Origin of the sequence: Rhizobium sp. CRRU65 (assembly GCF_048551595.1) — a bacterium.
Lineage (GTDB): Bacteria > Pseudomonadota > Alphaproteobacteria > Rhizobiales > Rhizobiaceae > Rhizobium > Rhizobium leguminosarum_J.
The window spans coordinates 110,515-166,700 of record NZ_JBLYZH010000015.1 but is presented as its reverse complement, the minus strand read 5'-3'; the positions used below and the strand labels follow the sequence as shown (position 1 = coordinate 166,700).

Here is a 56,186-nt window from a genome sequence, read left to right as displayed (position 1 = left end):
GCACCGAAGACCCTGGTCGACGCCCTTAAGCTCTATGGTGATGAAAGCCGCAGCATCGATTACCTGCTGCTCACCAATGCCAATATCGAGCCGATCAAGGCACCTGCCGACGACGTGCTGGCAACCTGGTTCGAAGGTGTCAAGCAGCGCTACCGGGCGCCCGAATACCGTAAGGTCGCCTATCTCAAGCTGCAGCCTGCCGATATCGCCGATGCCGCGACCGTCACCGACGAGCAGATCCACGAAGCCTTCGACAAGAGCAAGGATACCTATCGCACGCCGGAAAGCCGCACCATCGAACAGCTGACCTTCGCCAGCAAGGATCTCGCCACCGCCGCCGAAACGGCGCTGAAGAGCGGCACCAGCTTCGACCAGCTGGTCTCCGACCAGGGCAAGACGGCAAGTGACGTGTTGCTCGGCGAATTCACCAAGGACAAGGTTCCCGACCGGGCGGTTGCCGATGCGGCCTTCGCAGTTTCGCGCGATGGCGGCACGACGCCTGTCGTCGATGGCTCCTTCGGCTCGGTCATCCTGCGCGTCACCAACATCAAGTCGGAAACGGCGAAGAATTTCGATGAGGTGAAGGAGGATATCCGCAAGCAGCTGTCGCTCTCCAACGCCTCCCAGGAAGTGATCAACGTTCATGACCGCATCGAGGACCTGCGCGCCGGCGGTTCGACGCTCGAGGATATCGCCGGCCAGCTGAAGCTCAAAGCCGTCACCGTCGATGCCGTCGATATGACCGGCGCCGACAAGGACGGCCAAGAGGTCAAGGATGTTCCCGTCAAGCAGCAGCTGCTCGGCGAAGCCTTCAAGACCGAGGTTGGCGTCGATGCGCCGCCGCTCCCGATCGGCAATGACGGCTATGTCTGGTTCAACGTCCGCGAAATCACGCCGGACCGCGACCGCCCGGTCGCCGAAGTGCGCGAAAAGGCCGTCGAGGACTGGACGGCGGAACAGCAGAAGGCCGAGCTCGCAAAGAAGGCCGATGCATTGAGGGCCGAGGCGAAAAAGGGCACTGCCCTTGCCGATATCGCAACGCCGCTCGGCATTGCCGTCGAAAGCAAGAGCGGCGTCACCCGTTCCACCGATGATGCGGTCCTCGGCCGGGCCGGCGTCACCGCCGCCTTCTCCGGCCCGCTCGACACGGTCGCGAGCGCTGTCGGCGCCGATCCCTCGACGCAGATCCTGCTGAAGGTCACCGAGGTCAACACCCAGCCGACCGGCGACGTGCTGAACAACCGCGATGCCCAGATCACCGCCATGGCTAATGCCGCCGGCGATGATATTCTCGATCAGATGGTCAACCTGCTGCAGACGCAGTACGGCGCCGAGATCAACCAGACGCTCGCTGAACAGGCGACGACCCGCTAGGAGGCTTTATGACCGATCTGAAGCCGTTCCTGGCCAAGGCCGCAAGCCGCGAGCCGCTGACGCGTGACGAGGCCCGCGCTGCCTTCGACATCCTGATGTCGGGCCAGGCGACACCCTCGCAGATCGGTGGCTTCCTGATGGCGCTGCGCGTGCGCGGCGAAACCGTCGACGAGATCGTCGGCGCCGTCACCGCAATGCGCTCGAAAATGCTGACCGTCGAGGCGCCGGCCGATGCGATCGACATTGTCGGCACCGGCGGCGATGCCAGCGGCACCTACAATATCTCGACGCTGGCGGCGCTAATCGTCGCCGGCGCTGGTGTTCCCGTCGCCAAACACGGCAATCGGGCGCTGAGTTCGAAATCGGGCGCGGCCGACAATCTGGCCGCACTCGGCGTCAAGCTCGACGTCGGCCCAGAGATCATCTCCCGCTGCATTGCCGAGGCCGGCGTCGGATTCATGTTCGCGCAGATGCATCATTCCGCCATGCGCCATGTCGGCCCCTCAAGGGTCGAGCTCGGCACGCGGACGATCTTCAACCTGCTCGGGCCGCTCTCCAATCCGGCCGGCGTTCGCCGCCAGTTGCTCGGCGTCTTCTCGCCGCAATGGCTGGTGCCGCTTGCCGAAGTCATGCGCGATCTCGGCTCCGAATGCGTCTGGGTGGTCCATGGCGACGGCCTCGACGAGATCACCACGACAGGCATTACACAAGTCGCGGCGCTCGAAGACGGCAAGATCCGCAACTTCGAGCTCTCGCCCGCCGATTTCGGCGTCAGCCCTTGCGTGCTCGCCGACATCAAGGGCGGTGATGGTGTTGCCAATGCCGCAGCGCTTCGCGAGGTGCTCGGCGGCGCCAAGAACGCCTATCGCGATGTCTCGCTCGCCAATGCCGCCGCCTCGCTTGTCATCGCGGGCAAGGTCGCAACCATCCGCGACGGCATGACGCTGGCCACACAGTCGCTGGATAGCGGCTCTACTGCGCTCGCCCTCGACAAACTCATCGCCGTTTCCAACGATATCGACTAGGATTGCCCGATGACCGATATCCTGAAGAAGATCGAACTCTACAAGCGCGAAGAGATCGCCGCTGCCAAGGCAGCAGCGTCGCTTGCCGATCTGAAGGCGATGCAGGCCGGCCAGTCCGCCCCGCGCGGCTTCCACAAGGCGCTCATTGCCAAGCGTGATGCCGGCCGCTTCGGCCTGATCGCCGAGATCAAGAAGGCGAGCCCCTCGAAGGGCCTCATTCGCCCGGATTTCGATCCGCCGTCGCTGGCGAGCGCCTATGAGGCCGGCGGTGCAGCCTGCCTTTCGGTGCTGACCGACAGGCCGAGCTTTCAGGGCGCGCCGGAATTTTTGACAGCCGCCCGCGCTGCCTGCACGCTGCCGGCGCTGCGCAAGGATTTCATGTTCGAGACCTACCAGGTGCACGAGGCCCGCGCCTGGGGCGCCGACTGCATCCTGCTGATCATGGCCTCGCTGTCCGACGACGAGGCCGAACGCCTGCAGGATGAGGCCTTCGCCCTCGGCATGGACGTGCTGGTCGAAGTCCACGACGCCGAAGAGATGGAGCGGGCGCTGAAGCTTTCTTCGCCGCTTATCGGCATCAACAACCGCAATCTGCGTACCTTCGAGGTCAGCCTGACCGTCAGCGAGACGCTGGGCCCCATGGTGCCTGATGACCGGCTCCTGGTCGGCGAAAGCGGCATCTTCACCCATGCGGATTGCCAGCGCCTGCAGGCCGTCGACATCAGTACCTTCCTTGTCGGCGAGAGCCTGATGCGCAAGGACGACGTGGCGGCCGCCACCCGCACGCTTCTCTTTGGCGAAGCCGCCATCGCGGCCGAATGATATGAGCGGCGCAGAGCCCGGTCTGACCCATATCGATGCCTCGGGCGAGGCGCATATGGTCGATGTCTCCGATAAGGCCGAGACGGTGCGCATCGCCACTGCCGAAGGCCATGTTAAGATGGCGGCGGAAACGCTTGCTCTCATCGTCCAAGGCAACGCCAAGAAGGGCGATGTGATCGGCACGGCGCGCCTTGCCGGCATCATGGCGGCAAAACGCACCGCCGATCTCATCCCGCTCTGCCATCCGCTGATGCTGACGAAGGTCACGGTCGAGATCGCGGAAGATGCCGCCCTGCCCGGCCTGCGCGTTACGGCGACCGCCAAGCTGAGCGGCAAGACCGGTGTGGAGATGGAGGCGTTGACCGCTGTCTCGGTCGCTTGTCTGACGATCTACGACATGGCCAAGGCGGCCGATAAGGCAATGGAGATCGGCGGCATCCGGCTTCTAGAAAAGTCCGGGGGCAAATCCGGCGATTTCCGTCATCCGGAGGCAAGATGAACCTTCTCCCGGTCGCCGACGCCCTGAGCCGCCTGCTCTCCCGCGCAAAGCCCATTGCTGCGTCCGAGACGCTGCCGCTTGCCGAAGCCGAGGGCCGCGTCCTGGCCGTCGATCTGACGGCCGGCCTGACCCAGCCGCCCTTCAATGCCTCCGCCATGGACGGCTATGCACTGCGCCGCGAAGACGCGCCGGAGCCGGGCGCCGTGCTGAAGGTCATCGGCACGTCTTCCGCCGGCCACGGCTTCGAGGGAAGCGTCAGCCAGGGTGAAGCCGTCCGCATCTTCACCGGTGCGCCAGTTCCGCGAGGCGCCGACAGCGTCCTGCTGCAGGAGGATGCTGAGAAGATCGAAGGCGGTATCCGAACCAATTTCCCTGTGCGGCAGGGCCAGCATGTGCGTCCCCGCGGTCAGGATTTCGCCGAAGGCGAAGCGGTGCTGTCGGCCGGCACCGTGCTCGATTTCTCGCGGCTGACGGTCGCTGCGGGCATGAACCGGCCCGATGTCGAAGTGCTGCGGCGCCCGCTGATCGCCATCCTCTCAACCGGCGACGAACTGCTGCCGCCCGGAAGCACGCCCGGCCCTTCGCAGATCATCGCATCCAATACGTTTGGTATTGCAGCCCTTGCCCGCAAAGCCGGCGCCGATGTGCTCGATCTCGGCATCGTGCCTGACGACAAGGCCAGGATCAGCGCGGCGATCGGCACGGCGCGGGACGCCAAGGTCGATGTGATCGTCACGCTCGGCGGCGCTTCGGTCGGCGACCATGATCTGGTGCAGGCCACGCTGATCGAAGCCGGCATGCAGCTCGATTTCTGGCGCATCGCCATGCGCCCCGGCAAACCGCTGATGGTCGGCAGCTTCGGCGAGACGCATGTGCTCGGCCTGCCCGGCAACCCGGTCTCTAGCCTCGTCTGCTCGCTGCTCTTCCTTGAGCCGCTGATCCGCAGGCTCGCCTCCCTGCCGCCGGTGCGGCGCGAGGCAACGGTGGAGGCGGCCGTCACACTGCGCGCCAACGACCACCGGCAGGACTATATCCGTGCGAAACTTTCGAAATCCGCCGCCGGCCACTGGCTCGCCGAACCTTTCGGCAAGCAGGATTCTTCGATGATGAAGGTCTTCGCCGCAGCCGACTGTCTCGTCATCCGCCCGCCGCATGCACCGGAGCTGCCGGCCGGAGCGCCCTGCCCGGTCATGCTGTTGCGGCCTGACCTCCTGGCATAATCTCGCCTTCAACTTTGCCGGAGAGCGCAAAGACACCCGCCTGCACGGCACCGCCGCCAGTGCCCCCGCCGAAATCCGCAACTGCATGGGTGGCGATTCGGTTGAGTTCTCCCTGCGGCAGGTAGGCCCGCTCGGGATCGCCGATCAGCACCTCGACGCCGCTCGCCTGGCAACGCCGCAGGAAGGCCATCACCCGCAAGGCAAGCGAGGGATCGTAGAACAGGTCGCCGACCACGAGAAGGTCAGTCGCTGGTGGCTGATCCTCGATAATATCGGCGGCCAAGGCCACGATGTTCACACCGTTGATCGCTGCGTTGAGCCCGATTGCGGCAATGGCATTGGCATCGATGTCGATAGCGGTCACCGTGGCTGCTCCGGCCTTCGCCGCGGCAATGGCCACGAGCCCGGAGCCAGCGCCGAGATCGAGCACCCGGCGGCCGGTCACCATTTCCGGTCGATCGAGCAGATGGCGGGCAAGCACTGCGCCGCCGGCCCAGGGATAGGCCCAGTAAGGCGGCGGATCGGCCTCTCCGCGGCCGGCAAGCCGCCAGAGCCCGCTCGCGGGCCCTGCCGTATGAATCCGGATCTCGGGGATGGATGGAACGGGTGATATAGGCAGGTTGGCACGGATGAAGACGGCCGGATCGGGTTGAGACATGCCCGGGCGTTTCATCGTCATCTGCTCCTGCCGGCGCTGTAACTGCCTATCGTTTTTAATAGCAAGAGCAGGCCGCCGTTGTAAAATTCCGCGCCATTTATGCACGCTATGATTTGGGTGGAATAATGAAGCCGAGCCAGGCTTTTCGCAAGGAACTGCACCGCTATTCGTGATGAGGTGTGCCGTATGCCATTTAAGAACGCAACACAGGCCGTTGAAGCGAGACCGTCTTGGGAGCCTCGGCGCGCGCGAGATCTGCGAGAAATTGTTCCATTAGCGGGGAATCACCAAACCGACGATAGTTGCGCTCTGTTTCAAGCGAGAAGTCGGGCTTTGCTTTGACCAAACTGGCCATGGTCGCCTTGGCCTTGTCCAGCTCTGAGCGACCAGCCTGCAACGCGGTTTGAATGAGCAGGCAATTCGAATCCTGCGGCGCGCGGATCAGGCACTCTTGGATAACGCTCGCAGCTTCATCGCTACGACCAGCCGCATAAAGCGCCTGACCATGCACATAAGCATAATATTCGGGAGCTATGGGATGAAGACGGCGGGCACGCTCAGCATTCCGTAATGCTCCATCGTAGTCACCAAAACGAACCTGGGCTTTTGCGAGCGCCATCATGCTGTCAGGATCATTCGGATTGAGTTCCACCGACCGGTGTCCCGCTTGTAAAGCACCAGCGTAATCGCCGCTTGCAGCCAAGCCGTAGCTCAATACCTGATATCCCATCGCCAGATTTGGATCGAGTCGGATGGATTGACGCGCCTCGCTCAAGCCAATCTCCAGGTCTCGGTCTGTGGCGTGGCCGCTGACGTTTTGCGTGACATCGAAGATATAGGTCATACCGAGATTGGCACGCGCCACGGCATAAGCCGGGTCTAATTCCAAAGCCCGCTGGAAAAGTCCTCGGGCGGAAAGAAGCCCCTCGGCATCTTTCGAATCGTGCGTGAAACGAGCGCGTGCCTGAAGAACGAGATCGTAGGCCTGCAAATCCTTGGTTGGGCGTTTCATCGCCTCTGCGGCTTCAGACTTGCGGACAAAGGAAACAAGGTGGGCAACGATCTCGGATGTCAACTCGCTTTCGACCGTGAATATATCATCGATATGGCGGTCATAGCTGCGCGACCAGAGGTGAGCTCCGCTATTCACGTCAATAAGTTGAGCGGCGACGCGGAGTTTATCACCCACCCGTCGAGCGCTACCTTCGATGACGTAGGCCACACCCAATTTCTCGCCGACCTTGCGGACATCGGCTTCCTGGCTTCGCATCGCATAAGCCGAGTTGCGGGCAATCACCTGAAGTTCCGAGTTTCGGGCAAGTTCAGTCGTGATGTCTTCCGTCAGCCCATCGGCAAAGTAGGCCTGTGTTGCCTCGCTGCTCATATTGTCGAAAGGCATAACAGCCACAGACGGCCGAGGGTCCGGCCGTTCACCGCTGGCAAGCACCGAAAGCTCAGCCGGTATCCGGCCGATCATTGCCGCGAGAGGAAGCGGCTGGATTGCGATTCCGATGAGCACGAGCGACGCAGCCCCAAGACAATAGCCAAGGCGAGCGCTCACGTGCGGGACAAGAGCCGCGTACCGGCTCCATTTGCTTCTCCGTCGTCCAGCGCGCGTGACCGCATAGACATCGAGTGGTTCAGGAAGGTTTTTGGCATTCCGACGTCCAATGCGGAAAAACTCGTCGCCTCGACCCCGGTCAGCACTCAAGACCACCGCACCACTAACAAAGATACTGCCAGGATCTGCCATTGCCTCAAGGCGCGATGCGACATTCACGCCATCGCCGTACATGTCACCATTGTCTTCGATGACGTCACCAAGATTGATGCCGATCCGAAATTCAAAGGGCCGCGTATCGAAGCCGTTCTGAATCTCCACCGCCGCATTCAACGCTTCGTTAACGCTCGGGAATGTAGCGAGGAAGCCATCGCCAGAGTTTTTGAATGTTCGGCCTCCATGGTGCTGGACCGCTGGATCGATCACGTCGTCAAACACGGAACGCAACTCCGCATACGTCGTCGCTTCGTTTTCCGCCATGAGCCGACTGTAGCCGACAATGTCCCCGGCGAGAATCGCTGCGAGCTTACGTTGCATCGCGGAACTTCCTGTTCGCATTTCTGTCACGTTCCACTGCCGATCGTTCTTCCGGGTGGAAGATCCACCATGGGCAGTGAAGAGCGATAGCAAAGAACGAACGGCTGGATTAGCCGTCGTTGCTCGCATGAAGTTATGAATGTGGTTTCTAAATAGGCGAACTTCCGCGCTGCAACCGATGTCTGCAGAACCTCTCCAAGGGAAGCTTAAGCTCAACTGATTGCATGCTGCGGCAGGCATCAAGAGGGTTGAGTCCTGCTGGTGCAAAAAAGGCAGACAACCTTCGTCGACGATCGTTGGCTGTCGGGCATTTATGAACCTCATTTCTAACATCATGCAGATAGTACCGCCTAATGCTCCATGCTGAGGCGAGGTAACGTCCCCAACCAACCGCCGTCTCCAGTGCGATGCCATGTCCGGAGAAGATGAGGCGCGTCTTGGGTCTAAGGTCTTTAGCGCGGCCTGCCAGCAACGGCGCTGGCGCGCGCAAATCCATCGTCCTTTCAGGGCTTCGAAAGCCTGTATTCGGGAAGAACACGCATGACAAAAATTTTTGCGTCCGTTGTGATCTCCACCTTGATCCTGGTGTCGGCGACGGCTCCTGCCGCAGCGGAGGGAGATGTCGCCTTGGGACAAAAAGCGTTTCAGCGCTGTTCCGCCTGTCATTCGACCACGGACCAGAAAAAGGCTGGACCGGGGCTCGGTGGCGTTGTCGGGCGCGCAGCCGGCTCTGTGGAGGGCGTCCGCTATTCGGCGGCTATGAAAGCGTCGGGATTAGTATGGGACGAGGCGACGTTGGACCGGTTTCTAGCAGCGCCCCGCGAAGTTGTACCGACAACCACAATGACCGTGAGCGTGTCCAAGCCTGAGGATCGGCTAAACATCATCGCTTACCTGAAGTCCCTGTCGGAGTAGCGGCGAACCTCGTGGCTCAGCAAGCCGGCGATCGATCGGCACCCGACCCGGCTGATCATCGCTGACCCCGTCTTGGGTTGACGTGTCAGCTCGTGCTTTTGCTTCGCATTCAGAAGCCGCCTTTCTAACGTCGTGCAGGTTTCGCCAACTAATTCGGCGGCGCCGGACAAGCTAACGTTATCCCGGAGAGCAGGCTCTTGGTCGACGGCGTCTCATCATCCCGGAGGTGCTGGCGGCACTCCCGTCGCCGTCGCTCTCCTTAGAGATCGACGGTCAACGAGCACATCCAGTATGAAACATCGGAGAACCGACCAGTCATGATCACACTGAATATCAACGGTAATCAGCACAAGGTCGATGCCGACCCAGAGACACCCATCCTTTGGGTCCTGCGCGACACGCTCGGTATGACCGGGACCAAGTTCGGCTGCGGCGCCGCGCTTTGCGGCGCGTGCACGATACATCTGGATGGTGAGGCCGTCCGTTCCTGCAGCACCCCTCTCTCCGCTGCCGAGGGCCTGACCATCACCACCATAGAAAAAGCGACCGACGGCAGCGACCGTGTCGGCGCAGCGGTGCACGCAGCTTGGGTCAAGCACGATGTAGCGCAGTGCGGTTATTGTCAGAGCGGTCAGATCATGAGCGCCACGGCGTTCCTCGCATCCCTGCCCTCCGGTTCGCAGCCGACTGCCTCGGAGATCGATTCGGCAATGGAAGGCAATATTTGTCGTTGCGGAACTTATGTCCGCATCCGCGCCGCCATAGCCGATGCTGCCAGCAATCTCGTCTGAAGGAGACGCCATATGTTGCCGAACATGGATTATAGCGAATTACCACGTGCGCTGCAGCACATGCTGGAACGGGGTCGTTCGACGGCGGTTCAGGCGTTGCCACGCCGCAGCTTTCTCAAGCTGACGGGGGCCCTCGGTCTGGCTGTCGGCATTTTCCCGCATCTGGCCGCGGCCCAGTCCACCGACGCGGATGAGGTGCCCACCGCTCTGAAGCCGACCGAGCGGCCTTCTGCATTTGTTCAAATTGCGCCAAATGGCGAAGTTATGGTCACAATCAACCGGCTCGAGTTCGGTCAAGGCGTCCAAACGGCATTGCCGATGATCCTGGCCGAAGAACTCGACGCGGACTGGAATTTAGTACGCAGCCAGCTCGGCACCAATGACATGGCCTATGTTGATCCGCTCTTCGGAATGCACCTTACCGGCGGTTCGAACACCATCAAGAACAGCTTTACGCAGTATCGCGAGTTGGGTGCCCGCGTCCGCGCCATGCTACTCGCAGCCGCGGCGGACCGCTGGAACGTGGATGTTTCGACGCTGCGAACCGAGGCCGGTGTGGTTCTGGCTTCTGATGGCCGCAAGCTCGGCTATGGAGAACTTTCCGAAGCGGCCATGGCCCTGCCCGTGCCTCAGAAAATAGCGTTGAAAGATCCGAAGGATTTCCGCATCATCGGCCAACCCACCCAGCGTCTGGACGCACAAGCCAAGAGCAGTGGCCAACAGAGTTTTGGCATCGACTTCAAGCTGCCGGGACAATTGACGGCCGTGGTGGCTCGCCCTCCGGTCTTCGGAGCCAAGATAGCCTCCCTGGACGACAGCGCAGCGCGTTCAGTAAAGGGCGTGAAAGCTGTTTTGCGGGTGCCGCTGGATCGCGGTGCAGAGGGCGTGGCCGTGGTGGCCGACGGATATTGGCAGGCATCTCAGGGCCGCAACGCCCTTAAGGTGGAGTGGGACACATCGGCTGTCGAAAAGGTCGATAGTGAAAAGCAACTTGCCCAGTTTCGCGAGATCGCCAATCGCCCCGGCCCGCGCCAGTTCGATGCCGACATGGCGCCATTGGAAACCGCCCCCTTGAGTCTGGAAGCCGAGTTCGTGTTTCCATATCTCGCCCACGCGGCGATGGAACCGCTGAACTGCACGGTTCGGCTTTCCAACGATCGTGCCGAGATCTGGATGGGAAGCCAAAGTGCGGGGCTCGATGCCGGCGTTGCCGCAAACGTGCTCGGCCTCAAGCCGGAACAGGTCGTGGTGAATGTGCAAACATCGGGTGGTGGCTTCGGCCGGCGCTTTTCCAGCAGCAGCGACACGGCAATGGAGGCCTGCCAGATAGCCAAAGCCGCCAGGGCGGCGGGGCTGAAGGCGCCAGTGCGCACGCTTTGGAGCCGCGAGGACGATATGAGGGGCGGCTACTACCGTCCAACGCATCTTCACCGCGCTCGCATTGGCTTCGACAAAGAGGGCAATGTACTGGCCTGGGACCACACCATCGTCGGCCAGTCCATACTGACGGGAACCGTGTTCGAGAAGTTCCAGGTGAAGGACGGCATCGATGCCGCCACGACAGAGGGGATGCGGAGCCCCTACCCGCTTCCCATGCGCCTGACAGTACATCATCCTGCTGCCAACGTGCCGGTTCTGTGGTGGCGCAGCGTTGGCTCCACCCATACGGCTTTCGTGATGGAGACCTTGCTCGACGATATAGCGAGAGCCACCGACCAGGATCCGGTCGCATATCGAATGAAGATGTTTGGCGATGAGCATCCTCGTCATCGCGATGCACTGCAACTCGCCGTAGACAAGAGCGGTTACGGCAGTAGGACATTGGCAGAAGGCCGGGCCTGGGGTGTGGCCGTGCACGAATCCTTTTCATCCGTGGTGGCCTACGTGGTGGAAGCCTCCGTCGTCGATGGGCAGCCGAAGCTGCATCGGGTCACGGCGGGGGTGCACTGCAATCTGGCCGTCAACCCTCGGACCGTGGAAGCGCAGGTCCAAGGCGCGGCGATCATGGGCTTGTCGACGTGCCTTACCGGCTCGGAAATCACGCTCAAGGACGGTGTTGTGGAGCAAAGCAACTTCAGCGAATTCACGGTGGCAAGGATCACGGATGTGCCGGAATTCGACGTCAACATCGTACCAAGCGCGGATGCACCGACGGGCATGGGCGAACCCGGCCTGCCACCTTTGGCGCCGGCATTTGCCAATGCCATCTCGCGTCTGACAGGCAAGCCAGTCCGGCAGATGCCTTTCAACCTCGCTTAGAACCTGGCTCGGACGAGAGCCTGCCCCGGTCCTGTGTGCCGCTGAATGCAGCGGGCCGCACAGGGCCGCGATGTTCCTGTCGCGTGACGTCTCGACAACCATAGCGCTAAGACTTCGCGGTCGGCGGTGACCGCGCGCTTCACCAGCAATCAGGACAGGCTGGACTTCACGTCTATCGGCAATCGCGCAACTGAGAAAAGTCCCCCAACGCATCGCGACCATCTGGCAGGAGCGTCAGCCTTTGAAACGAAGCGCCTCGACGAGGAGCGCAAACGCAGCCGTATGCTGACGTCGGCTTGGGTAATACAGGTGATAGCCAGGGAACGGCTGACACCAATCGTCGAGGACCCGGATCAGTCGCCCGTCTGCAATGTATTGTGAAACCTGACTTTCGAACGTATAGGCAAGACCAAGCCCATCCAAAGCAGCGGCTTCCAGCATCAAACTATCATTGATGATGAGCGGCCCGTTCATTCTGACCACAAGCTCCTCGCCGTCGCGCTCGAACTCCCAGGCATACAATCCACCTCCTGTGGTCTGCCGGTAGCTAATACCCCGGTGGTCGCCGAGATCGCGGGGCGTCATCGGGATTGTGCGGTTCTGGAAGTAGGACCGCGATCCGACGACTGCCATGCGAAGGTCAGGGCCGATCCTGACGGCAACCATGTCTTTTTGAACCTGTTCTCCAATGCGAATACCGGCATCGAACCGGCCGGCCACGATATCCGTCAGGCCCTCGTCAAGAATGACCTCCATTTCAATATCCGGATATTCCGCCAAGAACGTTGTCATGACCGGCCAAAGCACGCTCATGGCGGCATATCGAAACGTCGTGATGCGGATAGTGCCGGCCGGCTTGTCACGAAGTGCGGTGACGGCTGCGATCTCGCTTTCGATGTGTTCAAAGGCAGGGCGGAGGCTTCGAAGCATACGCTCTCCGGCATCGGTCAGCGATAGGCTGCGTGTGGTGCGTGAGATCAGCCGCACCCCCAGCCTCTGCTCCAGCATTCTGACTGAGTAACTGACGGCAGACTGGGAAAGTCCAAGTTTGGCGGAGGCGCGCGTGAAACTTCCGGCCTCGGCGACGGCGATGAAGGCTGCAAGCTCGCTGAAATCACCGTGCCTCATTTATCTCTCTCATTTCTAACTTCATGCAGATTATACCAACTAATCAAAGTTTGTCCTCATTGCTACCTGTCATTTCACAAACCGCTTGAACGGCATGCAAGAGAGACAATTATGATGGAAGCCACCCCAGCACTATTTGAACCCTTCGTTTTCACCAATGGGATCACGCTTCGAAACAGGGTCGTCATGGCTCCGATGACGACGTGGTCAGCCAATGACGACGGAACAGTTTCGGATGAGGAAGTGTCGTACTATCGACGCAGGGTGAACGGCGTTGGCCTCGTTCTAACCGGCTGCACGCATGTCTCGCCCAACGGCATCGGGTTCACGGGCGAATTCGCTTCTTATGATGACAGCTTCACACCAAGCCTCCGGCGTCTGGCCGAGGCGGCCAAAAGCGGCGGTGCACCGGCGATTCTTCAAATTTTTCACGCCGGCAGCAAGGCCGTGCCGGCGCTTGTTCCGGATGGAGACGTTGTCAGCGCCAGTTCGCTGCAAGTCTCACCCGGTCCTTTCAATCCAGGCGGCGGCACGACGCGCGCGCTCAGCCACGACGAAATCCTTGATGTGATTTCTGCTTTCGGCGAAGCAACCCGCCGCGCTATCGAAGCCGGCTTCGATGGGGTCGAACTGCATGCGGCCCACGGCTTCCTGATCCAGAACTTTTACTCGCCGCTACACAATCATCGCGACGACGAATGGGGAGGCACGCCGGAAAACCGGATGCGGTTTCCGCTCGCCGTGGTCCGCAACATGAGGCAGGTGATAGGCACACACGCGACGCGTCCGTTTCTACTGGGATACCGGGTCTCGCCCGAAGAACCTGAAGAGGGCGGCCTCCGTATTGAAGACACCTACGAACTCATCGAGCATCTGATCGACGGCGGCGTGGACTACATCCATGCTTCGCTGACGAGCGTACTCGAAGCCCAACCACTCGAAGCCATCGCTGATCAGCCTATCGCTGAACTGATCGCTGCCAGGGTAGCGGGGCGCGTTCCGGTTATCGCCGCTGGCCAGATCAAGTCACCCCAACAGGCGGAAAGCGCCCTTCATCTGGGCCTTTCGCTTGTGGCTGTAGGCCAAGGGCTGGTGATAAACCCGGAGTGGGTCGAACTTTCACGGAGTGGCAAAGAGAAACTGATCGAGAACGAGATCAGGACCACGACAATCCCGGAAATTGCCCTTCCGGCCAAACTCTGGGGCGTCATCGAGGCGGCCACCGGCTGGTTCAACATCAACGATGATCACGAAGCGCAGCGGCAGAAGGCCACCGCATAGAGCATCGGCAGCATCGGCACACAATCTCGCATGAAGGAAAATTCGATGACTAAGGTTTGGTTGATCACAGGAGCCGGGCGCGGCATGGGCCTGGATTTCGCAAAGGCGGTTCTGGCTGCTGGCGACAAACTCGTTGCAACCGGCCGCAATCCGGAGCGCGTTGCCAAGGCGATCGGCCAGTCGGAAAATCTGCTTGTCGTCACGCTGGATGTAACCAAGCCGACCGACGCGGAATCTGCCGTCAAAGCCGCACTCGAACGCTTTGGTCGCATCGACATATTGGTCAACAATGCCGCAAACTTCTACTCAGGATATTTTGAGGAGCTGACGCCGGCTCAGGTCGATCTGCAACTGGCCAGTAGTCTCCTCGGGCCCATGAGCGTCACCCGCGCTGTCCTGCCGGTGATGCGCCGGCAGGGATCCGGCAAGATCATCTCGATCTCATCGACGGCCAGCCTGCTGGGCTTTGAGTTTTGCAGCGCTTACTCTGCCGCGAAGTTTGCCCTCGATGGCTGGATGGAATCGCTGCAGCCCGAAGTGGCGCCGTTTGGTATCGAAACGATGATCGTCAATCCGGGCTTCTTCCGCACGGAATTGCTGACTGACGAATCAACCCAATATGCTCGGTCATCTGTCAGCGACTACGACGAAAGACGCGCCCAACACCTGGCATTCTGGAAATCCGCCGACGGCCAGCAGAGCGGCGATCCCGCAAAACTCGCGCAAGCGCTGATCGCCCTGGTCAACCAACCGGAGCTACCCCGCCGGTTCATCGCCGGAGCTGATGCTGTTGGCATGGTGGAACAGAAAATCGCGCTGCTGCTGCAGCAGATCGACGCCTATCGGGACCTTTCAAGTTCGCTTGCCTTCGATGTGAAAACGCAAGCCTGAGGCTACGCTTTGCTGAAGCTCAGTAGTTCTTCATGGCAAGGTGCGGCATCCCGCCGTCAAGAAATTCCGCGCCATAGGCAACGAAGCCAAAACGCTCGTAGAGCGGCAACTTGTCCGCCTGCGCTGTCAGATAGAAGCGGTTGTCGCGGGCAGCGCGATGCAGGTCCATCGCTTGCCCGATCATTGCGGCTGCAACGCCTTGGCCGCGCCATTGGCTTGCAACCGCAACCCGCCCGATCTTCACATGTTCCTCGGCGTAGATGATCCGCAGCGTTCCGGACACTTCGCCCGCCGTGACGGCGACAAGATGATGGGCGTTGAGATCGTCGGCATCGAATTCCTCGGCTTCGGGAACCTTCTGCTCATGCACGAAGATAGCGCGCCGCAGCCGGAAGGCCTCATTGCAGAGCATACTGAAAACCGGGACGCTGAGGATCGCCGTTTCCATCACCATCCTTGCCTCCCTCAGGGATACGGCCCAAAGCCCTCTGCCGGACCAGCGTAGGGCTGCCGGCATAATCAGCCGGGCTTCTTCTTCGAGAACTTAGCTTTTGGTCCGGCGCCGCCCTTACCCTCATATCTTGGGGCGTCGGATCTTGGGCCTTCGTATTTCGGCTTGTCGGACTTCGGGCCATCGAAAGCGGGCTTGCCCGGCTTCTTGCTCCAGGGCTTGCTATCCCGTTTGTCCCCGCCGCTATTATCGGCCGCGGCATATCCGCCGCCCGGACCCTTGCCGAACTTGTTCTTCGGCCGCTCGCCGCGGAATGTGTCGTCCGGCCGCTCGTCGCGAGATGGCTTGCCGGCATAAGGTTTCGGCGCAGGCGCCCGGCTGAAATCCGGCGTACCGGAAAGCCTGGTCACGCGGATGCCGCGTTCGAGCGCCTTGTTCGGACCGATCGCCGCCAGGAAGCTTTCGGCACTCGCCGCGGCGATCTCCACAAAAGTTTCCTCGGGCTGCATCTTGATCGCGCCGATTTCGCGCTTCGTCACATTACCGTTGCGGCAGAGCATCGGGATCAGCCAGCGCGGCTCGGCATTCTGTTTGCGCCCGACCGAGACGGAAAACCAGACGCTGGCGCCGAAATCTTCGCGCGGTCCCTTTTGCGCCGGCTCGTAGGGCTCGGCATTGTCGCGGCGCTTGCGGTTGCGGTCGTCCTGCACGGTAACCTCGATGAGGTCCTCCGGCGCCGAATGATTGGTGCGGTAAAGACGCAGGAAGGCTGCGGCGAGCTTTTCGGCGCCGTGGCTGGCGAGAAGCTGTTGTACCAGCCCCTGCTCTTCCTCCTGCGGCGTTTCGTTGAAGATCGGATCGGCGAGCAGCCGCTCGTCGTCGCGCTCGCTCACTTCCTCGGCCGAAGGCGGTCGCGCCCAGGCAGCCGAAATACCGGCATTCTCGAGCAGGCGCTCTGCCTTGCGCCGTGCATTCAGCGGCACGATCATGGCGCTGATGCCCTTGCGCCCGGCCCGGCCGGTTCGGCCGCTGCGGTGCAGCAGCGTGTCCGGATTGGTCGGCAGGTCGGCATGGATGACGAGATCGAGCCCCGGCAGGTCGATGCCGCGGGCGGCAACGTCGGTCGCGATGCAGACACGGGCGCGCCCGTCGCGCATCGCCTGCAGCGCGTGAGTGCGCTCGTTCTGCGTCAACTCGCCGGACAGCGCCACGACGGCGAAATTGCGGTTGTTGAAGCGTGCGGTCAGATGGTTGACGGCGGCGCGCGTCGAGCAGAACACGATGGCATTGGTCGCCTCGTAATACCGCAGCACGTTGATGATCGCGTTCTCGCGGTCGCTCGGGGCAACCATCAGCGCGCGATATTCGATGTCGATATGCTGCTTTTCCTCGGCCGCGGTGCTGATGCGCACGGCATCGCGCTGGTAGCTCTTGGCAAGCTTGGCGATCGCCGCCGGCACCGTTGCCGAAAACATCAGCGTCCGGCGTTCGTCCGGCGCCGCATCGAGGATGAATTCAAGATCTTCGCGGAAGCCGAGATCGAGCATCTCGTCGGCCTCGTCGAGCACGGCGGCCTTCAGTTCCGACATGTCGAGCGCCCTGCGGCGGATATGGTCGCAAAGCCGGCCGGGCGTGCCGACGACGATATGGGCGCCGCGTTCGAGCGAGCGGCGCTCGCTACGGATGTCCATGCCGCCGACGCAGCTGACGATCACCGCGCCGGTCATCTCAAAGAGCCATTCGAGCTCGCGCTTCACCTGCAGGGCAAGCTCGCGCGTCGGGGCGATGACGAGGGCGAGCGGCGCGGCGGCATTGCCGAAGCGTTCCCTGCCTTCGAGCAGCGTCGGCGCCAGCGCCAGGCCGAAGGCGACGGTTTTGCCGGAGCCGGTCTGGGCCGAGACCAGCGCGTCGGAAGCGGCAAGCGCCGGATCGAGCATCGCCTTCTGCACCGGGGTGAGTTCGGCGTAACCACGCTTCTGCAACGCCTTGGCGATCGCCGGAACGACGCCGTTAAATTCTGTCATGAGTTCGATCTTTCGGAGCTGTCAGGCGCGTTGCTGCGCCATGGCCGGAGCCAGCCGGCTGGGTATTTGCGCCGTTCCTAGCCGCTCCCGCGGCGATTGTCAAAGCGTGCGGCTGCGCCACAGCCAGGCGTCGATGCGGCTTGCCCGGCCGCGCAGCGCTGTTTCCAACGGTCCCTCCATCCGGCCGGACTGCGTGAGCACGCTATTAGGGCCGGCGGCGCGGACGATTTCGGCGCTCAAGGCAAGTTCGACGCCATGGCGGGCGGCGACCTCCATCAGCCGGCTGCCTACATTGATGGTGTCGCCTGCCGCCGTGATCTGCTGCCGGTCGCCGGTACCGAGACGCGAGGCGACGATCGGGCCGCAATGGGCGCCGACCTTGAAGCCGATCTTCTTCGGGGCAAAGCCCGCATGCGCTTGAAGCCAGGCCCGTGTGCGCTCGCACAGGCTGACCGCGCAGGCAGCGGCGCGGGCGGCATCGTCATCGGCGGGCTCCGGCAGGCCGAACAGGATCATCGCCCCGTCGCCCATGAAGCTGGTGATGGCGCCGCCATGGGCGCGCGCCTCCTCGTCGACCAATTCGAAGAAGCCGCTCAGCATCTCGCTCACCGCCACCGGCCCGACATTTTCGCTGAGGCCGGTGAAGCCCGAGAGATCGATGAAGATGACGGCGGCGTTCTGGCGTACTGGCGCGGCGAGAAAATTCGGATCTCGCGCCAGCCACTCGCCAAGGCCAGGCGCCTCGATGCGCTGCAGGAGCGCGCTCTGCTCGGCGAAATGACGGGCGCGGCCACGGTCGAGCCAGAGTTCGGCCGCGCCATAAGCCAGCGCCGGCGGCAGTGCTGCGGCGATCGGCAGCGCCGCACTCAGCCAGTAGCCATGCGCGAAGGCCGACAAATTGAGCATCGCCCAGACGATCAGCGTCAGCACGATGATGATGTAGCCTGCCGCACTCCGGCGCCAGGCGACCAGCGACACGAGCACGATCGCCAGTCCGACGGCGGTGGCGGCATCGATCAGCCGCATCCGGTGGTCGCGCACCATGCCGTCGCCAGTGACGAGATGGGTGATCGCCGTCGACATTACCTCGACGCCCGGCATGACGGGATCGAACGGCGTCGGGAAGACGTCGCCGCCGCCAGTCACCGTCGAACCGATGACGACGATACGACCAGTGACCGCATCCGCCGAAAGCTTGCCATCAAGCGCATCGGCGGCGCTGAAGGTGGCGATGCTGCCATGCCCGCCATAAAAGGTCACCGGCAGGCGCTGGCCGACATCGGTGGGAATTCGCAGCTTTCCGAGCATGATGGCATCGGGTTCGATCGTGGGATCGACGCCGAGCGCCACCGACGCGACACGCAGCGGAAAAGCTGGATCCAGCCGGTCTGCGGCACGCGAGATCAGCGGAATGAAGCGCGGCGTGCCAGTCTGGTCGGTTGCGACATTGACGATGCCGACCGCGGCGGCCTCGGCAAAGCGCGGAAGCGGCAACAGCAGCTGGTTTGCCTCAGGGATGGCTGCAAGCGGATCGCCGGCCGTATCCGTGACCCGCTGGCGGCTTTGCGCGAAAGTGGCCGCAGCCGCAATCACGCTCGGCCCCTGGCGCAAGGCAGCAGTCAGCGCCGCATCACCCGCCTCCGGCCCCGGATCGACCAGCAGAATATCGATCGCCAGGGCCTTCGGCTTCAACGCGGTGATCGCGCCGGCGAGGCGCGCAAGTGTCGCCCGATCGAGCGGATAGCCGTGCGCCCTAGCGGTGCGGTCGTCGATCGCAACGATCGAGACGACGGGAGGCGGTGTTTTCGCCCCGACGATGGCGCTGCGGATATCGACAAGCGAGGCTTCCATCCGATCGAGAAGGCCGCTTTCGGCATTGAGATTGACATAGCCGAGCGCAGCTCCCCAAAGACCGGCGAGCAGCAGCGCGATCACTGTCAGCAAGCGATGGTTCATGGGACTTATTGGCCGAGGCGGGCAAGAAGGGCAGCGGCGCGCGGCGCCGGCCAGCGACGCACGACGAGGGGTTCCGTTCCGCCGGTAACGTCGACGCCCTCGCCCGGCGACAGCACCACCGCCTCGCCGGCCGGCCGGCGGACTGCGACGCTGCCTCTGACGACCAGCACCGAGGTCTTGCCGCCTGCGACATCGACAGCCCATTGGGTGCCGCGCACGGCAGCGATCGCCTGCGGCGTCACGACCTGGAAACCACCCGCGTGCTGACTGCTGTCGACATCGACGAGGATGGCCTTGCGCCGCAGCGACGCCGAATCAGGGCTGCCGTCGCGGTTGCGGTCGACGAGGCTGTAGGCGGCTCCGGCCTCTGCCGTCACCGTGACGCCGCCGGGACAACTGAGCACCTGGCGGGCGCCGGCATCACGCGATACGGTGCAGCCGGCAGACTGCGCAAAGGCCGCCGCATGCGGAATGAGGCCGATAGCGAGCGCGGCGGCAAGCAGGCTGCGAAGCGTCGTATTCATGGAAAGTCCCCTTGACCGTGCGGAACAGCTCTTTTGGAAAGCGCCCGCCAACCGTCTTCTTCCATATGAGGCATGATAGCCGAATTCAAATATTTCCCTAGGCAAAAAAAGCAAACCGGCGCAATCGCCGGCGGAATTCTTACGTTCTACTATCCGTTTCAAGCACCGGTCCGGCATAACGCGCCCGCGGCCTAATCAATTCGCCGCTGTCGATCTGCTCCATCGCATGTGCAAGCCAACCGGCGGAACGGGCAAGCGAGAAAATGATGATCGGCGCCTCCCTTGGGAGATCGAAGGCGGCGGCCATTGCGGCAAGCGCGAAATCGACGTTGACCTTCTCGCCGACCATCTCCTCGCCCACTTCCCGGACCTCGGCAAACTGCGGCGGCAGAGGGAAGTGCGACAGCAGCGCCAAGGCTCTGACATCGCCATCGGGATAGAGCGGATGGCCGAAGGCCGACAGGCGATTGCCCTGGGCAAGCGTACGGCGAATCGCCTGCTCCGCCCCGAGCGTGGAAGCGGTCTCGATCAAGGCGTCGACGCCTTGCCAGGCGCCGCCGTGCAGCGGCCCTGTCAACGTCGCCAGACCGGACAGCACGGCGGCTGAAAGGGCAGCACCTGCCGATGCCGTGACCCGCGCCGCAAAGGTCGAGGCGTTGAGTTCGTGATCGGCAAGCAGCACCAGCGCGCGACGCAGGCAATCGGCAGCATCCGGCCGCTGCCAGCTTGCCGCAAGCCGCAAATGCAGCGGCTGGTCGAAAGGTCCCGGCGCGAGCGCATCGGCGACGGTACGGAGAACGCCACTTGCTTCACGGCGAAGTGCTGCCTGCGAGCGACCGAGCGATGGCAGATCCGATGTCACCCGCCCTGCCAGCGCCAGGAACGCCGCCTGAAGCGACGGAGCGGCATGCCCGGTTCCGCTGCCGGAGGAGAGTATTTCCGCGCCGTTCCAGAGCAGCGCCGCCGTCTGCTCCAGCGTCGCGACTTCAGCGAAACCGGCCGCATCCTTTCCGCGATAGAAAAGCCGTCCGCCGATGATGGTGGAAATTGCCGACGACAAAACCGGATCGCCCCAGCGGATCGCCTCGGCGGCCACCGTTTCAGTCTTGCGGCGGCCGGCATGGCGTTCGGCAAGCCGCGTCACGTCGGAAGCCTGGTAGAGGCTGCGGCGCGGGTCGGCGGGATCGGGCTTGGCGCGGATGCGCCCACGGCTGACATTGGCATAGAGCGTCTGCGGCTTGGTCTTCAGCGCCTGCAGCGCCTCCTCGGCGGTCAGCCACGACATCGGAGCCTCACATTGATCAATTGCGTCAAGATTGACGTCAATGAAACTAGGTCGGATCATCCGGACCGTAAAGGAGAAACAACATGAAAAACGGCTTGGAAGATGTCATTGCTGCCGAAACGCAGCTTTCGGATGTCGATGGCGAAGCGGGACGACTGATCATCCGCGGTGTATCGCTGGATCACCTAGTTGCAGACGGCACCTATGAAGGCGTCGCCGCCCTGTTGCTCGATGGGCTGATGGAAAAAAGCTTCGACGAAGCGGAATTGCGCGACTGGTTGGCGCAGGCGCGAACGAGGATTTTCGGCCATATCAAGGCCGCCGATGCCGCCCTGCTCGCTTTGCCTCCTGTTGATGCGATGCGGGCGCTGATCGCCCGCCTGCCCGACGGCGAGGATTTCGATACTGCGCTCAGCCTTCTGGCTGCGCCCGCAGTTTTCCTGCCGGCGATCCTTCGCATGCAAAGCGGCAAAAGACCGATCGCGCCCGACGCCTCGTTGCCGCAGGCGGCCGATATCCTGCGTATGCTGACCGGAAAATTGCCGACCAGGGAGCAGACGGCGGCACTCGACACCTATCTCGTGACGATATCAGACCATGGCCTCAATGCCTCGACCTTCGCATCACGCGTCATTGCCTCGACGCAGGCCGGCCTCACTTCTTCCGTGCTCGCCGCACTGAGCGCGCTGAAAGGGCCGCTGCACGGCGGCGCGCCCGGTCCTGTGCTCGACATGCTGGATGCGATCGGAACGGCGGAGAATGCTTACTCGTGGCTCGGCGAAGCGCTCGACCGCGGCGAAAGGCTGATGGGCTTCGGCCACCGCATCTATCGCGTCCGCGATCCGCGCGCCGATGCACTGAAGGGAGCGCTGAAGCCGCTGATATCAACCGGACAGGTAAACAGCGCCCGCGGTACATTGGCCGAAGCCGTGGAGGCCTCTGCATTGGCCATCTTGAAGGCACGCAAACCGAACCGGCCGCTCGACGTCAATGTCGAGTTTTATACCGCGCTGCTGCTCGAAGCGCTCGGCTTTCCCCGCGAGGCCTTCACCGGCGTCTTCGCGATCGGCCGCACCGTCGGATGGCTGGCCCATGCCCGCGAACAGGCGCTCGACGGCCGGCTGATCCGGCCGCGCTCGGTCTATATCGGGCCGCTACCGGCGGCTGCCTGAAGATTGAATTCGGCGGCAGCATGTCCTGCCGCCGATCCCTAACCGCCGACGAAAGCGGCCAGATTGCCGAGCGTCGAGCGGCACCCTTCCTCATTGTCTTCGAGGCGGATCCCGGACGGAATATTGTCACAGAACATCGTCACATCGGTGCCTCCATCCGCAGGCGACAACATCGTGCTGACGGTCATCTCGCCGGAAAAGCCCTCGTCCTCGGAATCGAAGACCGTTGCCCAGACGATCCGTTCATCCGGCACGAGCTTGGCAAAGCGGCCTTCGAACCTGTCTGTCTTGTCGGAGGTCTTGCCCGGTTGCGATGTCTCGTCGTCGGGATAGACGAGCGACATGCAGAAGGCGCCGCCTTCCCTGCCCTCGAAGGCATGGACAATGCCCTTCATCGTATCGGGCGGAAGCCAGGTGGCGACCGCGTCTGCATCGAGGAAGGCGCGGTAGATGCGCTCGCGCGGCGCTGCGATGAAGCGTGAGACGGTCGTGCTGCGTGAAGGGGTCATGCCGGCAAGTTAGCGCAGGCACGGATGTTATCCAGATCGCGCCTGAAACAACGCGATCTGGTTTGCATGCATCAGACGAGGCGGCTCTGTTCCGTCGCCGCTTCTATGAAGCTGGCAAACAGCGGATGCGGGTCGAGCGGCCGGCTCTTCAGTTCCGGGTGGTACTGCACGCCGATGAACCAGGGATGATCCGGATATTCGATCGTCTCCGGCAGCACGCCGTCCGGCGACATGCCGGAGAAGACCAAGCCGCAGTTTTCGAGCCGATCCTTGTAATCGATATTGACCTCGTAGCGGTGGCGGTGACGCTCGGAAATATCGGTGGAACCGTAGATATCCGAGATCTTCGTGCCCTTCTTCAGCGCCGCCTTGTAGGCGCCGAGGCGCATCGTGCCGCCGAGATCCCCGGCTGCCGTGCGCTTCTGCAACTCGTTGCCCTTGACCCATTCGGTCATCAGGCCCACCACCGGCTCTTTCGTCGGGCCGAATTCGGTCGAGGAGGCACCGGAAACGTCGGCGAGATTGCGCGCCGCCTCGATGACCGCCATCTGCATGCCGAAGCAGATGCCGAAATACGGCACCTTGCGTTCGCGGGCAAAGCGGGCAGCATGGATCTTGCCCTCCGAACCGCGTTCACCGAAGCCGCCGGGCACCAGGATGCCGTGCACCTTTTCGAGATAGGGCGCCGGATCTTCCTTTTCGAAGACCTCGGACTCGATCCATTCAAGATTGACTTTGACGCGATTGGCGATGCCGCCGTGATGCAGCGCCTCGATCAGCGATTTATAGGCATCCTTGAGGCCGGTATATTTGCCGACGATCGCGATCGTCACCTCGCCCTCCGGCGTGCGGATACGATTGCAGACCTCTTCCCACGGGTCGAGCCGCGGCTTCGGCGCCGGCTCGATACCGAAGGCCGCGAGCACTTCGTCGTCGAGGCCTTCCTTGTGGTAGGCTATCGGTACATCGTAGATGTTGGCGACGTCGAGAGCCTGGATGACGGCAGACGGGCGAACGTTGCAGAACAACGAGAGCTTGCGGCGCTCGGCTTCCGGAATTTCGCGGTCGGCCCGCACCAGCAGGATATCGGGATGAATGCCGAGCGCCTGCAGTTCCTTCACCGAATGCTGCGTCGGCTTGGTCTTGAGCTCGCCGGCGGCCGGAATATAGGGCATCAGCGTCAGGTGAACGTAGACGGCGGTACCGCGCGGCAGGTCGTTGCCGAGCTGGCGGATCGCTTCCATGAACGGCATCGCTTCGATGTCGCCGACCGTGCCGCCGATCTCGCAGATGACGAAATCGTAGTCGTCATTGCCCTCGATGACGAAATCCTTGATCTCGTTGGTGACGTGGGGGATGACCTGCACGGTCGCACCGAGATAGTCGCCGCGCCGTTCCTTGTCGATGATGTTCTTGTAGATGCGGCCGGTGGTGATGTTGTCGGTCTTGGTCGCCGAACGCCCCGTAAAGCGTTCGTAGTGACCGAGATCGAGATCGGTTTCCGCGCCGTCGTCGGTGACGAAGACCTCGCCGTGCTGGGTCGGGCTCATCGTGCCCGGGTCCACGTTCAGATAGGGGTCGAGCTTGCGAAGCCGAACCCGATATCCACGGGCCTGCAGCAACGCTCCGAGAGCCGCGGCCGCAATTCCTTTTCCGAGAGAGGAAACCACGCCGCCAGTGATGAATACGTATCGCGCCATGGGATTCACCGGATACCTTTTCAAAAACGATTCCACCAGCCCAAAAATTCTTTTCCAGAACTTTCGATGCGTGGCGCAGGAATCTGAACAAAAGAAAACCGGCAGACCCGAGGGCCTGCCGGCGTTTATGTCGAAGACCGGCTTACTGTCCCGTCGGGACGCCGGAGGGCTGAGCCGGTGCCGGCGCGGCCGGAGCTGCGGGCGTTGCCGGAGCAGTCGTTGCCGGAGCAGTCGTTGAAGGTGCGGTGGCTGCCGGGGCCTGAGTTGCCGGAGCCCCAGTTGCCGGCGTCTGAGCGGCGGGAGCCTGCGGTGCGGGCGTCGCCGCCCCGCTGCTCGGAACGCCGTTGCCGGCCGGCTGGGTTGCTGGAGCCTGTGCGCCACCGCCGAGCGAATCGAGAATGCCGTTGCCCTGGCCGCCTGTAGCCGGAATGCGATCGAGAATGTCGCTCGGACGGCCCTCGTAACGCGTCAGGATGCCGAGGCCGAGCGAGGTCAGGAAAAACAGGGTCGCAAGGATCGCGGTGGTGCGCGTCAGCGCATTGGCCGTGCCGCGGGCCGACATGAAGCCGGAACCGCCGCCGATGCCGAGGCCGCCGCCTTCCGAGCGCTGAATGAGCACGACGCCGACAAGGGCGAGCACGATCATGAGATGGATGACAATCAATACGGTCTGCATGGGTCCAGTCCTGCCCGCCTGGAGACGGACATAAGTAAGAATTCTGGCGGCTCTTTACATGAGGCTTTCATCTATTCCAAGCCCTTCGGCCCGGAATAAAACTAGGAATAAGCAATGCCTCAGGCGAGCAGCGCCTCATAGGCCCGGTAGATGGCGAGGAAGTCGGCCGCTTTCAAGCTCGCTCCGCCGATCAGCGCGCCGTCGACATTGGCGATGCCCATCAGCTCATGGGCATTGGCCGGCTTGACCGATCCGCCATAGAGAAGACGCATCTTGCGGCCTTCGTCGCCGAAGCGGGCCGCGAGCTCTGCCCGCATGAAGGCATGCGCCTTCTCGACATCACCTGATGTCGGCGTCACACCGGTACCGATCGCCCAGATCGGCTCGTAGGCGATAACTGTGGTCTCGGCGGTGGCGCCGTCCGGAACGGAGGCGGAAAGCTGGCGCTTGATGACGTCGAGCGCCTGGCCTGTCCGGCGTTCATCCGCCGTCTCACCGATGCAGATGATCGCCGTCAGCCCTGCGGCAAAGGCGGCCTCCGCCTTGGCGCGGACCAGATGGTCGGTTTCGGCATGGTCGGTGCGCCGCTCGGAATGGCCGACGATGACATAGGTGCCGAAACAATCGGCAATCATCTCGGCCGAGATGTCGCCGGTATGCGCACCGGACGGGTTCTGATGGCAGTCCTGAGCGCCGATCGCCAGCGGGCTGTCGGTGCACAGTGCCGTCGCCACATAGAGCAGCGTCGCCGGCGGGCAGATCAGCGCTTCGACCTTGTCGGCCAGCGGCGGATGAACACCCTCGGCGATCGCCTTGATCTGATCCAGGGAGGCACGCATGCCATTCATTTTCCAGTTTCCCGCCACAAGCGGGCGCACGTCAGGGGTCATGCTGGCCTTCCACAATCTGCATATGCCTTGGGCAATATCAAAAGCTTGTGGCAAAGAAAAGCATCATGCCCCTGACGTAAGGGGAATCTCGTCGATCCCGCGCATATTTCTGCCGAAAACCGCCCTTTCGGCATTTTTACGCATGGCGTGATCGCAAAAACCGCCGCACATTTTTGCGCGACATGCTTTAGCCAGCCAGAATCCAGTTCAAAACCCGACGCCAGTCGATCATCCGGATCGGCGTCCCGTGATTGCCGGTCTGAAAAAGCGTGAAACGCGCCGGATATTTTGCCTTGTGCAGGCTTTCGAACAGCGCCTGCTGGTCTGTGGCTGCATAGACCGGATCGCGGCTGCCATGGGCGAACCAGAGCGGCAGCTTCGCCTTGTAGAAGGCGCTCCTGGTGAAATCGGGATCAGTGACCCCGCTCATGATCAGCATGCCCTTAAGCCGCTTGACGCTGTCACCATCGCGCGCAATGCCCCAGCAGACCTGGCTGCCCATCGAGGCGCAGGAAAGGATGATGGGCCGGCCGGGCGATTGCGCGCCGGCATGGCGGATGAGGCCGGCAATCGCCGCAACGCCGCTGCTGTCGAAGCTTTTGACCGTCGGCGAATAATAAACGCCGCCATTGCCGGCGACGAGGTTCTTCAGCCGGTTGAAATTGCCGCCGAAGCTATAGTCGTTGGCGCCGAGCCGGCGGTCGCCGTCGCGCCCATGGATGAAAATCACCGTGAAAGCGGCACTCTGAGCAGGTCCCACCCTGGTGACATCAAGCTTGATGCCGTCGAGGGACAGCGTCTCGTCCGCTTGCGCCTTGCGGATGCCGAGCGCCACATATTTCTGCTGCACACGCTTTTGCGGGATCTGGTCGCGGCCGTTGATATCGCGCATCTCGTCATAGTCAATGAGCTCGAAGGCGCCGTTATCGCCGGTCTGCAACACGGTCTGCTTCGAAAACAGATCGTCCTTGAACGGCGTCAGCACATCGGCTGCCTGCGCTGGTCCACTGGCGGACAGCACGGCTGCGGATAGGAAAAACGCCGCAATTGCGGTGATGATCGTGCAATGACTTGTGGACATTCGCATTCGGATGGTTCCTGAAGCCGGCCGCCGCTTGCCATTCTGCGCCCGGCAACGCAAATCATTGAGGAAAAGGCCGCCAAGTCCGGCGGTGTCGCGTATAGGTGTGCTTTCTGGCAAAATCTGCCTGATTCGCAAACGTGGCATGAAATGCGGTGATTTTGGGTCGGCGGCGGATGCCCGCCCAAGCCAGACCTAAGACAGGATGAAGATCTGAACGGCTCCATGGACGATAGCAACGACCTTTTTTCCGGAATGCCCCTCTCTGAAAAACGCGAGGAGGCGCAGAAGCCCGCCGCTCCGGTCGAACGGCCGCCGGCTCCGGCTGCGCCGGTCGCCGCAGCGCCCCCTGCTGCCGGAGCCTCAGCGCGCCCGGCACCCGCCGCCTCGAACTCGGATGATTACGGCGCCTCGTCGATCCGCGTCCTCGAAGGCCTCGAACCGGTGCGCATGCGCCCGGGTATGTATATCGGCGGTACCGATGAAAAGGCGCTGCACCACCTCTTTGCCGAAGTCATCGACAATGCGATGGACGAGGCGGTCGCCGGTCACGCCAATTTCATCGAAGTCTATCTCGACCTAGAGGGTTATCTGACGGTCTCCGACAACGGCCGCGGCATCCCGGTCGAGAACCATCCGCAGGTGCCGGGCAAGTCGACGCTCGAAGTCATCATGACCAAGCTGCATGCCGGAGGTAAATTCGACGGCAAGGCCTATGAGACCTCGGGCGGCCTTCATGGCGTCGGCGTTTCGGTCGTCAACGCGCTTTCCGACGACCTCGAAGTCGAGGTGGCGCGAAACCGCAAGCTCTACCGCCAGCGCTTCTCCCGCGGACTGCCGCAGGGCGGTCTCGAAGAGCTGGGTGACGTCCACAATCGCCGCGGCACCCGCGTGCGCTTCCATCCCGACCCCCAGATCTTTGGGGATCACATGAAGTTCGATGCCGCCCGCGTCTTCCGCATGGCGCGCTCGAAAGCCTATCTGTTTGGCGGCGTCGAAATCCGCTGGAGCTGTGAGTCGGGCGTGCTGCCCGAAGGCTCCGAGGTCCCTGACAAGGCCGTCTTCCACTTTCCTGGCGGCCTGAAGGACTATCTCCAGGCGACGATGGGCAAGGAGTTCACCGTCACCCGCGAGATTTTCGCTGGCAAGACGGAGAAGGTAAGCGGCCACGGCTCGATGGAATGGGCGATCACCTGGTATGGCGGCGATCCGCAGGTGCATTCCTATTGCAACACCATCCCGACGACCGAAGGCGGCACACATGAAGCGGGGCTGCGCATTGCGCTGACCAAGGGCCTGAAGGCCTATGCCGAGCTGACGCAGAACAAGCGCGCCGCGCAGATCACCACCGACGACGTGATGATCTCGGCCGTCGGCATGCTGTCGGTCTTCATTCGCGAGCCGGAATTCGTCGGCCAGACCAAGGACAGGCTTGCGACCGTCGAGGCGCAGCGCATCGTCGAGAACGCGTTGCGCGATCCCTTCGACCATTACCTTGCCGACAATCCGAACGAGTCGGCCAAGCTGCTCGACTGGGTGATCGAGCGCGCCGAGGAGCGCCTGCGCCGCCGCAAGGAAAAGGAAGTCAACCGCAAGACGGCAGTGCGCAAGCTGCGCCTGCCGGGCAAGCTCGCCGACTGCTCGCAGAACACCGCCGCGGGTGCCGAACTCTTCATCGTCGAGGGCGATTCGGCAGGCGGTTCGGCCAAGCAGGCGCGCAACCGCGCCAACCAGGCAATTCTGCCGCTGCGCGGCAAGATCCTCAACGTTGCCAGCGCCGGCCGCGAAAAACTCGGCGCCAACCAGCAGCTCGCCGATCTCGTCCAGGCTCTCGGCTGCGGCACGCGTTCGAAATACCGCGACGAAGACCTGCGTTACGAGCGCATCATCGTCATGACCGATGCCGACGTCGACGGCGCCCATATCGCATCGCTGCTCATCACCTTCTTCTATCAGGAGATGCCGGAGCTGGTGCGCGGCGGCCATCTCTTCCTCGCCGTGCCGCCGCTCTACAAAATCACCCAAGGGGCGAAATCCGCCTATGCCCGCGACGACAATCATCGCGCCGAGCTGATGCAGACGGAGTTCAAGGGCAAGGCCAAGGTCGAGATCAGCCGCTTCAAAGGTCTCGGCGAAATGATGCCCGCCCAGCTCAAGGAAACCACCATGGATCCGTCCAAGCGCACCCTGCTCAAGGTGCTGATCGACGAGGTGGATTTCGAAGGCACCCGCGCCGCCGTAGACGATCTGATGGGCACCAAGCCGGAAGCCCGCTTCCGCTTCATCCAGGATCGCGCGGCTTTCGCTGAAAACCTCGATATTTAGGGCATGATGCTACCTAGTAGCACCTTCAGCTTGTTCCAAAAAATGGGCTCATCGCGCCGAGCCGTTTTGCGATAGATTTTCTACATTGTCCAAAACGCCGTGCCCGATTTGACTAGTCCAGGGAGAACTTGCGGCCCAGGTAAGCGCGAATTGGCGCATCGAAACAAATGGATAAAACATGTGCCACTCCAACAGCGGCCAAGACGGTGACGCTCACGGTGATTAACCGTGGAATGAAGCCATCGGCAAAGTGTTCGAATTGAGCACCAAGTTGAAAAACAGGCTGATGGACCATGTAGAGGGGATAAGACAACTTTCCGAGATATCCAGCGAATGGCCGCTCCTCACTCAGTGGGACTGCAGCCGCTAGCGCCACCACGATCGGAATCACGATAGCGATGCAGATGAAATCGTAGATCTCTCTCGGGACCGTCACCGGAAAGAACAGAACACCGATCAGGACGAAAAGTGGGATTTGAGGCGGTATCGCTCTGACGCGACGATGGATCTGCCAGCGAAAGATGAGAACGCCGGCAAGGAACGAAAACCCAACTCTGACAAATCCTTCAAAGAACGCCCGCCAGCTGCCAAATCCAACTGGCCCGATAGTACCCTCGATCGCGACAATCTGGAAAAGCGCCGCCGCCAATAATACGAGAACTGCTATCTCATGCCACAAATGAAATCTTCGGCGAGCGACGGATCCGTAAGTCACGCTGGCGGCCATTTCAAAACAGAGGGACCAGAGCGGATTGTTAATCGCGAACGCCTCTTGCCCCACCAGAAGCCCCAGGGGCAATAGGAGCATTGCACCAACCGCAAGAATTGAAACGTCGGCGAAAGAAAGACTTGCCGTGGAAGCAAATAGCGACGCGAGTACGCCCAAGGCGACGCCAGCCGCGATCATGGGATAAAGCCGTACCACGCGCTTCAGGAAGAATGTACTGCTCGGCAAAACACCGGACTTCAATTTTTGGTCGTACCCATTTGCGATAACGAAGCCGCTAAGGCAAAAGAAGAAATCCACGCCCAGGTAGGCGTAGGAAAGACCGAAGCCAAAAATCTGGCTGGCGTGTAAGAGAGCCACCGATAACGCAGCTATTCCCCGAAGCTCGTCCAGAAAGATAAAGTGGTTCTTTGCTTGAACCGCTCGGCTAGCAAGATGGGAATCATCGGCCGAACCAGGATCCACTGCCCTACGGAATGCTGAAGCGGTCAACTCGTCGGCCACAATTGGGAGCCCTTCTTACCCATGTCTTTGATCAGCCGGAACGCCACGCATCTTGAACTCACCTGATCCATGAATGGCTTCGTCAGATATGCGAGCGCTGTCCGCTCACCGGTCTGTATGAAGGCCTCCACCGGCATGCCCGGAACAGGCGCCGCCCGACCAAGCCTCTGCCACTCGCCATCGGAAACCTCAGCCCGGACGACACAGCAAATGAGACGCGAACGTTGGTCCGCGGCCACGCTTAGCCCTCGCTTTAGATCACAAGCGCCATCTTCCAAGTTGCAATTCAGCGCTGATGATCATCAAAAGATGATTATAAATTGAATTTATAAATGACAAGTGAAACTTACATTTTTACCCTCATCAGAAGAAATAATGTATTAAAAATGCACTCTAGGGTCGAAAGGCTGAATGCGCCTGTGGGGCGGATGGAAACAGTGTAGCGCGCCGCATTTTAGCATTCACGATTTCACGGAACTGATGAAGAACCGTAACAACTCCGTCAAACAACCGGCGCATGAAGCGGTCGGCGCGCCTTCCTCGGAGGGCATTTGCGCCGGTCGAACCGTTTTCAACCCTTGCCGGATATTTGTCATGACCAAGCGTTTTCTCGCGGCTGCCGCTCTCGCCCTTCTGTCAAGCACAGTCTCCGCCAGCGCCACAGATATCGGCGCCACCTTCGCGACCGCCTGCCCCTTCGGCGATTGCGCCGCTGGCATCTCGCTCTCCTATCTCGGTGAATTCGTCATCCCCACAGGCCATATCGAAAACGGCGTCGAATTCGGCGGCATTTCTGGCCTCGATTTCGATGTCGCCACCGGCCATTATATCGCCATCAGCGACGACCGCTCGGAAAGAGGCCCGGCCCGCTTCTATGAACTCAACGTCGATGTCGACGCGTCGGGCCTTAAGCGCGTTTCGGTCGTCAAGCAGGTGACGCTGAAAGACAAGAACGGCGAGCTCTTCGTTGCCCGGACCGTCGATCCAGAATCGATCCGCCTTGGCAAGGATGGCATCTATTGGGGCAGTGAGGGCGACGGCAAGGCGCTGCTGGCGCCCTTCATCCGCGTCGCATCGCCGGACGGTTCCTTCGTCCGCGAATTCAAGCTGCCGGAGGGCTTTGCACCGACCGCAGACAAGTCAACAGGCATCCGCGACAACCTCGCTTTCGAGGATCTCGCGGTCGCGCCCTCCGGCGATGTTTTCGTCGGTGTCGAAGCGGCCCTTTACCAGGACGGTCCGAACCCCTCGCTGACGTCGGGCAGCCTGTCGCGCATCGTCCGCTACGACGGCGCCACCGGCGCGCCGAAAGCCGAGTACGTCTATCCCGTCTCGCCGATCCCGCAGGCCGCCACCAAGGCCGACGGCGGTAATGACAACGGCATGTCTGAAATGCTTGCCCTCGACGATCACCGCCTGCTCGCCGTCGAGCGGAGTTATGCCCAGGGCTTCGGCAACAGCATCGAGATCATGATGATGGATCTGACTGATGCCACCGATGTATCCGCCATCGCGTCCCTCGCCAAAAACGACCAGCGCGTCGTCCCTGTCCGCAAGAGCCAGGTCCTCGATTTGAGGGCGATCGGCCTCGTTCCCGACAATATCGAGGCCATGTCGCTCGGCAAGGCCAAGGACGGCACCGATCTTCTCATTCTCGGCTCCGACAATAATTTTTCGACCAGCCAGAAGACGCAATTCTATGCCTTCAAGGTTCTCAACCGCCCGCAGCAGTAAGACGCTCGGGTCTGCGGGTCGAATAGCGACGCTTTGTATACGCTTTCATGGTGCGGACCTTGAAACCGCCGGGTTGATGGCCCATAACCAGAGTACAAGAAAAAGAAGAGGCGCGCGTGGGTGTGTTCGACCGTCAGAAAAGCAATCATGAACCGCGATGGCTCGGATCGTCGGCGCAAACGCGCACGCCTCTGATTCCCTCCATTTCGGCGGCGCGCTGGTTGCTGGTCCTGGTCGTTGCTGCCGGCGTCTATTTCTTCTACGGCTTCCTCGTGCCGGTGCTCGCAGCCCTCGTCATCGGCTTTGCCAGCTGGCCGCTCTACCGCAAACTTCTTGCCCGCGTCGGCGGCAATACGACGATCGCCGCGACCATCGCGATCATCATGATCATCACCTTCCTGGTCATCCCGATCGGGCTTGCGGTCACCTATACGACGGGCGAAGTGCGCACCTGGGTCACCTGGGCGATCCATGCCAACCGCGTCGGCGCCCCGACGCCCGACTGGATCGTCGCACTGCCTTGGGCCGGTGCCTATCTCAATGAAGTCTGGACGAGATATATCGGCAGCCCCGGCGCCCTCGGCGAAGTCATCCAGGCGGTCAGCGGCGCCAATATCGGCAACATATACCGCGCCGTGCTCGCGGCCGGGGGCGGCGCCTTCCATCTGCTGCTGACCCTGCTCTTTATGCTGATCGCGCTGTTCTTCGTCTATCGCGACGGTTTTTCCTTTTCCAAGCAGATCGACATGCTGGGCGAGCGCATCCTGCCCAACCGCTGGGAGCGCATTTCCCGCGTCGTGCCGGCGACGATCAGCTCCACCGTCATGGGCATGACGCTGATCGCGATCGGAGAAGGCATCGTGCTCGGCCTTGCCTACTGGATTGCCGGCGTGCCCTCGCCGGTGACGCTCGGCGTTTTGACCGGTGTGATGGCGCTGATACCGGGCGGTGCGCCGCTCTCCTTCACGCTGGTCTCCATCTATCTGCTGGCGAGCGGCTCGCATGTCGCCGGCATCGGTCTCTTCGTCTGGGGGACGGTCGAGCTCTTCATCGTCGACAAGACCTTGCGGCCGAAACTCGTCGGCGGTCCGATCAAGCTGCCCTTCCTACCGACCTTCTTCGGCCTCGTCGGCGGCGTCAAGACGATGGGTTTCCTCGGCCTCTTCATCGGCCCGGTGCTGATGGCGCTGATCGTCGCCATCTGGCGCGAGTGGATCCACGAGGCCCGCAACGCCGATAAGAGCGAAACCGGGCCGCAGATCATCATCGACGAACAGGCCCCGCCGCCGGTCCCCGGTTCGCCGAAAACCATGCCGCGCGTCGCCGAAGGCTGAACATGGCTTCGCAGACCGGCTAACCCAGCCGCTTTTCCATGAACAGGCTGAGCGGATCCGGCAGATAGCTGCCGAAAGGCTCGATTTCCCGATATCCGTATTTGCGGTAGAGAGCGATCGCCTCGGGCTGGTAGATGCCGGTTTCGAGCCGGATCGCCGTCAGCTCCTTTTCTCCTGCGATTGCTTCGAGCGCATTCATCAGGCCGCTGGCGATCCTCAGCCCCCTCGCCTCGGGATCGACGAACATGCGCTTGATCTCAGCCGTGCCGTCACCGGCCTCGACCAGAGCGCAGCAGCCGACGATCGCATCGCCGTTGCGCGCGACGAGGAAGCTCAGCGAAGGCTTCTCCAGCACGGAGAGGTCGACCAGATGGTTGCTTTCCGCCGGATAGAGCGATTGCGCATAGGCATCGGAAAGATCGAGAAGGCGGATGACGCCCTCCTGGCGCGGCGGCTCATGGGCGATGGTGACGGACATGTTGGCTCCCTCTGCCGGCGCGTAACAAAATTTTCCCCGATATGACGGAGAGTTAATACCCTTGCCTTCATTCGGTTGGAATTGCGCCCTCTAAGACGATGAGGTGCTCAATAATTAAGGAAGCAAAATATGCAAGCGGTGCTGATCGCGATGACCATTCTCGGCTGCGACGATTCCATCAGCCAGTGCAATTATGTCGCGACGGTCGATAAACGCTGGGAAACTGTTTCCGCCTGTGATGCCGAAGCCGAACGACGGCTGAAGACCTATGTGAATGTCAACTATCCCTCGGTGATCGCGGTGTGCGAGGCGCCGAAAGCCATCGCCGCCGCCGAGCCGCCGAAACCAGCGCCCGCGCCTGCCGCCGCGCCCGAGGTCGCCGTCGCAGCGCCCCAACCAGCAGGAAGGATTGCCGGTTTTGCTGAAGGCATCGCCGGACAGGTCCGCGCCCACCTGCCCTCGGGCAGAAGCGTCAAGGACACACTCACCAAGCCGGTGCATTTTGTCTCCGCCAGTTATTCCTGGGTGGTGACGCGGCTAGCTGATTAGGCCGCCGCAAGCGCGGCATAGACGCGGGCCGATTGTCGCTTCTCGTTAACGTGCAGCTTTTCTACCATGTCGAGCAGTTCGCCGATCGCGCCATGCGCATCGTGATGGCGGAATCTTTCGAGAAGACGGCCGCAGACATTGCCGAGCACGCTGCCCGGCGCTTTTCTGGCGGCATCGCGCCACAGCATCGTCGCCTCGACGAAGATCACGCTGATATCCCTCGGCAGGCCGGCGGACTCGTAGAGCGCGCGCACGGCATGCATGCGCCCGGTGGCCAGGATCGAGCGCACGCGGCGCTCGCTGCACGCGGTCAGATCGACAATCGCGCCGGCGAAGAAATCCACCTTTCCGGCGCAGAGCGCATGCATCAGGAAGGACGGCGTCAGCCGGCCGTTGAGGCGCAGATGCGTCACGAGATCGGGTATTTCGTGCGGGGCGATGTCGCCGGCGATCGAAACGATGGCTGCCTCGGTCGCCTCGCGGCTGATGCGCTGAAGCCGCTGCAGGCCGATTGCCGCCTGCGCCAGCGGCAGCCCGATCAGCGCATTGCTGACATGCTGGGTGAGCAGCTGGCGGGCATCGGCGGGAAGATCGCTGCGATCGAGAAGCAGGTTGCGGACGTCGCAGCAGTCGCCGAGCCGTTCGGCGATGCGTTTCAACGACAGGCCGGAGATCACAGCGCCGTCATTCTCAAGCAGGCAGAGCAGTTCTTCCTCGTCGCCAACCTCCGCAAGCGCGGCGGAAACCGGACGCGTCACATGCGCCCTCGCCGCAATCAACATGCGGGTGGCGCCGTTGCCGCGCGCGGCAAGGTCGACGAGATCGGCATCGCTCAAAAGCGGCGAGCAGGTCACCGCGTGGCAGGCGACCTCGGGCTGGTCTTCGGCAAGCGAAAGAATCAGGTTGCGCGGCGCATCGGGCGACCAGGCGATCGCCTCGGCAAGTGCAAGCCGCACGCGCGGCGACGGATCGTCGAGAAGAAAGGTCATCGCCATTTCGGCCGCCGCCCGCTCGTCTGCGGACATTTCGGACTGCAGATAGGCACGCCCGAGGGCGTTTGCGGCCCGGGCCCGGTCACCGGTCTTGGCCGTTTCGATCCAACGAAGGAAAGCTTCTACGATCACGCGACGCCCCAGCACTTGAACGCGATTCCCTCGCGCTCCATTCAATGTTGCGACCGTAGCGGCAAAAGGTTTAAGATTGGTTCACCATGTTTCTTAAGCCTTTGGACGCCTGGCGGTTGGGCTCAGCCTTGCTGGGGCTTCGGCCGGATCATCTCGAAAACATCGCTGCCTTCGCTGTAATCCATGTAGCCCATCCGGGCCAAAGGTCGGGCGATTGACATGTCGAGGCGGCCGTCCCTGACGATCGCTTCGTCGATGCGGATGCCGACCACTTCGCCGAAGACCAGGACGTTTTCGGACGGTTCCCCCGACAGCGTCTTCGGCTCGATGATCTCGGTGACCTTGCATTCGAGCACCGCGAAAGCCTCGCCGACATAGGGCGCGTCGATCAGTTCGGCCTGCTTCGGCGTCAGGCCGGCAAAATCGAATTCGCTGTGGCCGTAGGGCAGCGCCGCCGAGGAGAGGTTCATCTTCTCGGCGAGATCGCGGCTGACGAAATTACAGGTGAAGACGCCGGTCTCGGCCGCATTGCGCTGGCTGTGTTTGCGTCCGGCGGAAGAAAACATCACCAGCTTCGGCCGGTCAGCAACGGCGTTGAAAAAGGAATAGGGCGCGAGATTGATCGATCCGTCCCTGCCCTTGCTGCCAATCCAGCCGATCGGACGCGGCGACACAATCGCTTTGAACGGATCATGCGCGAGCCCGTGCCGGTTGCTCTCGGTGGTGTAAAACATCAATCGTCTCCGCCGACCCAGGTCACCGTATCGGCAAGTTCCGGCCGCGGCCGCTCGATTGCCGGAAATGTGGTCGAGCCGATATGGATGAAGCCCGCCACCTTTTCATCCGAACCGACGCCGAGCAGCGGATAGGCGCGCTCGTCATAGGCGAACCACTCCGTCAGCCAGTTGGCGACATAACCACTGGCGTTGGCGGCGAGGATGACGTTGAAGCAAAGCGCGCCGGCCGACATCAACTGCTCCCATTCCGGGATCTTGATATGCGGTCCGGCTTTGCTCACGACGGCGACGACCACGGGCGCGCGGGTGAAACGGCTGCGCTCGACCTGGATCATCTCTTCGGAAAGGTCGGTCTTTGTCTGAAGTGCCAGCGTCAGAAGCTCCTCGCCGAGACGAACGCGCTGCTCTCCGCGATAGACGATGAAGCGCCAGGGGGCGATCTTGCCGTGATCGGGAACACGCGAGGCAAGCCGCAGGATCTCCTCGATCTCGGCCTTCTCGGGGCCTGGTTCGCACATCTGGAAAGCGGGGATGGAGCGGCGCACGGCGAGGTAGTCAATCAGCTTGATATCGGATTTCATGCGGGAGAGGCTCTCATTATTTATGCTGCGGCAAAGGGTGGGTCTTGAATTTGCCATCGCGTTGGTCTTGAAGTGGCCTTTGCGATTTCAGAAGTCAATCGGTTCACGAAACAGATGTTTGGCATTTTGCCTTTTGCACGCATCGGCCTTGCCATTGCCCTGATCATACTGACGCCCTTCGGCGCCAGCGCTCAGGATGCCTTCAAGGGATTCAAACAGCTTGAATCGACGCCGAAAATGCCGAAGCTCGATGCCTTCATCGCGCCCGGCGCGGCGCCCGAAGGGGTCAAGCTGCGCGACGTCCCGATGGAAGCGAAGCTGACGGCGGATGGCACGCCGGTCGAGGAAGGCCTCTCCTGGTACGTCTTCAGCCCGATCGCCGGATCCGACGGCAAGCTGCCGCTGATCGCCAGCGCCAAGGGCGGACCTGCCGCCTTCCAGCTCGCTCCGGGCGATTATTTCGTCAACGTCTCCTTCGGCCGCGCCGGCGTCACCAAGAAACTGACCGTGCCGGCTGAAGGCGAGGTCGACAAGCAGGTGATGGTGCTCGATGCCGGCGGCCTGCTGCTCAATGCCGTCTCCGGCACCGATGCCCGCATCCGCCCCGACCAGCTGAGCTTCTCGATCTATTCCTCGGAAGTGCGCGACGATGGCGAGCGCGGCCTCGTCATGGCCGATATCTCGCCGAATACCGTCGTCCGCCTCAATGCCGGCACCTATCACATCGTTTCCGAATATGGCAGCGTCAACGCCGTGATCCGCGCCGACATCCAGGTCGAGGCCGGCAAGCTAACCGAAGCGACGATCCAGCATCGCGCCGCGCAGATCACCTTCAAGCTGGTCTCCGACGCTGGCGGCGAAGCGATCGCCGATACGGCATGGTCGATCCTGACAGCGGCTGGCGACAGCGTCGGCGAAAGCGTCAGCGCCTTCCCCACCATGGTTCTCGCCGAAGGCGGATATTCCGCCGTCGCCCGCAACAAGGACAAGATCTACCAGCGCGATTTCACCGTCGTCGCCGGCAGGAACACCGATGTCGAGGTTCTGATGAAGGACCAGCAGCCGCAGCCTCCGGCGGATGCTGCCCGCACGGTTCAGCAAGTACCTGTGGGCACACCGACACCGCCGGGCGTCCAGCCGGCTCCGGTGGAGCCGCTGCCCTCTTACGAACAGCTCGTGCCGCAGCAGGGCGGTGACGACACCAGCCTCGATTGATTTTGCCGCGCGCGGTTTCGGCTCAGCCGAGACGTTTGGAGCGCGCGCTTCGGCGGCGCCACCGAGGAAACAGCCTCGTGATCGCGGTCCAAAAGCCCCGACTGTGCAGATCGGGAGCGTATCGGGCGCGTTCCGTCATTGGCATAGGGAAATTTTTTGAAGCGCGCTGCGGTCGGGTGATCCGTTCCCCGATCATGGTGGTCTAGTACAGATCTTGATCGGATTTCCGACAGCGCCGAATCCGGCGCTGTCCAATCCCGGCGATTTTCAGGCCGCCTTGGCTTTTTTTGCTTCGGCCTTGCGACGAATGTCGGGCGGTGTCGCTTCGAGGGCAAGGCTCTCGACGGCGGCGTCGAGCCCCATCGAAACCTGTTCCTGGCTGCCGAGGCGGCGGATATTGACCGTGCGCTCCTCGGCCTCCTTCCTGCCGCAGACGATGATGACAGGAACCTTGGTGACCGAATGTTCGCGGACCTTGTAGTTGATCTTCTCGTTGCGGAAGTCGGTTTCGACGTTGAGACCGGCCTCGCGCAACGCCTCGGCCACTTCAAGCCCGTAGGCGTCGGCTTCCGAGGTGATCGTTGCGACCACCACCTGAAGCGGCGATACCCAAAGCGGCATGTGGCCGGCAAAGTTCTCGATCAGGATGCCGAGGAAGCGCTCCATCGAGCCGCAGATGGCGCGGTGGATCATCACCGGCTGCGTCTTTTCGGAGTTGCTGTCGATATAGAAGGCGCCGAAGCGTTCCGGCAGGTTGAAGTCGACCTGCGTCGTGCCGCACTGCCATTCGCGACCGATCGCATCCTTCAGCGTATATTCGAACTTCGGCCCATAGAAGGCGCCCTCGCCCGGCAAGATGCCGGTCTTGATGTTGTTCGACTGCTGCTGGATCGTCTCCAGCACGCCCATCATCACGCTTTCGGCGCGGTCCCAGAGATCGTCCGAACCGACGCGCTTGTCCGGCCGGGTCGAGAGCTTGATGGTGACTTCATCGAAGCCGAAATCCTTGTAAACCGAAAGGATCAGGTCGTTGATTTTCAGGCATTCGGCGGCCATCTGCTCGTCGGTGCAGAAGATGTGCGCATCGTCCTGCGTGAAGCCGCGCACGCGCATCAGCCCGTGCAGCGCGCCCGACGGTTCGTAACGGTGGACATTGCCGAATTCGGCAAGCCGGATCGGCAGCTCGCGGTAGGATTTCAGCCCGTGCTTGAAGATCTGGATATGTCCGGGGCAGTTCATCGGCTTCAGCGCGAAGACGCGGTCGTCATCGGTGTCGTCGCCGGCAACCGTTACCTTGAACATGTTGTCGCGATACCAGCCCCAATGACCGGAGGTTTCCCACAGTGACTTGTCGAGCACCTGCGGCGCGTTGACTTCCTGATAGTCGCCGGCAAGCCGGCGGCGCATGTAGGCGACCAGCGTCTGGAATACGCGCCAGCCCTTGCCGTGCCAGAAGACGACGCCGGGACCCTCTTCCTGGAAATGGAAGAGATCCATCTCGCGGCCGAGCCGGCGATGATCGCGCTTTTCGGCTTCGGCAAGCATATGCAGATAGTTGTCGAGCTCCGACTGCTCGGCGAAGGCCGTACCGTAGATGCGGCTCAGCATCGGATTGTTGCTGTCGCCGCGCCAATAGGCGCCGGCCACCTTCAGCAGTTTGAAGGCGCTGCCGATCTGGCCGGTCGAGGCCATGTGCGGGCCGCGGCAGAGGTCGAACCAGTCGCCCTGATAGTAGATCTTGAGATCCTGCCCTTCCGGGATCGCGTCGACGAGTTCGACCTTGTACTGCTCGCCCTTGTCGGCGAAGACCTGTTTCGCCTTGTCGCGCGACCAGACCTGCTTGGTGAAGGCGGCGTTGCGGGCGATGATCTCCTTCATCTTCTTTTCGATTTTCGGCAGATCGTCGAGTGTGAAGGGCTCGTTCTTGGCGAAGTCGTAATAGAAGCCGTTTTCGATGACCGGGCCGATCGTCACCTGGGTACCGGGCCAGAGTTCCTGCACCGCTTCGGCCATGACATGCGCCGCGTCATGGCGGATGAGTTCGAGCGCGCGGTCGTCATTGCGGGTGATGATCTCGATCCTGCCGGTCGTCACGGGATCGGAAAGGTCGCGCACGGTGCCGTCGATCGCAACGGCGACCGCCTTCTTGGCCAGCGACTTGGAAATGGATTCAGCGACATCCCGGCCGGTTGCGCCGGCATCATAGCCGCGCACGGAACCATCGGGAAATGTCAGGGAAATAGCTTGGGACATCGAAATTCTCCTTGTCCAGTCCCGCCAACGAATGCGGGTGGTTGACTGAAACGCGCCTCCGCGGAGCTGAATGCGCAGCCGCCTGATAGCCAGATTTCCTGTCTGAGTAAAGATGAAGCGGGACAATCCGGCACCGAAGCGAGGTCGTGCGTCTATCCCCCATAGGTCATTGTGTAATTCTTGAGTGCCGACTTCAAGGGCTGGTCGATCTCATCGTCCAGCGGCCCATCGTAAAGGCCGCGTCGCAAGAGGCTTCTTTTCAGTGCCGTGCGGGTGAAAGGCGAAAACGCCTTCAGCTCATCGGCAATCTGCCGGTCTCCCTGCCGCATTGCCAGAAGGATGTTTTCGGCTGCATTATCCGAACTGAAGGTCGCATCATAGGCATAGGCCAGCCGATAGGCGGCTCTATTGTAGCCAGTGTCCATCGCCCGCAGATACCACTTGATGGCTTCTTGCCGGTTGACAGCAATTCCGAGGCCATCGTCGTAGAAACGCCCGAGCGCGAACATGCCGCCGGCCGAATTCAGCTCGGCGGATTTCTTATAATATTGGAATGCGATAGCCTGATCTTGATCTTTGCCGTTCTCGTAATACCACGCAAGATTAAGAGCGCCGGCCGCAGATCCCGCATCGGCCGCCTTCTGAAACCAGTTGCGGGCGATGGTCTGGTCCTCTTTGGTGCCGATGCCATTCTGGTAGTAGTAGCCGACGGCGTTCATCGCTTCAGGATATTGCTTGAGGGCCGCCATCATGAACCAGCTGAGCGCCTTGGAGCGATCAATGGGCACGCCCTGCCCGTATTCGTAGATATCGCCCAGGGCGTATTGCGCTTTCGCATTGCCATGGGCCCCGGCCTTCGTCAGCCATTCCAGAGCTTTGCCGAAATCTTTCTGGCTTCCATCCGCTCCTCGATAGAGCGTCCCGAGCCTGTACATCGCGTCAGCAGATTTCTTGTTCGCCGCCGCTTCGTACCACTCGATCGCTTTCGCATAGTCGCGGGCGACACCATCGCCATCTTCATATTTGATGCCGAGCAGCACCATCGCCGTGACGTTACCGGCGGCGGCGCCCTTTTCCAGATAGTCGATCGACTTGCCGTCGTCCCGCGGCAGATTGGCATCATTGGCGTACATTTGGCCAAGCTCGGCGAAGGCGTCGATGTATCCGTTCTCTGCGGCGGCCTTGAACCAGTGTACGGCTTCTCTCGAATCCTGAGTCGTACCCTCCCCTCTTTCATACAAAAGCCCAACACAATACTGGGCCTTGGCCGAACCATTTTCGGCGGCCTTGAGATACCAGACAAAGGATTTTTGGGCGTCGGCAGTCGTACCCGAACCGTCATAGGTGCGGTCCGCAACTTCGAGAAATGCGTCGGTATCTCCTGCCTCCGCCGCCTTCTGGAACCATTCGAAAGCTTTGACCACATCCTTGGGAAGGCCGCCGCCATTTTCATAACCATGGGCAAGCACCCGCATGGCGTCTGTATCGCCGGCGGCCGCAGATTTCTCCAGCCATTTCACGCCGTTTTCGACGTCGCGAGGACCACCCGTTCCCCTATAGAGCGATTGACCGAAACGTCGGGCGCCGCTGGAATCTCCGAGTTCGGCAGATTTTCCATACCAGATGCGGGCTTCGCTCTCGTCTACCGGCACACCTTTGCCTTGCTCATACATGGCGCCCACATCTGCCATGGCACGGGCATTCCCACGAGAGGCAGCTTCCTTCATCCAGTACATGGCCTGGTCATAGCGCGGATCGGGCATCTTCAATAAAAGCAAAGCCTTGCTACGATAGGCAGCGAGTATGTCTTGCGCAATTGCCTGATCCAGCAGGCTCTCGGCCTTTGCGAAGTCACGCTTCGTCTCCCTGCCCGCCACGTAGACGTCTGCCAGCGTCCTCATCGCATTGCCGTCGCCAAGTGCCACTGCTTTCTCAAGGAGATCGAGCGCCGTCTTTCTCTGCGTCTTGTCCCCATCTCTCAGATAGTATCGAGCAAGCGTCCTCATCCCATCGGCGGAACCTTTCCGCACCAGGTCGTCCAGCATGGCAACGGCGCGGCTGGCGTTCTTCTCCGTTCCAATGCCTTTCGTGTAAAGGAATGCGATGTCCGTTGTCGCTCTCTCATGGCCCTGTTCTGCTGCGGCTGAAAGCAGTGCAAAACCCCGCTCTGCGTTAACGGGAACACCAATCCCGTCCAGGTACATCCAAGCAAGTGATCTCTTGGCAGGAATATAGCCTAGCCGATCTGCAAGTTCGAAATAGGAGCGCGCCATGACAAAGTCCTGCGCAACGCCCCAGCCCAACATGTACATCTCTCCGAGATATTCGGCGGAGCGCGGATCGTTTGTTGCTCTTGCCTTTCTCAGCCAGGACAGCGCGGCATTGAGATCGCGCTCACGCCCGAGGCCGTAAGCAGCTGCCTCCGCCAGGTAATCCATGGAGGGTGCGTGTCCCTGGGCCGCCAACTCCTCGAATCCGGCAAGTGCCGGCTCGAATTGCTGAAGTTTGAATTTGCTGGCGAGCGAAAAATAGCGGGCGTCGATGGAGCCTGGTTCTGCCTGCAAATAGACTTCGCAAGCGGTAAGCGCATTCCGCCAATAAGCGAGATTGTCGATATCTAGGCCATCACGCGCCAGATGGCGGCACTTGGCTTCTGATGTGGGGTCATCTGCGCTTGCAGCAATTGCGGGAGAATTGGCAATGGAGATGACGAGAAAAAGTGAGGCGGTCGCGAGATAGAAGAGCTTCATTAGTGACGACATTTCGAAAACTAGGACTGGAAATACAGTGATATCCGCCACTTATTCAACTGCAAGTACATTTTTCCTTCGGTAAATGAAAACCTTTGAAGGCGTGTTCTCCTTGCATCTAGAATAGCATTTCAGTCAGGCCGCACACGGTGTTCCAGTTGCGCATCGTACCGACGCCGATCCGCTTCGTCGTCAGGGCCGAAAGCAGCTTGGATTGGCTCGGCTTGCCTCCGAAATCGATCCAGAGATCGCCGCCGACGACGGCGATGCGCTGCCCCTCCGTCATCAGCGGTTTCAGCGCCTCCACCTTCTTCGGGTCGACCGGCAGGCGCATCACCCGGACGATCACCTGGTCGCCCTTGCCGTCCTTGAAGGGATTGGTGCTGCAAAGCGCCATCCAAGTGCAGTCGCTGCGCACGATAATGTCGACATGTTTGCCGAATTTTTCTTCAAAGGCCTCTTCCAACGTGACCTCGAGTTCGTGCGGCCGCATTTCGTCGGCCTCGAAGACGAGATTGCCTGTGGAAACCAGCGTGCGCGGCTCGCGATAACCGAGCTCTTCGGCAAGGGCGCGCAAATCCTGCATGATGACGCGGCGGTCGGGCGTCAGGACAATGCTGTGCAGAAGGGCTATGAAGGTGCTCATGGCGGTCACCCTCTCTTGCGTCCGAGGGCGAGATAGCGCCAAGGGCTCCACCAGCGGAAGCTGTCGCCGAGCATCTCCGGCACCTGGTCGAGGCCGCTGGTGCCGCCGGGGCCGCAGCGGCCGACGCGAAACAGTGTCATCCAGCCGCCGGCCCAGAGGCCGTGGCGGGCGATCGACTCGTAGCCATATTCGGAGCAAGTCGGGATATGCCGGCAGGAATTGCCGATAAAGCCGGAAAGCGTCAGCTGGTAGAGGCGGATCAGCCCCATGCCGAGCAGGCGGTCGGGAGACTTGCGGAACGGGCCGGTATAATTGCGGGAAGTGAGTGCCGCCTTTTCACGCGGCTTTGCTGAACCGGCGGCACCGCCGTCGTCCTCATCGTCAGCCTGCCGAGCGCAGAACTCGCACATGTCAGTTACGCCTCGACAATTTCCGCCCGTTTTGCCTCGATCTGCCCGATCGCATCGACAACCGCATCGAAGGTCAGCATCGTCGAGGCATGGCGGGCCTTGTAGTCCCGCACCGGTAGCAGATAGCGCATGTCTTCGAATCGTCCATGGGGCCCCGCCCCGTCCGCCTTCAACATGGCGAGCATGTCCTGGCGGGCCTGGCGCAATTCGTCCGATGTGGCACCGACGACATGGCGGGCCATGATCGAAGACGAGGCCTGGCCGAGCGCGCAGGCCTTTACGTCATGGGCAAAGCCGGTCACGGTGTCGCCATCCATCTTCAGCCAGATCCGCACCTTTGAGCCGCAGAGCTTGGAATAGGCCTGGGCGCTTGCATCGGCATCATCAAGCGCGCCGGTCAATGGAATATTGCCGGCGAATTCGAGGATTTTGCTGTTGTAGATATCGTCCATGCTGGATTTCCGCTCCAAAATCACTGCGGATCGGCCTCTGTGGGGGCGTTATTGTCATCAAAACAAAAAACACACCGTGTCGTGTGAGGATACTTACATACGATGGCCGTCTTCCTATATGTATGTCGTTCGAAGGCCATTAAAATGCAATGGCCTCGTGTAAGTTTGATTGGGAAACCGTGCCGGACGGGCTGAACTGCCCTGAAAGCCCCGGAGCCTGCCAAAGGTGCATGAATTCCCGCATGGGATTGACCAGTGGCGATTCCGACAGATGGGTCCGCGGTGCGGACCAGGAGACCATTGTTCATGGACGCCATCGTAAAGAATTTTCCGCAGACGAACCGCGACTCGGATCGCCCCTCCCAGCAGGAGGCGGAGGAAGCCGTTCGCGTCCTGCTGCGCTGGGCCGGTGACAACCCGGCGCGTGAAGGTCTGCTCGAAACGCCGGCCCGCGTCGTCAAATCGTACCGCGAGCTTTTTTCCGGTTACGACATGGCGGCGGAAGACGTGCTCGGCCGCACCTTCGAGGAGGTTGCCGGTTACGACGACATGGTCCTCGTCAAGGACATTCCGTTTTACTCGCATTGCGAACACCACATGGTGCCGATCATCGGCAAGGCCCACGTTGCCTACATGCCTGATGGCCGTGTGCTCGGCCTGTCGAAGATTGCCCGTGTCGTCGAGATCTATGGCCGTCGCCTGCAGACGCAGGAAACGATGACCGCCCAGATCGCCCGGGCAATCGACGATACGCTGAATCCGCGCGGTGTCGCCGTGTTGATCGAGGCCGAACACATGTGCATGGCGATGCGCGGCGTTCAGAAGCAGGGCTCGACCACGTTGACGACCACCTTTACGGGAACGTTCAAGACCGAGCCGGCCGATCAGGCCCGTTTCATGACCATGGTGCGGAGCCGCTGATACCGGCTCCCTCAGGAGGGCCGCGATGAGTCAACTGATCTTCAATCAACCATCCGAGGACAAGTCGGCGTTGGAAGACGCCGGCGATTTCACGCCGCGTTTCGACGACCGCGGCCTGATCACCGCCATCGTGACCGACGCCGGCGACGGCGAGTTGCTGATGGTGGCGCACATGAATGCCCAAGCGCTGGCGCTGACCATCCAGACCGGCACGGCGCATTATTTCAGCCGTTCGCGCGGCAAGCTCTGGAAGAAGGGCGAGACCTCGGGCAATCTCCAGACGGTGAAGGAAATCCGCACCGATTGCGATCAGGACGCCATCTGGCTGAAGGTCGAGGTCGCCGGCCACGACGCCACCTGTCACACCGGCCGCCGCTCCTGCTTCTACCGGACGATCACGCTCCGAGATGGAAAGCCGATGCTCGATATCGTTGACGACGAGCGCCAATTCGATCCCGCGGACGTTTACGGAAAATAGGCTGTACCTCCCGGGCATTTGCCCCTTATTGCGCCAGAAACCGTCTCTATATACCATTTGGAAACTGATCGGGCAGACTATCGGAACCAAGTGTTGGGAGGGGAGAAGGCCATGCTGAGCTGGAGTTTGCATCGTCAAAGCTCTGAAGGCGAAGGTGCCGGTTCCGGCATGTCGACTACGCTCGAGACGATCCCGCCTCCCTCGCCCCTCAAGAAAATCAAGATCGCTCTGGCTCTCGGCGGCGGCGCTGCCCGCGGCTGGGCTCATATCGGCGTGCTGCGCGCCCTCGACGAGGCAAAGGTCGAGATCGGCATGATTGCCGGCACCTCGATCGGCGCTCTGGTCGGCGGCTGCTATCTCGCCGGCAAACTCGATGAACTCGAAAGTTTCGCGCGCTCGCTGACGATGCGCCGCATCGCAAGTCTGCTCGACCTGACGATCGGCGGCAGCGGCCTGTTCGGCGGCATGCGGCTGACCAAGCGCATGCAGGAACATCTCGAGGGCCTGAACGTCGAGGATCTCGACCGGCCGTTCGTGGCGGTCGCGGCCGAGGTCAATACCGGTCATGAAGTCTGGATTGCCAATGGTTCGCTGATTACGGCGCTGCGCGCCTCCTATGCCCTGCCCGGCATTTTCGAGCCGGTGCGCAGCAATCACCGCACGCTGGTCGACGGGGCGCTGGTCAATCCCGTCCCCGTCTCCGTCTGCCGCGCCTACGAGCAGCCGCTCGTCGTCGCCGTCAATCTCAATTACGATCTCTACGGCCGCTCGGCCGTCGTCCGGCACAATGCCAGCCTGTCGCCGCAGGAAGTGCAGAAGCAGGAAGAGGCGCCCTATGCGCGCCTCGGCATGACCGGCGTCATGGTGCAGGCCTTCAACATTATCCAGGACAGGATCGCCCGCGCCCGCCTTGCCGGCGACCCACCGGATATTTCGCTGCAGCCGCGGCTCAGCTATATCGGCCTTTCCGAATTCCACCGGGCTGGCGAGGCGATCGAACGCGGCTACGAGGAAGCCAGAGCCCGGCTCCCCGAGATCAAGCGCATGCAGGAAGTCTATGCAAGCAACCCCTGATGCACGTCGTCCAAAAGCCTGCAGCGCTTTTGCGGCAACGACATCGCTCAAGCACGGTCGGCGAAAACCTCAGCCGGCGATATAGGCCTTGATTTCCTCGGCCTCACGCTCGACTTCGGCGATACGCGATTTCACCACGTCGCCGATCGAGATGATGCCGGCAAGCTTGCCGTTGCTTTCCACCGGCACGTGACGGAAACGACGGCTGGTCATCAGCTCCATCAACTCGTTGACGGTCGTTTCCTCATGGCAGCGATAGACCTTCGCGGTCATGACCTGGGCCAGCGAGTGGTCGAGGCCTTCCTTACCGTGTTTGGCGATCGCATGCACGAGATCGCGCTCGGTGAACATCCCCGAAATTCGGTTCTCCATGCCGACGACGACGATGGCGCCGATCTTCTTCTTACTGAGGATGGCCGCCGCCTCGGCGACGGTGGTGTTCGGCCCGGCGGTGACGACGTCCCTGCCCTTCAGGTCGAGGATTGCTTTGACTGAACTGGTCATTCGAACCTCCTATGTCCGTGAAACACTTGTCACAGGCATCCGCGGCGGTTTCTCCCCCCGGCACGGATATAGGTCGATCGTGCACTGCTCGGCTCAGGATTGCAACATATCCTTCTCGGTTCCGTCAGGTTCCATCACCGGCGGGCGCGGCGCCCGGTCGAACAACGAAAACAGCAAGAAGCCGAAGACAAATCCGCCGATATGCGCATCCCAGGCAATCGCCTGGTCGCTGTCGCCGACGAGCGGGATGCCGACAGCGATCAGCGCGTTGCCGACCAGCCAGAGCAGCATGAAGATGATTACGGTGCGGCTCTTCAGCGCCTCGACGATGGAAAGCCGGGGATTGAGATGCGCAGGCGCCATCGGTCGCCGTTCGGCCGGAAAGGCGAATCGGCAGGCGGCGCCCATCAGCCCGGAGATCACGCCCGACGCGCCGATCAGCAATGACACGTCCCCCCAGTTCAGGACCGCGTGCAGGGCGGCGGACGCGACGGCGGAAAAAAGCCAGAAGAGCGCGAAACGCAGCGTCCCGATGCGGCGCACGACCGGCGCGCCGAAGGCCATCAGCCAGAAGGCGTTAAAGAGGATATGCTGGACGCTGCCGTGCAGCAGCGAATAGGTGACGGGTGTCCAGAACAGCTCCGGCCCCTGCTGCGACAGCGGAATCACATAGCGGGCGGGAACGAAGCCGAAGGTGAAGAACAGCCAGTTCAGCGCATCGTCGGAGAGCAGGAGTTCCTGCACTGCATAAATGACACCAAGCAGGCAAAGACTGAAGAACAGTGCCGGTGGGAGGTTGAAGACCGGTTCGCGCGGTGGCCGTGCCGGCGGCTGGACCTCGGGAGGTTCGGGCGCCTTGTGCGGCTCGGCCGTCTGCTCATTCATCTGTGTTTCGCCTCGTTGAGGCCACAGCCATACAGGAGCGATTGTCAAAAAAAAAGCCGTCCGAAGGGTCGGACGGCATACCGGGAGCTCCAGGAAAAGACCTCGGCCCGGGCAGGTTGTGCTGAACTTCGAAAGTCGAAGCGATGGCAGGACAGTCTCACGACGGGCATCGCATCTCAACCGAAACCATCTCTTAACCTTAACCGCCGTGATTTGGCATGAAATCCGCAAGGTAGAGCTTGTACGGGCAATGACTGCCCAAAAATGCTCCGGAATGGAACAGGTTGGTGTGAAATGCGGCTACAAACGACCGTCGAAATTTTTGACTACTGGAACCGTATCCGCGGCGCTGCCGATGCGCCGCTGAAATCACAGGTCGAACCCTCCGCCGTCCCCCATCTTCTCCAAAGTCTCTTTATTCTGGAGACGCGCAAGGGTGGAGATATCGGCTTTCGGCTCGCCGGCACCCGTATCTGTGATCTCTTCGGGCGTGACCTCCGCGGCGAACGTTTTTCGTCTCTCTGGGCAAATGGTCAGCTCGCGGACATCGAACGCACGGCGATGGGTGTCATGGACCATGCCATGCCGGCCCTGTTCAACGCCACCGGCTACAGCACTGTCGGTCATCAGGCCTCCTTCGAGATTATCATGATGCCGCTGCGTTCGCCGGACGGCGCCTGCGACCGGCTGCTCGGCGCGATCGCGCCGGCAGCGGCCGCGAGCTGGCTGGAGATCGTACCGCTCGAATTCCTGGCGCTCGACCGCAGCCGTCTGCTGCCCGGAAAATTCGACAAGGCAGCACCGGCCGAACTGCGGCGCCCCATCAACAGGATCGTCGCCGGCAAAAGCATCCATTTCGGGCAGGTCATGCGCCGCATGGTGTCGCAGCTGCTGAGCGTGGAGGCTCGTTGACGGTCCCGTTTCGGCACATCTTGCATACTCGTTTTCCGCTATGTCGGGGTGGGGCAGAACAACCTTCTGTTAATGGATTGTGGGTAAAGATCGGTCTCTGTGATTTTCATGAAGAAGCCCCTTGATGCACTCGTTCCAGCCAGCTCAGACGCAACGACCTGCGCCGCGCCCTGAACAGGGCGTATTCCAGCGCGTGCCCATCAATATGCAGGGCCGGCTGATGCTTGCGAACTACGAAGAATTCGAATGCATGGTGATCGACATGTCGCCTGGCGATATGTACGTCACCTGCCTCGGCCGGCCGCGCGCCAACGAACGCGTCGTCGCTTATATTGACCATCTCGGCCGCGTCGAAGGCTATGTCCAGACGATCGATGGCCGCGGCTTCACCATGTCGATCAATGCCACCGACCGGAAGCGCGAGAAACTCGCGGCCCAGCTCACCTGGCTTGCCAACAAACACGAACTCGGCCTGCCCGAGGATCGCCGCCACGACCGTCTGACGCCACGCGACACGAAGACCGATCTGACGCTGGAGGACGGCACGCTTTATTCCTGCCGCATCATGGACCTTTCGCTGTCGGGCGCCGCCGTCGACGTCGAAATGCGCCCTTCGATCGGAACGGCTGTGCGCCTCGGCAACATGCGTGGGCGCGTCGTGCGCCACTTCGTCGAAGGCGTGGCAATCGAATTCCTGTCGATCCAGTCCCGCGAGACGCTGCGCGAATTCCTTTAACAGCTGCTGAAAATGGCGTTGCCTGCCGGGGATTCCGTGGCGGGTGCAAATTCTCGACGGACTTCCATCGAACGCGATTGCCAAGTCCGGTGCGCACCCGGTCAGGTCGTGTTGACAAGCCGCACTTCAAGGCAAGAGCTTTGCAAGCGGCAACGAATCTGGCTTTGGAAAACAAGCGCGAAATCCTGTCGCAAGTCGGTCCACTCAGTCGGTAGATACTATTATGAGGGGAACAAGCTGCGACACCAATCGGCACCCAATCAGGTCGCCCAAAATTGAGCAGTGCTGTTGCGTCCCGGAGTGCCCCGCCCTCGCCGGTCTTCCCTTCGTCACGGATATAACGGATAAGGCCCCGCCTCAACTCGAGAGACGCGCCCATGTCAGCTCTTTATCCCGAAATCGAACCCTATGATCATGGCATGCTCGATACGGGCGACGGCACTGATCTATTGGGAGGCCTGCGGCAATCCGGCGGGCCGCCCGGCGCTGGTGCTTCATGGCGGCCCTGGTTCCGGCTGTACGACCGCGGACGCCTACCGAATCATTCTGTTCGATCAGCGCAATTGTGGCCGCAGCCTGCCGAGCGATCCCGAAACCGATCTCTCCCTCAACACCACCTGGCATCTCGTTGCCGATATCGAGCGGCTGAGGGGCCGTCCGGGCATCGATACCTGGCTCCTTTTCGGCAATTCCTGGGGTTCGACGCTGGCGCTGGCCTATGCTGAAACCCATCCGGAGTGTGTCGCCGCGATCGTCCTGTCAGGCGTGACCACCACCCGGCGCTCGGAAATCGACTGGCTCCATCGCGGCATGGCGCCGCTCTTTCCGGAAGAGTGGCATCGTTTCCGCCAGGCTGTTCCTCCTGGCAGCCAGGGACGGGACGAGGACATGGTCGCCGCCTATCATCGTCTCATTAACGATCCGGACCCGGAAACGCGCCTCAAGGCGGCGCGCGACTGGCATGATTGGGAGGCGGCCTCGATCCTGCTCGCCGATCCCCAAGGCCGGCCGCGCCGCTGGGCCGATCCGGCCTATTTGCTGACGCGCGCCCGCATCATCACCCACTACTGCAGCAATGGCGCATGGTTGGAGGACGGCCAGCTTGTGAAAAACGCCGCGCGGCTTACCGGCATTCCCGGTATTCTGCTGCAGGGAAGGTTCGACATCGAGGCGCCGCTCGTCACGGCTTGGGAACTCGCCCGCGCCTGGCCGCAAAGCGAGCTCAGCATCCTTCCGCATGCTGCCCATTCCATCGCAAATCCGGATATGAGCGCGGCGATTGTGACTGCCACCGATCGATTTCGCGATTTTCCTCAAAAATAATTTTCCCGCCTACATCGGCGATCTGAGCGATATTCTGCTTTCGAACCGGCCGAATCGGTCGTTTCCGGCGGCATCGTCGACCGGCGGCACGCCGCCGCAGATCGCTTATCGGCCGGCGGAATTTACCCGGCTCAACGAAAATCCTTAACATGAGGACGGCAACGCAACCTTTTCACGGGCGAAAGCCTTGTTGCCTGGATTACAATTTTAATCGAATTCGAGACAAATCCGCATCGAATTTTATGCGTATTCGAATCTGTTTTTAGCCAAGGTTTATCGGTATTTGAATCAACTAAGCATTTAATTCTATTGCGTAATTTTCCGTGAGATAAAAACGTCTGTGCCATTGTCACCTCAACTTACGGGGAGACGGCAATGACAACTGCGAATATCCTGAAAGGCGGCCTTCTGGCTGGTGCGATCATGATGGCAATGGCGGGTTCGGGACAGGCGATGCCCGCCAGCATGGCCCTGGCAGGCAATGCCAGCCCGCCGATCGGACACTACGAATTCTGCAAGGCGAATCCGACGGAATGTGTTGAAGTCGGCGGCGATGCCGGACCGGCCATCCTCACCGAGGATCGCTGGAAGGAAATTCTCAAGGTCAACTACACCGTCAATTCGACGATCCAGCCGATGACCGATGAGCAGATCTACGGTGTCGAGGAGCGCTGGGCCTATCCGCGCACCGTCGGCGACTGCGAGGATTACGCCCTGCTGAAGCGCAAGATGCTGATCGACGACGGTTTCTCGCCGTCCGACACGCTGATCACCGTCGTGCTGCAGCCGAATGGCGAAGGCCATGCCGTGCTGACTGTTCGTACCGATCACGGCGACTTCATTCTCGACAACATGCGCAACAAGGTGCTGCTGTGGTCGGATACCGAATACACCTATCTGAAGCGCCAGTCCGCCGACGATCCTGCCCGCTGGTCGAAGCTTCAGGACGGCCGCGCTGTCGCGGTCGGTAGCGTCAAGTAAGAACAGCCTGCCGGCCAATGCCGGCTGCAGCCTGCGGCCCGGTCAGTCCCCGCATCCCGTCCCCGACCGGTGCCCAAGAGCCGTTCCCGCTGTCCCGGGAACGGCTCGCCCCTTTCCGAGACTTCCCTTACGAAAGCGCTTCGCGATCTCAAGCTGCGCTCCTGCGCTTCAAGTCTTTGTTTTTACGCATGTCGTTATCGCAAACCGCTGCATAGTTTTGCGCGACGGGGTTTAGCACCTTAGTGAATTGTTAACCCTGCCGGTCCGATCATGGCGATGAGAATCATCATCGGACCGGCGGCTCATGTTCTTCCTGCGGCGGACCGAAACGCGAAGAACCGCCATGAGCCATGCCGCGCACAGCGCACCCGACGAGCAGCCGCTTCTTTCCATGGGGTTTCTCCTCCGCACGATGGCGGTGATCGCCGCCCTGGCGGTCCTGACTGTTGCTATCAGCATCGGCGGCCGTTGGTTCGGCCGGCATATCTCGCTTGCCGGAAATACCGACAGCACGGTTGAAATTCAGCTGGCCATCGGCCGCGACACCGTAAAATTCCCCGAGAACGCCATCCGCTTCCCAAGCCAAAGGCATGACGGCGCCGCCGAGCGCGTCGATCTCTACCTCGCCTGGCCGGAGATGCAGGGTTACGGCAAGGAAAATCACCTTCGATTCGACGATATCGCCCAATCCTCCGGGCTGATCTTCCTGCAGATCACCCAGAGCACCATGTCGCGCGACATGTCCGGGCGGCTGGAGCCGATCTATTCGCATCTGCTCGAAGGCCCGGCCGAGCCGTTTCGCGACGGGCTGACGCTGCATCGTCTTCGCGCCGATGCGGGTTACGGCGATGAGGTGCTGCTGACGGCGCCCGTCAAGGGCGGGCCGGATTACGTCGTGCGCTGCATATTGCCGTCAGCTCCGGATAAGGCGGCGGGCGGAGATTGTCAGCGCGATATCAAAGTCGGCAGGGATCTCAGTGTTCTCTATCGTTTTTCGAGCAGCCATCTCGACGACTGGGAACACATTGATGCCGCTATCCGCACCTTTGTAGACGCGCGTCTTGTGAACCGTTCTGCGACAGGTCTCTAAAATGCTCCACGGACAGCGAAATAAACGATTCATCATAAACGGATTGGTAACGCCCAACCGGTAGTTTTAGCAGACGAGCTGCGCGGCGGGAGGTGTGCGGTTCCTGCCAAATTCTGAAATGCCAAATATCTGAAATGCAAGCGAAGAGTGGAATAGTGTCAAGGTCAGTCTCCTCCGTATCATCGTCCCGATCCGGCAGCTTTTTCGCAAGGCTGCTGGCGATCCTTTCGGTGGCCGTCACGATCGTCCTGGTCGACTCGGTGAATGCCGACGCGGAAGCGGCAAATCCGAAATATGCGGGCATCGTCGTCGACGCCAAGACCGGCAACGTTCTCTACAGCGAGAATGCCGACCGGCTGCAATACCCCGCCTCCCTGACCAAGATGATGACCCTCTATATGACCTTCGAGGCATTGGAGCAGGGTCGCATCCGTCTCGATACGCCGGTCCCCTTCTCCGCCCATGCGGCAGCCCAGGCACCGACCAAACTCGGTGTGCGCGCCGGCGGCACGATTACCGTTGAGCAGGGCATTCTCGGTCTCGTCACCCTGTCGGCCAATGACGCGGCGACCGCGCTCGGCGAAATGCTGGGCGGCGGCAGCGAGGATCGCTTCGCCCAACTGATGACCGCCAAGGCGCATGCGCTCGGCATGACGCGCACCACCTATCGCAATGCCAACGGCCTGCCGAATACGGCGCAGATGACGACGGCGCGCGATCAGGCCCGCCTCGGCATCGCCCTTCGCCAGCATTTCCCGCAATATTACGGCTATTTCTCCACGCGCGCCTTCAAGTTCGGCAGCCGCACGATCCGCAGCCACAACCGCCTGGTCGGTTCGGTGCGCGGCGTCGACGGCATCAAGACCGGTTACACGCGGGCTGCCGGTTTCAATCTGGTGAGCTCGGTGCAGGTCGACGGCAAGTCGATCGTCGGTGTCGTGCTCGGCGGCGCCTCGACGCCTGCTCGCGATGCCCAGATGCGCAATCTGATCGCCAGTTACCTGCCGAAGGCATCGAGCCGCGGCGGATCGTCGGCGCTGATCGCCCAGGCAGCCCCTGCCCCGGCGATGATCGAGACACCCGCTCCGGTCCAGCCGAAGAAGGCCCAGCAGCAGGTCGCAAAGACGATCACCGCAGCGCAGCCGCCGGTTTCAGCCGCCGCTGCCGATCTCAGCCTGCCGCACAAGGGTCCACTGCCGGATGCGCGTTATCAGGTCGCCGAGACCGAGGTCGCCTATGCCGAGACTGCTGCGCCGAAATCCGACAATCCGCTGGTAGCCCAGCCGATGCCGGCGCCGACCAAAGTCAAGACGATGGCCTTCAAGCAGCAGGCATCGGTCGCCGTGCCGACGCCGGCACCCGCCTATATGCCGCCGGAACAGGGCGACACGTCGGTCGATAACGTCACCACCGCCTCGACCACTCCCTCCCCGACTCGTGCCGCTTCAACCAGCAACGGTCCGACCGGCTGGGTGGTGCAGGTCGGCGTCTCGCCGAACCGGCAGATGGCCATGGATCTTCTGGAAAGCGCCAAGAGCAAGGGCGGCAAGGCGCTGGCCTCGGCGAAGCCCTTCGCGGTTGCCTATGCCGCTGGTGGTGACCAGCTTTACCGCGCCCGCTTTGGCGGCTTCGACGATCAGCGCGATGCCGTCAACGCCTGCAAGGCCTTGAAGAAGGCCGGCATCAAGTGCTGGGCGGCTGCCCAATGAGCTATTCGATGCTGCCTGCAAGATGGTTGGCGGTATCGGTGACGGCCGGAATCGGTGTTTGCGTTTCCGGCTACCGTTCTTGAACTCGATCAGTATTGCGTACGGGGAAAACAATGGCGATCAATGAGAATGTTCCGGGAATGCCTTCAGACCGCCGCATGGCGGCCAAGGGGCGCTCATCTCTGCATCCGCTGCACGAGGCGGCTTTGCGCCTCGCCGAGATCGGCCTGCAACGGCCGAAGGCGAAGTCTCCGAAGACCCGCGATCTCATCAATCTGCTGCTGTGCCACGGTGCCCGCGCCTGGCGCTATTCCCAGCCCGAAGCCCGTATCCATCTGCATGTGACCTCGCCGGACGGCAGTGTGCCGGTGCAGTTGCGCCTGCGCTGAACTGCAGAGTACCGCGTGCCCGAAGGGGGCACGCTGTCACCTTCAATTCACGCATAAACCTTTCCGGAAATCGGCTCCGATTTTCGGGGATTAGAGCAGACCAAGGTCCGTAAGCTCGCGGCGAAGATCCGCCGGC

The 56,186-nt window shown here is 61.6% G+C and carries 52 protein-coding genes and 1 pseudogene (2 of these 53 only partly in view); 27 read left to right on the top strand and 26 right to left on the bottom strand.

Going from position 1 to position 56,186, the window contains the following annotated elements:
* The 5 genes in view from ACM5SV_RS26790 to glp are tightly spaced (at most 9 nt apart) and all read left to right on the top strand, a layout consistent with a single transcriptional unit that may run on beyond the window.
* Nucleotides 1-1,374, top strand: partial view of a peptidylprolyl isomerase gene (locus ACM5SV_RS26790; protein WP_222017168.1) — the 3' portion only. 519 nt of this gene lie to the left of the window's left edge; only the last 1,374 of its 1,893 coding nucleotides appear in the window; its start codon lies off the left edge, out of view; it ends in the stop codon at nt 1,372-1,374.
* 8 nt (nt 1,375-1,382) lie between these two features.
* Entirely contained in the window at nt 1,383-2,399 is a 1,017-nt protein-coding gene (trpD, locus tag ACM5SV_RS26785) for an anthranilate phosphoribosyltransferase (RefSeq protein ID WP_222017170.1), read from the top strand.
* Between the two features lie 9 nt (nt 2,400-2,408).
* Nucleotides 2,409-3,221 (top strand): indole-3-glycerol phosphate synthase TrpC, encoded by an 813-nt coding sequence (trpC, locus tag ACM5SV_RS26780; protein WP_222017172.1) that lies wholly within the window; start codon nt 2,409-2,411, stop codon nt 3,219-3,221.
* A gap of 1 nt (nt 3,222) precedes the next feature.
* Complete coding sequence (moaC, locus tag ACM5SV_RS26775; protein ID WP_222017174.1) at nt 3,223-3,720, top strand: cyclic pyranopterin monophosphate synthase MoaC; 498 nt, start codon at nt 3,223-3,225, stop codon at nt 3,718-3,720.
* Complete coding sequence (gene glp / locus ACM5SV_RS26770; RefSeq protein WP_222017176.1) at nt 3,717-4,940, top strand: gephyrin-like molybdotransferase Glp; 1,224 nt, start codon at nt 3,717-3,719, stop codon at nt 4,938-4,940. Before moaC ends, glp begins: the two co-directional genes overlap by 4 nt.
* Here glp and ACM5SV_RS26765 read toward each other — a convergent pair.
* Both ACM5SV_RS26765 and ACM5SV_RS26760 read right to left on the bottom strand, forming a co-directional pair.
* Nucleotides 4,909-5,613 (bottom strand): class I SAM-dependent methyltransferase, encoded by a 705-nt coding sequence (locus tag ACM5SV_RS26765; protein ID WP_026157356.1) that lies wholly within the window; start codon nt 5,611-5,613, stop codon nt 4,909-4,911. The genes glp and ACM5SV_RS26765 overlap by 32 nt on opposite strands.
* A gap of 178 nt (nt 5,614-5,791) precedes the next feature.
* A complete protein-coding gene (locus ACM5SV_RS26760) occupies nt 5,792-7,696 on the bottom strand; it encodes an adenylate/guanylate cyclase domain-containing protein (protein ID WP_222017178.1) in 1,905 nt (634 codons plus the stop codon).
* Nucleotides 7,697-8,236: 540 nt separating this feature from the next.
* On the opposite strand from ACM5SV_RS26760, the gene ACM5SV_RS26755 reads away from it, so the two are divergent.
* The 3 genes from ACM5SV_RS26755 (at nt 8,237) to ACM5SV_RS26745 (ending at nt 11,661) form a co-directional block, all read left to right on the top strand.
* Nucleotides 8,237-8,611, top strand: coding sequence for a c-type cytochrome (locus tag ACM5SV_RS26755; RefSeq protein ID WP_017994119.1), 375 nt, complete (start codon nt 8,237-8,239; stop codon nt 8,609-8,611).
* A gap of 317 nt (nt 8,612-8,928) precedes the next feature.
* Complete coding sequence (locus ACM5SV_RS26750) at nt 8,929-9,402, top strand: (2Fe-2S)-binding protein (RefSeq protein WP_017994120.1); 474 nt, start codon at nt 8,929-8,931, stop codon at nt 9,400-9,402.
* A gap of 12 nt (nt 9,403-9,414) precedes the next feature.
* Nucleotides 9,415-11,661, top strand: a complete 2,247-nt coding sequence (locus ACM5SV_RS26745; RefSeq protein WP_222017180.1) for a xanthine dehydrogenase family protein molybdopterin-binding subunit — start codon at nt 9,415-9,417, stop codon at nt 11,659-11,661.
* A gap of 234 nt (nt 11,662-11,895) precedes the next feature.
* On the opposite strand, the gene ACM5SV_RS26740 is transcribed toward ACM5SV_RS26745, so the two are convergent.
* Complete coding sequence (locus ACM5SV_RS26740) at nt 11,896-12,789, bottom strand: LysR family transcriptional regulator (protein ID WP_222017182.1); 894 nt, start codon at nt 12,787-12,789, stop codon at nt 11,896-11,898.
* Between the two features lie 108 nt (nt 12,790-12,897).
* On the opposite strand from ACM5SV_RS26740, the gene ACM5SV_RS26735 reads away from it, so the two are divergent.
* Together ACM5SV_RS26735 and ACM5SV_RS26730 are read left to right on the top strand one after the other, a co-directional pair.
* Nucleotides 12,898-14,070, top strand: coding sequence for an NADH-dependent flavin oxidoreductase (locus ACM5SV_RS26735; RefSeq protein WP_222017246.1), 1,173 nt, complete (start codon nt 12,898-12,900; stop codon nt 14,068-14,070).
* 45 nt (nt 14,071-14,115) lie between these two features.
* Nucleotides 14,116-14,961 (top strand): SDR family oxidoreductase, encoded by an 846-nt coding sequence (locus ACM5SV_RS26730; protein WP_128439296.1) that lies wholly within the window; start codon nt 14,116-14,118, stop codon nt 14,959-14,961.
* A gap of 19 nt (nt 14,962-14,980) precedes the next feature.
* On the opposite strand, the gene ACM5SV_RS26725 is transcribed toward ACM5SV_RS26730, so the two are convergent.
* From ACM5SV_RS26725 to ACM5SV_RS26705, 5 genes are all read right to left on the bottom strand, one after another.
* Nucleotides 14,981-15,415 carry a GNAT family N-acetyltransferase gene (locus ACM5SV_RS26725; RefSeq protein ID WP_221970199.1) on the bottom strand — a complete coding sequence of 145 codons (435 nt, stop codon included), beginning with the start codon at nt 15,413-15,415 and terminating at the stop codon, nt 14,981-14,983.
* Nucleotides 15,416-15,480: 65 nt separating this feature from the next.
* Nucleotides 15,481-17,436: a DEAD/DEAH box helicase gene (locus ACM5SV_RS26720; RefSeq protein ID WP_012757526.1), complete on the bottom strand. Its 1,956-nt coding sequence runs from the start codon at nt 17,434-17,436 to the stop codon at nt 15,481-15,483.
* A gap of 99 nt (nt 17,437-17,535) precedes the next feature.
* The gene (locus ACM5SV_RS26715; RefSeq protein ID WP_017994127.1) at nt 17,536-19,392 is read right to left on the bottom strand and encodes a CHASE2 domain-containing protein; all 1,857 of its coding nucleotides are present in this window, start codon (nt 19,390-19,392) and stop codon (nt 17,536-17,538) included.
* A gap of 5 nt (nt 19,393-19,397) precedes the next feature.
* Entirely contained in the window at nt 19,398-19,916 is a 519-nt protein-coding gene (locus ACM5SV_RS26710) for a FecR domain-containing protein (RefSeq protein ID WP_012757528.1), read from the bottom strand.
* 139 nt (nt 19,917-20,055) lie between these two features.
* Nucleotides 20,056-21,201 carry a citrate synthase gene (locus ACM5SV_RS26705; RefSeq protein WP_017994128.1) on the bottom strand — a complete coding sequence of 382 codons (1,146 nt, stop codon included), beginning with the start codon at nt 21,199-21,201 and terminating at the stop codon, nt 20,056-20,058.
* Nucleotides 21,202-21,284: 83 nt separating this feature from the next.
* On the opposite strand from ACM5SV_RS26705, the gene ACM5SV_RS26700 reads away from it, so the two are divergent.
* Nucleotides 21,285-22,373, top strand: a complete 1,089-nt coding sequence (locus tag ACM5SV_RS26700) for a citrate synthase/methylcitrate synthase (protein ID WP_012757530.1) — start codon at nt 21,285-21,287, stop codon at nt 22,371-22,373.
* A 38-nt stretch (nt 22,374-22,411) separates the two neighbouring features.
* On the opposite strand, the gene ACM5SV_RS26695 is transcribed toward ACM5SV_RS26700, so the two are convergent.
* The 4 genes from ACM5SV_RS26695 to tpiA form a co-directional block, all read right to left on the bottom strand.
* Nucleotides 22,412-22,882 (bottom strand): SRPBCC family protein, encoded by a 471-nt coding sequence (locus tag ACM5SV_RS26695; protein ID WP_017994129.1) that lies wholly within the window; start codon nt 22,880-22,882, stop codon nt 22,412-22,414.
* Between the two features lie 71 nt (nt 22,883-22,953).
* A complete protein-coding gene (locus ACM5SV_RS26690; protein ID WP_012757532.1) occupies nt 22,954-24,582 on the bottom strand; it encodes a CTP synthase in 1,629 nt (542 codons plus the stop codon).
* 142 nt (nt 24,583-24,724) lie between these two features.
* Nucleotides 24,725-25,258, bottom strand: coding sequence for a preprotein translocase subunit SecG (gene secG / locus ACM5SV_RS26685; RefSeq protein WP_012757533.1), 534 nt, complete (start codon nt 25,256-25,258; stop codon nt 24,725-24,727).
* A gap of 119 nt (nt 25,259-25,377) precedes the next feature.
* Nucleotides 25,378-26,148, bottom strand: a complete 771-nt coding sequence (gene tpiA / locus ACM5SV_RS26680) for a triose-phosphate isomerase (RefSeq protein ID WP_012757534.1) — start codon at nt 26,146-26,148, stop codon at nt 25,378-25,380.
* Here tpiA and ACM5SV_RS26675 point away from each other — a divergent pair.
* Nucleotides 26,096-26,299 carry a hypothetical protein gene (locus tag ACM5SV_RS26675; RefSeq protein ID WP_162770397.1) on the top strand — a complete coding sequence of 68 codons (204 nt, stop codon included), beginning with the start codon at nt 26,096-26,098 and terminating at the stop codon, nt 26,297-26,299. The genes tpiA and ACM5SV_RS26675 overlap by 53 nt on opposite strands.
* Nucleotides 26,300-26,335: 36 nt before the next feature.
* On the opposite strand, the gene ACM5SV_RS26670 is transcribed toward ACM5SV_RS26675, so the two are convergent.
* Nucleotides 26,336-27,235 carry a phospholipase gene (locus ACM5SV_RS26670; RefSeq protein WP_012757535.1) on the bottom strand — a complete coding sequence of 300 codons (900 nt, stop codon included), beginning with the start codon at nt 27,233-27,235 and terminating at the stop codon, nt 26,336-26,338.
* A gap of 219 nt (nt 27,236-27,454) precedes the next feature.
* Here ACM5SV_RS26670 and parE point away from each other — a divergent pair, with 219 nt between their 5' ends.
* Entirely contained in the window at nt 27,455-29,554 is a 2,100-nt protein-coding gene (gene parE, locus ACM5SV_RS26665) for a DNA topoisomerase IV subunit B (RefSeq protein ID WP_222017185.1), read from the top strand.
* Nucleotides 29,555-29,666: 112 nt separating this feature from the next.
* Here the strand turns inward: parE and ACM5SV_RS26660 are convergent, their stop codons facing one another.
* Nucleotides 29,667-30,785, bottom strand: a complete 1,119-nt coding sequence (locus tag ACM5SV_RS26660; protein ID WP_012757537.1) for an acyltransferase family protein — start codon at nt 30,783-30,785, stop codon at nt 29,667-29,669.
* A 594-nt stretch (nt 30,786-31,379) separates the two neighbouring features.
* Here ACM5SV_RS26660 and ACM5SV_RS26655 point away from each other — a divergent pair.
* Both ACM5SV_RS26655 and ACM5SV_RS26650 read left to right on the top strand, forming a co-directional pair.
* Complete coding sequence (locus ACM5SV_RS26655; protein WP_012757538.1) at nt 31,380-32,519, top strand: esterase-like activity of phytase family protein; 1,140 nt, start codon at nt 31,380-31,382, stop codon at nt 32,517-32,519.
* A 116-nt stretch (nt 32,520-32,635) separates the two neighbouring features.
* Nucleotides 32,636-33,853 (top strand): AI-2E family transporter, encoded by a 1,218-nt coding sequence (locus ACM5SV_RS26650; RefSeq protein ID WP_012757539.1) that lies wholly within the window; start codon nt 32,636-32,638, stop codon nt 33,851-33,853.
* 19 nt (nt 33,854-33,872) lie between these two features.
* Here the strand turns inward: ACM5SV_RS26650 and ACM5SV_RS26645 are convergent, their stop codons facing one another.
* Nucleotides 33,873-34,331 carry a GNAT family N-acetyltransferase gene (locus tag ACM5SV_RS26645; RefSeq protein ID WP_222017187.1) on the bottom strand — a complete coding sequence of 153 codons (459 nt, stop codon included), beginning with the start codon at nt 34,329-34,331 and terminating at the stop codon, nt 33,873-33,875.
* 129 nt (nt 34,332-34,460) lie between these two features.
* Here ACM5SV_RS26645 and ACM5SV_RS26640 point away from each other — a divergent pair, with 129 nt between their 5' ends.
* Nucleotides 34,461-34,880 (top strand): hypothetical protein, encoded by a 420-nt coding sequence (locus ACM5SV_RS26640; RefSeq protein WP_012757541.1) that lies wholly within the window; start codon nt 34,461-34,463, stop codon nt 34,878-34,880.
* Here the strand turns inward: ACM5SV_RS26640 and ACM5SV_RS26635 are convergent.
* From ACM5SV_RS26635 to ACM5SV_RS26625, 3 genes are all read right to left on the bottom strand, one after another.
* Nucleotides 34,877-36,019, bottom strand: coding sequence for a DUF2336 domain-containing protein (locus tag ACM5SV_RS26635; protein ID WP_222017189.1), 1,143 nt, complete (start codon nt 36,017-36,019; stop codon nt 34,877-34,879). The genes ACM5SV_RS26640 and ACM5SV_RS26635 overlap by 4 nt on opposite strands.
* Before the next feature lie 107 nt (nt 36,020-36,126).
* Complete coding sequence (locus tag ACM5SV_RS26630; RefSeq protein ID WP_222017191.1) at nt 36,127-36,738, bottom strand: flavin reductase family protein; 612 nt, start codon at nt 36,736-36,738, stop codon at nt 36,127-36,129.
* Nucleotides 36,738-37,322, bottom strand: coding sequence for a nitroreductase family protein (locus tag ACM5SV_RS26625; RefSeq protein ID WP_105006083.1), 585 nt, complete (start codon nt 37,320-37,322; stop codon nt 36,738-36,740). Before ACM5SV_RS26625 ends, ACM5SV_RS26630 begins: the two co-directional genes overlap by 1 nt.
* 114 nt (nt 37,323-37,436) lie before the next feature.
* On the opposite strand from ACM5SV_RS26625, the gene ACM5SV_RS26620 reads away from it, so the two are divergent.
* On the top strand, nt 37,437-38,537 hold the full coding sequence (locus ACM5SV_RS26620; RefSeq protein WP_222017193.1) for a hypothetical protein: 1,101 nt from the start codon (nt 37,437-37,439) through the stop codon (nt 38,535-38,537).
* Between the two features lie 267 nt (nt 38,538-38,804).
* Here ACM5SV_RS26620 and thrS read toward each other — a convergent pair whose 3' ends face one another.
* The 5 genes from thrS to ACM5SV_RS26595 form a co-directional block, all read right to left on the bottom strand.
* Nucleotides 38,805-40,790, bottom strand: a complete 1,986-nt coding sequence (gene thrS, locus ACM5SV_RS26615) for a threonine--tRNA ligase (RefSeq protein ID WP_105006084.1) — start codon at nt 40,788-40,790, stop codon at nt 38,805-38,807.
* Between the two features lie 152 nt (nt 40,791-40,942).
* Complete coding sequence (locus tag ACM5SV_RS26610) at nt 40,943-43,552, bottom strand: tetratricopeptide repeat protein (RefSeq protein ID WP_260690389.1); 2,610 nt, start codon at nt 43,550-43,552, stop codon at nt 40,943-40,945.
* Between the two features lie 106 nt (nt 43,553-43,658).
* Nucleotides 43,659-44,186: a DUF1697 domain-containing protein gene (locus tag ACM5SV_RS26605; RefSeq protein WP_012757548.1), complete on the bottom strand. Its 528-nt coding sequence runs from the start codon at nt 44,184-44,186 to the stop codon at nt 43,659-43,661.
* A 5-nt stretch (nt 44,187-44,191) separates the two neighbouring features.
* The gene (gene yidD, locus ACM5SV_RS26600) at nt 44,192-44,596 is read right to left on the bottom strand and encodes a membrane protein insertion efficiency factor YidD (protein ID WP_012757549.1); all 405 of its coding nucleotides are present in this window, start codon (nt 44,594-44,596) and stop codon (nt 44,192-44,194) included.
* 5 nt (nt 44,597-44,601) lie between these two features.
* A complete protein-coding gene (locus ACM5SV_RS26595) occupies nt 44,602-45,048 on the bottom strand; it encodes an iron-sulfur cluster assembly scaffold protein (RefSeq protein WP_017994140.1) in 447 nt (148 codons plus the stop codon).
* Nucleotides 45,049-45,354: 306 nt separating this feature from the next.
* Here ACM5SV_RS26595 and folE point away from each other — a divergent pair, with 306 nt between their 5' ends.
* The 3 genes from folE (at nt 45,355) to ACM5SV_RS26580 (ending at nt 47,521) form a co-directional block, all read left to right on the top strand.
* Nucleotides 45,355-45,969 carry a GTP cyclohydrolase I FolE gene (folE, locus tag ACM5SV_RS26590; RefSeq protein ID WP_012757551.1) on the top strand — a complete coding sequence of 205 codons (615 nt, stop codon included), beginning with the start codon at nt 45,355-45,357 and terminating at the stop codon, nt 45,967-45,969.
* A 25-nt stretch (nt 45,970-45,994) separates the two neighbouring features.
* Nucleotides 45,995-46,447, top strand: a complete 453-nt coding sequence (hisI, locus tag ACM5SV_RS26585) for a phosphoribosyl-AMP cyclohydrolase (RefSeq protein WP_012757552.1) — start codon at nt 45,995-45,997, stop codon at nt 46,445-46,447.
* A 111-nt stretch (nt 46,448-46,558) separates the two neighbouring features.
* Nucleotides 46,559-47,521, top strand: coding sequence for a patatin-like phospholipase family protein (locus ACM5SV_RS26580; protein WP_012757553.1), 963 nt, complete (start codon nt 46,559-46,561; stop codon nt 47,519-47,521).
* A 69-nt stretch (nt 47,522-47,590) separates the two neighbouring features.
* Here the strand turns inward: ACM5SV_RS26580 and ACM5SV_RS26575 are convergent, their stop codons facing one another.
* Both ACM5SV_RS26575 and ACM5SV_RS26570 read right to left on the bottom strand, forming a co-directional pair.
* The gene (locus ACM5SV_RS26575; RefSeq protein WP_011652090.1) at nt 47,591-48,025 is read right to left on the bottom strand and encodes a CBS domain-containing protein; all 435 of its coding nucleotides are present in this window, start codon (nt 48,023-48,025) and stop codon (nt 47,591-47,593) included.
* Between the two features lie 93 nt (nt 48,026-48,118).
* Complete coding sequence (locus ACM5SV_RS26570) at nt 48,119-48,910, bottom strand: rhomboid family intramembrane serine protease (RefSeq protein ID WP_012757554.1); 792 nt, start codon at nt 48,908-48,910, stop codon at nt 48,119-48,121.
* A 264-nt stretch (nt 48,911-49,174) separates the two neighbouring features.
* Here ACM5SV_RS26570 and ACM5SV_RS26565 point away from each other — a divergent pair, with 264 nt between their 5' ends.
* From ACM5SV_RS26565 to ACM5SV_RS26535, 7 genes and pseudogenes are all read left to right on the top strand, one after another.
* Nucleotides 49,175-49,822 (top strand): PAS domain-containing protein, encoded by a 648-nt coding sequence (locus ACM5SV_RS26565; protein WP_222017195.1) that lies wholly within the window; start codon nt 49,175-49,177, stop codon nt 49,820-49,822.
* A gap of 124 nt (nt 49,823-49,946) precedes the next feature.
* Nucleotides 49,947-50,558, top strand: coding sequence for a PilZ domain-containing protein (locus tag ACM5SV_RS26560; protein ID WP_012757556.1), 612 nt, complete (start codon nt 49,947-49,949; stop codon nt 50,556-50,558).
* A gap of 377 nt (nt 50,559-50,935) precedes the next feature.
* Nucleotides 50,936-51,881 (top strand): annotated as a pseudogene (pip, locus tag ACM5SV_RS26555) (prolyl aminopeptidase).
* A gap of 375 nt (nt 51,882-52,256) precedes the next feature.
* Nucleotides 52,257-52,862 carry a transglutaminase-like cysteine peptidase gene (locus tag ACM5SV_RS26550; protein WP_011652094.1) on the top strand — a complete coding sequence of 202 codons (606 nt, stop codon included), beginning with the start codon at nt 52,257-52,259 and terminating at the stop codon, nt 52,860-52,862.
* A 304-nt stretch (nt 52,863-53,166) separates the two neighbouring features.
* On the top strand, nt 53,167-53,952 hold the full coding sequence (locus ACM5SV_RS26545; protein WP_221974203.1) for a hypothetical protein: 786 nt from the start codon (nt 53,167-53,169) through the stop codon (nt 53,950-53,952).
* Nucleotides 53,953-54,086: 134 nt separating this feature from the next.
* Complete coding sequence (locus tag ACM5SV_RS26540) at nt 54,087-55,661, top strand: D-alanyl-D-alanine carboxypeptidase (RefSeq protein ID WP_017994146.1); 1,575 nt, start codon at nt 54,087-54,089, stop codon at nt 55,659-55,661.
* A gap of 113 nt (nt 55,662-55,774) precedes the next feature.
* Nucleotides 55,775-56,050: a hypothetical protein gene (locus ACM5SV_RS26535; RefSeq protein ID WP_222017197.1), complete on the top strand. Its 276-nt coding sequence runs from the start codon at nt 55,775-55,777 to the stop codon at nt 56,048-56,050.
* Between the two features lie 90 nt (nt 56,051-56,140).
* Here ACM5SV_RS26535 and ACM5SV_RS26530 read toward each other — a convergent pair whose 3' ends face one another.
* A protein-coding gene (locus ACM5SV_RS26530) for a DUF1489 family protein (protein WP_221970232.1) crosses the window boundary here: on the bottom strand, nt 56,141-56,186 show its final stretch. 392 nt of this gene lie beyond the right edge of the window; the window shows 46 of its 438 coding nt (coding positions 393-438); the start codon falls outside the window, past its right edge; its stop codon occupies nt 56,141-56,143.

Coding starts and splice junctions, on each gene's coding strand:
- ACM5SV_RS26550 (WP_011652094.1), top strand. CDS start 52,257: ATGACAACTGCGAATATCCTGAAAGGCGGCCTTCTGGCTGGTGCGATC.
- ACM5SV_RS26690 (WP_012757532.1), bottom strand. CDS start 24,582: ATGGCGCGATACGTATTCATCACTGGCGGCGTGGTTTCCTCTCTCGGA.
- ACM5SV_RS26540 (WP_017994146.1), top strand. CDS start 54,087: ATGCAAGCGAAGAGTGGAATAGTGTCAAGGTCAGTCTCCTCCGTATCA.
- ACM5SV_RS26595 (WP_017994140.1), bottom strand. CDS start 45,048: ATGGACGATATCTACAACAGCAAAATCCTCGAATTCGCCGGCAATATT.
- ACM5SV_RS26740 (WP_222017182.1), bottom strand. CDS start 12,789: ATGAGGCACGGTGATTTCAGCGAGCTTGCAGCCTTCATCGCCGTCGCC.
- ACM5SV_RS26565 (WP_222017195.1), top strand. CDS start 49,175: ATGCTCCGGAATGGAACAGGTTGGTGTGAAATGCGGCTACAAACGACC.
- ACM5SV_RS26630 (WP_222017191.1), bottom strand. CDS start 36,738: ATGTTTTACACCACCGAGAGCAACCGGCACGGGCTCGCGCATGATCCG.
- ACM5SV_RS26675 (WP_162770397.1), top strand. CDS start 26,096: ATGCCATTCATTTTCCAGTTTCCCGCCACAAGCGGGCGCACGTCAGGG.
- parE (WP_222017185.1), top strand. CDS start 27,455: ATGGACGATAGCAACGACCTTTTTTCCGGAATGCCCCTCTCTGAAAAA.
- ACM5SV_RS26720 (WP_012757526.1), bottom strand. CDS start 17,436: ATGACAGAATTTAACGGCGTCGTTCCGGCGATCGCCAAGGCGTTGCAG.
- ACM5SV_RS26725 (WP_221970199.1), bottom strand. CDS start 15,415: ATGGTGATGGAAACGGCGATCCTCAGCGTCCCGGTTTTCAGTATGCTC.
- trpC (WP_222017172.1), top strand. CDS start 2,409: ATGACCGATATCCTGAAGAAGATCGAACTCTACAAGCGCGAAGAGATC.
- ACM5SV_RS26715 (WP_017994127.1), bottom strand. CDS start 19,392: ATGAACCATCGCTTGCTGACAGTGATCGCGCTGCTGCTCGCCGGTCTT.
- ACM5SV_RS26620 (WP_222017193.1), top strand. CDS start 37,437: ATGTTTGGCATTTTGCCTTTTGCACGCATCGGCCTTGCCATTGCCCTG.
- ACM5SV_RS26625 (WP_105006083.1), bottom strand. CDS start 37,322: ATGAAATCCGATATCAAGCTGATTGACTACCTCGCCGTGCGCCGCTCC.
- ACM5SV_RS26695 (WP_017994129.1), bottom strand. CDS start 22,882: ATGACCCCTTCACGCAGCACGACCGTCTCACGCTTCATCGCAGCGCCG.
- ACM5SV_RS26730 (WP_128439296.1), top strand. CDS start 14,116: ATGACTAAGGTTTGGTTGATCACAGGAGCCGGGCGCGGCATGGGCCTG.
- ACM5SV_RS26575 (WP_011652090.1), bottom strand. CDS start 48,025: ATGACCAGTTCAGTCAAAGCAATCCTCGACCTGAAGGGCAGGGACGTC.
- secG (WP_012757533.1), bottom strand. CDS start 25,258: ATGCAGACCGTATTGATTGTCATCCATCTCATGATCGTGCTCGCCCTT.
- ACM5SV_RS26535 (WP_222017197.1), top strand. CDS start 55,775: ATGGCGATCAATGAGAATGTTCCGGGAATGCCTTCAGACCGCCGCATG.
- ACM5SV_RS26750 (WP_017994120.1), top strand. CDS start 8,929: ATGATCACACTGAATATCAACGGTAATCAGCACAAGGTCGATGCCGAC.
- ACM5SV_RS26765 (WP_026157356.1), bottom strand. CDS start 5,613: ATGAAACGCCCGGGCATGTCTCAACCCGATCCGGCCGTCTTCATCCGT.
- moaC (WP_222017174.1), top strand. CDS start 3,223: ATGAGCGGCGCAGAGCCCGGTCTGACCCATATCGATGCCTCGGGCGAG.
- thrS (WP_105006084.1), bottom strand. CDS start 40,790: ATGTCCCAAGCTATTTCCCTGACATTTCCCGATGGTTCCGTGCGCGGC.
- ACM5SV_RS26755 (WP_017994119.1), top strand. CDS start 8,237: ATGACAAAAATTTTTGCGTCCGTTGTGATCTCCACCTTGATCCTGGTG.
- ACM5SV_RS26710 (WP_012757528.1), bottom strand. CDS start 19,916: ATGAATACGACGCTTCGCAGCCTGCTTGCCGCCGCGCTCGCTATCGGC.
- ACM5SV_RS26705 (WP_017994128.1), bottom strand. CDS start 21,201: ATGTCGTGGCTGACCGCCGAGGAGGCGCTGCAGGCGCTGAAGACCAAG.
- ACM5SV_RS26580 (WP_012757553.1), top strand. CDS start 46,559: ATGCTGAGCTGGAGTTTGCATCGTCAAAGCTCTGAAGGCGAAGGTGCC.
- trpD (WP_222017170.1), top strand. CDS start 1,383: ATGACCGATCTGAAGCCGTTCCTGGCCAAGGCCGCAAGCCGCGAGCCG.
- yidD (WP_012757549.1), bottom strand. CDS start 44,596: ATGTGCGAGTTCTGCGCTCGGCAGGCTGACGATGAGGACGACGGCGGT.
- ACM5SV_RS26610 (WP_260690389.1), bottom strand. CDS start 43,552: ATGTCGTCACTAATGAAGCTCTTCTATCTCGCGACCGCCTCACTTTTT.
- hisI (WP_012757552.1), top strand. CDS start 45,995: ATGAGTCAACTGATCTTCAATCAACCATCCGAGGACAAGTCGGCGTTG.
- ACM5SV_RS26670 (WP_012757535.1), bottom strand. CDS start 27,235: ATGCGAATGTCCACAAGTCATTGCACGATCATCACCGCAATTGCGGCG.
- ACM5SV_RS26570 (WP_012757554.1), bottom strand. CDS start 48,910: ATGAATGAGCAGACGGCCGAGCCGCACAAGGCGCCCGAACCTCCCGAG.
- ACM5SV_RS26745 (WP_222017180.1), top strand. CDS start 9,415: ATGTTGCCGAACATGGATTATAGCGAATTACCACGTGCGCTGCAGCAC.
- ACM5SV_RS26655 (WP_012757538.1), top strand. CDS start 31,380: ATGACCAAGCGTTTTCTCGCGGCTGCCGCTCTCGCCCTTCTGTCAAGC.
- ACM5SV_RS26545 (WP_221974203.1), top strand. CDS start 53,167: ATGTTCTTCCTGCGGCGGACCGAAACGCGAAGAACCGCCATGAGCCAT.
- tpiA (WP_012757534.1), bottom strand. CDS start 26,148: ATGACCCCTGACGTGCGCCCGCTTGTGGCGGGAAACTGGAAAATGAAT.
- glp (WP_222017176.1), top strand. CDS start 3,717: ATGAACCTTCTCCCGGTCGCCGACGCCCTGAGCCGCCTGCTCTCCCGC.
- folE (WP_012757551.1), top strand. CDS start 45,355: ATGGACGCCATCGTAAAGAATTTTCCGCAGACGAACCGCGACTCGGAT.
- ACM5SV_RS26605 (WP_012757548.1), bottom strand. CDS start 44,186: ATGAGCACCTTCATAGCCCTTCTGCACAGCATTGTCCTGACGCCCGAC.
- ACM5SV_RS26700 (WP_012757530.1), top strand. CDS start 21,285: ATGAAAAACGGCTTGGAAGATGTCATTGCTGCCGAAACGCAGCTTTCG.
- ACM5SV_RS26645 (WP_222017187.1), bottom strand. CDS start 34,331: ATGTCCGTCACCATCGCCCATGAGCCGCCGCGCCAGGAGGGCGTCATC.
- ACM5SV_RS26760 (WP_222017178.1), bottom strand. CDS start 7,696: ATGCAACGTAAGCTCGCAGCGATTCTCGCCGGGGACATTGTCGGCTAC.
- ACM5SV_RS26560 (WP_012757556.1), top strand. CDS start 49,947: ATGCACTCGTTCCAGCCAGCTCAGACGCAACGACCTGCGCCGCGCCCT.
- ACM5SV_RS26640 (WP_012757541.1), top strand. CDS start 34,461: ATGCAAGCGGTGCTGATCGCGATGACCATTCTCGGCTGCGACGATTCC.